This is a genomic window from Pseudomonas sp. PDM16 (assembly GCF_014851865.1).
In the GTDB taxonomy this organism is placed as follows: Bacteria; Pseudomonadota; Gammaproteobacteria; order Pseudomonadales; family Pseudomonadaceae; genus Aquipseudomonas.
In genome coordinates this window covers 172,260-217,372 of the sequence record NZ_JACVAM010000008.1, presented here as the reverse complement: position 1 = coordinate 217,372, position 45,113 = coordinate 172,260, and the positions used below count along the sequence as shown (strand labels likewise).

General features: G+C 65.3%; 36 protein-coding genes and 1 pseudogene (1 of these 37 only partly in view). 14 read left to right on the top strand and 23 right to left on the bottom strand.

Annotated features, from left to right (window positions below; genetic code table 11):
- The first annotated feature begins 571 nt into the window (after positions 1–571).
- Positions 572–1,537: an integron integrase gene (locus IB234_RS22750; protein ID WP_192322123.1), complete on the top strand. Its 966-nt coding sequence runs from the start codon at positions 572–574 to the stop codon at positions 1,535–1,537.
- 41 nt (positions 1,538–1,578) lie between these two features.
- Here IB234_RS22750 and rimO read toward each other — a convergent pair whose 3' ends face one another.
- Positions 1,579–2,901: a 30S ribosomal protein S12 methylthiotransferase RimO gene (gene rimO, locus IB234_RS22745; RefSeq protein ID WP_192322122.1), complete on the bottom strand. Its 1,323-nt coding sequence runs from the start codon at positions 2,899–2,901 to the stop codon at positions 1,579–1,581.
- A gap of 200 nt (positions 2,902–3,101) precedes the next feature.
- Here rimO and IB234_RS22740 point away from each other — a divergent pair, with 200 nt between their 5' ends.
- The gene (locus IB234_RS22740) at positions 3,102–5,000 is read left to right on the top strand and encodes a potassium transporter Kup (protein ID WP_192322121.1); all 1,899 of its coding nucleotides are present in this window, start codon (positions 3,102–3,104) and stop codon (positions 4,998–5,000) included.
- A gap of 38 nt (positions 5,001–5,038) precedes the next feature.
- Here IB234_RS22740 and IB234_RS22735 read toward each other — a convergent pair whose 3' ends face one another.
- From IB234_RS22735 to IB234_RS22690, 10 genes are all read right to left on the bottom strand, one after another.
- The gene (locus IB234_RS22735; protein ID WP_192322120.1) at positions 5,039–5,587 is read right to left on the bottom strand and encodes a cytochrome b; all 549 of its coding nucleotides are present in this window, start codon (positions 5,585–5,587) and stop codon (positions 5,039–5,041) included.
- Between the two features lie 76 nt (positions 5,588–5,663).
- Positions 5,664–6,929: a virulence factor family protein gene (locus IB234_RS22730; RefSeq protein ID WP_192322119.1), complete on the bottom strand. Its 1,266-nt coding sequence runs from the start codon at positions 6,927–6,929 to the stop codon at positions 5,664–5,666.
- Positions 6,926–9,562, bottom strand: coding sequence for a bifunctional lysylphosphatidylglycerol flippase/synthetase MprF (gene mprF, locus IB234_RS22725; RefSeq protein ID WP_192322118.1), 2,637 nt, complete (start codon positions 9,560–9,562; stop codon positions 6,926–6,928). The genes IB234_RS22730 and mprF overlap by 4 nt, the downstream gene beginning before the upstream one ends.
- Positions 9,563–9,696: 134 nt before the next feature.
- Positions 9,697–10,446 (bottom strand): L-cystine ABC transporter ATP-binding protein TcyN, encoded by a 750-nt coding sequence (gene tcyN, locus IB234_RS22720; protein WP_192322117.1) that lies wholly within the window; start codon positions 10,444–10,446, stop codon positions 9,697–9,699.
- On the bottom strand, positions 10,446–11,114 hold the full coding sequence (tcyL, locus tag IB234_RS22715; protein WP_192322116.1) for a cystine ABC transporter permease: 669 nt from the start codon (positions 11,112–11,114) through the stop codon (positions 10,446–10,448). Before tcyL ends, tcyN begins: the two co-directional genes overlap by 1 nt.
- Positions 11,111–11,908 (bottom strand): cystine ABC transporter substrate-binding protein, encoded by a 798-nt coding sequence (gene tcyJ, locus IB234_RS22710; RefSeq protein WP_192322115.1) that lies wholly within the window; start codon positions 11,906–11,908, stop codon positions 11,111–11,113. The genes tcyL and tcyJ overlap by 4 nt, the downstream gene beginning before the upstream one ends.
- A 96-nt stretch (positions 11,909–12,004) precedes the next feature.
- Positions 12,005–13,012, bottom strand: a complete 1,008-nt coding sequence (locus IB234_RS22705; RefSeq protein ID WP_192322114.1) for a D-cysteine desulfhydrase — start codon at positions 13,010–13,012, stop codon at positions 12,005–12,007.
- An 88-nt stretch (positions 13,013–13,100) separates the two neighbouring features.
- Positions 13,101–15,461 carry a DNA polymerase II gene (locus tag IB234_RS22700; RefSeq protein ID WP_192322113.1) on the bottom strand — a complete coding sequence of 787 codons (2,361 nt, stop codon included), beginning with the start codon at positions 15,459–15,461 and terminating at the stop codon, positions 13,101–13,103.
- A 75-nt stretch (positions 15,462–15,536) separates the two neighbouring features.
- Positions 15,537–16,079 (bottom strand): methylated-DNA--[protein]-cysteine S-methyltransferase, encoded by a 543-nt coding sequence (locus IB234_RS22695; RefSeq protein ID WP_225580758.1) that lies wholly within the window; start codon positions 16,077–16,079, stop codon positions 15,537–15,539.
- A gap of 248 nt (positions 16,080–16,327) precedes the next feature.
- Positions 16,328–17,161: an AraC family transcriptional regulator gene (locus IB234_RS22690; RefSeq protein WP_192322112.1), complete on the bottom strand. Its 834-nt coding sequence runs from the start codon at positions 17,159–17,161 to the stop codon at positions 16,328–16,330.
- 165 nt (positions 17,162–17,326) lie between these two features.
- Here IB234_RS22690 and IB234_RS24515 point away from each other — a divergent pair.
- From IB234_RS24515 to IB234_RS22680, 3 genes and pseudogenes are all read left to right on the top strand, one after another.
- Positions 17,327–18,400, top strand: a pseudogene (locus IB234_RS24515) (methyl-accepting chemotaxis protein); the annotation flags it as partial.
- Positions 18,383–19,255 (top strand): methyl-accepting chemotaxis protein, encoded by an 873-nt coding sequence (locus IB234_RS24510; protein ID WP_412547947.1) that lies wholly within the window; start codon positions 18,383–18,385, stop codon positions 19,253–19,255. The pseudogene IB234_RS24515 and the gene IB234_RS24510, both read left to right, overlap by 18 nt.
- A gap of 75 nt (positions 19,256–19,330) precedes the next feature.
- Positions 19,331–21,076 (top strand): S8/S53 family peptidase, encoded by a 1,746-nt coding sequence (locus IB234_RS22680; protein ID WP_192322110.1) that lies wholly within the window; start codon positions 19,331–19,333, stop codon positions 21,074–21,076.
- A 107-nt stretch (positions 21,077–21,183) separates the two neighbouring features.
- Here the strand turns inward: IB234_RS22680 and IB234_RS22675 are convergent, their stop codons facing one another.
- The 8 genes from IB234_RS22675 to IB234_RS22640 form a co-directional block, all read right to left on the bottom strand.
- Complete coding sequence (locus tag IB234_RS22675; RefSeq protein WP_192322109.1) at positions 21,184–21,366, bottom strand: hypothetical protein; 183 nt, start codon at positions 21,364–21,366, stop codon at positions 21,184–21,186.
- 100 nt (positions 21,367–21,466) lie between these two features.
- Positions 21,467–21,883 (bottom strand): group II truncated hemoglobin, encoded by a 417-nt coding sequence (locus IB234_RS22670; protein WP_192322108.1) that lies wholly within the window; start codon positions 21,881–21,883, stop codon positions 21,467–21,469.
- A 65-nt stretch (positions 21,884–21,948) separates the two neighbouring features.
- On the bottom strand, positions 21,949–23,904 hold the full coding sequence (locus IB234_RS22665; protein ID WP_192322107.1) for a PhoX family protein: 1,956 nt from the start codon (positions 23,902–23,904) through the stop codon (positions 21,949–21,951).
- Positions 23,905–23,918: 14 nt separating this feature from the next.
- A complete protein-coding gene (locus IB234_RS22660) occupies positions 23,919–24,716 on the bottom strand; it encodes an energy transducer TonB (protein WP_318652061.1) in 798 nt (265 codons plus the stop codon).
- Positions 24,713–25,156: a protein TolR gene (gene tolR, locus IB234_RS22655; protein ID WP_192322106.1), complete on the bottom strand. Its 444-nt coding sequence runs from the start codon at positions 25,154–25,156 to the stop codon at positions 24,713–24,715. The genes IB234_RS22660 and tolR overlap by 4 nt, the downstream gene beginning before the upstream one ends.
- 11 nt (positions 25,157–25,167) lie before the next feature.
- Positions 25,168–25,875, bottom strand: coding sequence for a protein TolQ (gene tolQ / locus IB234_RS22650; protein ID WP_192322105.1), 708 nt, complete (start codon positions 25,873–25,875; stop codon positions 25,168–25,170).
- Between the two features lie 124 nt (positions 25,876–25,999).
- The gene (locus IB234_RS22645) at positions 26,000–27,916 is read right to left on the bottom strand and encodes a phytase (protein WP_192322104.1); all 1,917 of its coding nucleotides are present in this window, start codon (positions 27,914–27,916) and stop codon (positions 26,000–26,002) included.
- Positions 27,917–28,040: 124 nt separating this feature from the next.
- Positions 28,041–30,566: a TonB-dependent receptor gene (locus tag IB234_RS22640; RefSeq protein ID WP_192322103.1), complete on the bottom strand. Its 2,526-nt coding sequence runs from the start codon at positions 30,564–30,566 to the stop codon at positions 28,041–28,043.
- Positions 30,567–30,904: 338 nt separating this feature from the next.
- On the opposite strand from IB234_RS22640, the gene IB234_RS22635 reads away from it, so the two are divergent.
- The 7 genes from IB234_RS22635 (at position 30,905) to IB234_RS24040 (ending at position 38,492) form a co-directional block, all read left to right on the top strand.
- On the top strand, positions 30,905–31,816 hold the full coding sequence (locus tag IB234_RS22635) for a GGDEF domain-containing protein (RefSeq protein ID WP_192322102.1): 912 nt from the start codon (positions 30,905–30,907) through the stop codon (positions 31,814–31,816).
- Positions 31,817–31,826: 10 nt separating this feature from the next.
- The gene (locus tag IB234_RS22630; RefSeq protein ID WP_192322101.1) at positions 31,827–32,861 is read left to right on the top strand and encodes an AraC family transcriptional regulator; all 1,035 of its coding nucleotides are present in this window, start codon (positions 31,827–31,829) and stop codon (positions 32,859–32,861) included.
- Between the two features lie 93 nt (positions 32,862–32,954).
- Positions 32,955–34,331, top strand: coding sequence for an L-serine ammonia-lyase (locus tag IB234_RS22625; protein WP_192322100.1), 1,377 nt, complete (start codon positions 32,955–32,957; stop codon positions 34,329–34,331).
- 91 nt (positions 34,332–34,422) lie between these two features.
- Positions 34,423–34,902, top strand: a complete 480-nt coding sequence (locus IB234_RS22620) for an RNA polymerase sigma factor (protein ID WP_192322099.1) — start codon at positions 34,423–34,425, stop codon at positions 34,900–34,902.
- Between the two features lie 55 nt (positions 34,903–34,957).
- Positions 34,958–35,935 (top strand): FecR family protein, encoded by a 978-nt coding sequence (locus tag IB234_RS22615; RefSeq protein WP_192322098.1) that lies wholly within the window; start codon positions 34,958–34,960, stop codon positions 35,933–35,935.
- 157 nt (positions 35,936–36,092) lie between these two features.
- Positions 36,093–37,520 (top strand): TonB-dependent siderophore receptor, encoded by a 1,428-nt coding sequence (locus tag IB234_RS24045; RefSeq protein WP_225580757.1) that lies wholly within the window; start codon positions 36,093–36,095, stop codon positions 37,518–37,520.
- Positions 37,521–37,532: 12 nt separating this feature from the next.
- Positions 37,533–38,492 carry a TonB-dependent siderophore receptor gene (locus IB234_RS24040; RefSeq protein ID WP_225580767.1) on the top strand — a complete coding sequence of 320 codons (960 nt, stop codon included), beginning with the start codon at positions 37,533–37,535 and terminating at the stop codon, positions 38,490–38,492.
- Positions 38,493–38,602: 110 nt separating this feature from the next.
- Here the strand turns inward: IB234_RS24040 and IB234_RS22605 are convergent, their stop codons facing one another.
- Positions 38,603–39,490 (bottom strand): PA4780 family RIO1-like protein kinase, encoded by an 888-nt coding sequence (locus IB234_RS22605; RefSeq protein ID WP_192322097.1) that lies wholly within the window; start codon positions 39,488–39,490, stop codon positions 38,603–38,605.
- A gap of 66 nt (positions 39,491–39,556) precedes the next feature.
- Complete coding sequence (locus IB234_RS22600) at positions 39,557–40,444, bottom strand: LysR family transcriptional regulator (protein WP_192322096.1); 888 nt, start codon at positions 40,442–40,444, stop codon at positions 39,557–39,559.
- 102 nt (positions 40,445–40,546) lie between these two features.
- Here IB234_RS22600 and IB234_RS22595 point away from each other — a divergent pair, with 102 nt between their 5' ends.
- Complete coding sequence (locus IB234_RS22595) at positions 40,547–41,188, top strand: NAD(P)-dependent oxidoreductase (RefSeq protein WP_192322095.1); 642 nt, start codon at positions 40,547–40,549, stop codon at positions 41,186–41,188.
- A 10-nt stretch (positions 41,189–41,198) separates the two neighbouring features.
- Complete coding sequence (locus IB234_RS22590; RefSeq protein WP_192322094.1) at positions 41,199–41,492, top strand: DUF2218 domain-containing protein; 294 nt, start codon at positions 41,199–41,201, stop codon at positions 41,490–41,492.
- A gap of 7 nt (positions 41,493–41,499) precedes the next feature.
- Here IB234_RS22590 and IB234_RS22585 read toward each other — a convergent pair whose 3' ends face one another.
- On the bottom strand, positions 41,500–42,684 hold the full coding sequence (locus tag IB234_RS22585) for a two-component system response regulator (RefSeq protein WP_192322093.1): 1,185 nt from the start codon (positions 42,682–42,684) through the stop codon (positions 41,500–41,502).
- Between the two features lie 10 nt (positions 42,685–42,694).
- Positions 42,695–45,113 carry the 3' portion of a response regulator gene (locus IB234_RS22580; RefSeq protein ID WP_192322092.1) on the bottom strand. 1,073 nt of this gene lie beyond the right edge of the window, so only the last 2,419 of its 3,492 coding nucleotides appear in the window; the start codon falls outside the window, past its right edge; its stop codon occupies positions 42,695–42,697.

Below are 45,113 nucleotides of genomic sequence, written 5' to 3'. Positions count from 1 at the left end.
ATAGCTACTTCTTTGTCGGGCTTGGCAGGACCTGCGTACCCCTGATACTGAGTGACTGCACAGCCGGTCAAGATGGCTAACAGTGGGGTTAGGATTAATGCTTTCATGATGTTCCTTGATGCTAACGTTTGGCTAAGGGGCCGGCTATGCCGGTCCCGAGTGAGCGAAGCGAACGACTTGAGCCAATTGTTAGATTGCCCAGTCGAGCGCTGGAACTGATGCCAGCGGCGAGCTTGACCGGCGGAGCGCACGGCGTGTCGGTTTTGGCCCGGAAGGTTATTTGTGACGTGCACATTCTCTGAAAGCAACTCCTTTGCTGGCCACAAATAACGGCCTCTACTACCAGGCGACCATTCGATTCAGGAACACCGCGCCAATGCGGTGATTGTGTTTCCTGGCTCGGTGCTGAATAACCAATATTGCCCTTGCGCCTAACTATAAGTAGGCGACAAAAGTGGGGTAATGTTTTCCGCCACTTGTGTCGCATAACGTTCCTTGTCGTCCGACAAGTCCTTGTCTAGCCTGCACAATGCATCAGGAGATGCGACATAAATCAGGGAGCAATAGCGACATGGATGACAAACCCAAGCTGCTCGATCAAGTGCGCGAGCAGATTCGCCTTCGACACTATTCGATTCGTACTGAAACTGTCTATCTGGAGTGGGTCAGGCGCTTCATTCGCTTTCACAAGTACCGTCATCCACAGGAGATGGGAGCAGCTGAGGTCGAGGCGTGCTTGAGCGATCTGGCGGTGCGCCGTGATGTATCGGCGTCCACACAGAATCAGGCCTTGTCGGCGATTTTGTTTCTCTACAAACAGGTGCTGCGGATCGAGTTGCCTTGGATGGACGGGGTAATTAGGGCGCGCCGATCTCAGCGTTTACCCGTGGTGCTGACCCGAGACGAGGTAACCAGTGTGCTAGCGCAACTGGATGGCACGTTGTGGCTGGTGGCTAGTCTTTTGTACGGCACGGGTATGCGCCTGATGGAGGTGTTGCGGCTGAGGGTCAAGGATGTGGAGTTTTCCCGCTTCGAGATCCTGGTTCGCGATGGCAAGGGCCAGAAGGATAGAGTGACCATGTTGCCACGCAGGCTGGCTGCACCTCTGCAACAGCATCTAGAGCGGGTGCAGGTGCTGCACGATCAGGATTTGCGTGAAGGATACGGGAGGGCGAACTTGCCTCATGCATTGGCAAGTAAGTACCCCAATGCCGCGGCGGAGTGGGGTTGGCAGTTTGTCTTCCCCTCGATCAGTCGCTCGAAGGACCCGCGCTCGAATGGAATCTTCCGTCACCATCTGCATGAGAAGACGATTCAGCGGGCGATTCGCAACGCAGTACGCCGGGTCGGCCTAATCAAGCCCGCTACCCCGCACACTCTGCGTCACTCCTTTGCGACCCACCTGTTGGAGAGTGGTCAGGACATTCGAACCGTGCAGGAGCTGCTCGGCCATGCGGACGTGAAGACCACGCAGATCTACACCCATGTGCTCAATCGCGGCGGCTTGGGAGTAGTCAGCCCACTGGATCGGGCATAAAAAAGCCCCGCATCGACGGGGCTTTCATTCGCATCAGGCGATCAGACCAGTTCGGCCCAGAGGTCATACTCGTCGGCGTCGGTGATACGCACGCGGACCTTGTCTCCCGGTTTCACGCTGGTCGCGTCGATGAACACGCTGCCGTCGATCTCCGGGGCATCGGCCCAGGAGCGGGCAACGGCGCCTTCGTGGTCGACTTCGTCGACCAGCACTTCGATCTCGGTGCCGACCTTGCGCTGCAGGCGTGCGGTGGAAATCGCCTGCTGGTGGGCCATGAAACGGTCCCAGCGGTCCTGCTTGACGTCGTCCGGTACCGGCTCCAGGCCCAGGTCGTTGGCCGGGGCGCCATCCACCGGGCTGTACTGGAAGCAGCCAACGCGGTCGAGCTGGGCTTCGGTCAGCCAGTCCAGCAGGTACTGGAAGTCTTCCTCGGTTTCGCCAGGGAAGCCGACGATGAAGGTGGAGCGGATGGTCAGTTCCGGGCAGATCTCGCGCCAGGACTTGATGCGGGCCAGGGTCTTGTCCTCGAAGGCCGGGCGCTTCATGGACTTGAGCACTTTCGGGCTGGCGTGCTGGAACGGGATGTCCAGGTACGGCAGCAGCTTGCCGGCAGCCATCAGCGGGATCACGTCATCGACGTTCGGGTACGGGTAGACGTAGTGCAGGCGCACCCACACGCCCATGCTGGAGAGCGCTTCGCACAGCTCCTTCATGCGCGTCTTGACCGGCTGACCTTCCCAGAAGTCGGTCTTGTACTTGAGGTCCACGCCGTAGGCGCTGGTGTCTTGGCTGATCACCAGCAGCTCCTTGACGCCGGCCTTGACCAGGCGCTGGGCCTCGGAGAGCACGTCGCCGACCGGGCGGCTGACCAGCTTGCCGCGCATGGACGGGATGATGCAGAAGGCGCAGCTGTGGTTGCAGCCCTCGGAAATCTTCAGGTACGCGTAGTGACGCGGGGTCAGCTTGATGCCTTGCGGTGGCACCAGATCGACGTAGGGGTTGTGATCGGCCTTGGGCGGGATCACTTCGTGTACGGCATTGACCACCTGCTCGTACTGCTGCGGGCCGGTGACGGCCAGCACGCTCGGGTGCACGTCACGGATGGCGTTCTCGGATACGCCCATGCAGCCGGTGACGATTACCTTGCCGTTCTCGGCGATGGCTTCGCCGATGGTGTCCAGCGACTCGGCCTTGGCGCTGTCGATGAAGCCGCAGGTGTTGACCACCACGACGTCGGCATCCTGGTAGGTCGGGACGATCTCGTACCCTTCCATGCGCAGCTGGGTGAGGATGCGTTCGGAGTCGACGGTCGCTTTCGGGCATCCGAGCGAGACGAAGCCGACTTTCGGTGTGGCGGTGGACATCGGGGCTAACCTCAAACGGGCGCTCGGGAGGCGCCTCTGATCAAAAAGTGCGCAATTCTAGCGGCAGGTCGCAGACTTGAACAGCCCGCCAGACAACTGATCTATGCTCTGCCGGGCGATCTCTGTCGCGCTGTAGCGGCCCTGGCCCGGGCCTTGAGACGGTGGCAGGATGCGTACCACTCGTCCGGATGGAGCTCTTCATGACCGAAGTTGTTGCCGATCAAGCCAAACCCTCCCACCCCTCCTCCTCCATCGGCCTTCTGATCGGTGCGGTCGGTGTGGTCTACGGCGATATCGGCACCAGCCCGTTGTACACCCTCAAGGAGGTGTTCAACGGCGGCTACGGGGTTCAGGTCAACCCCGAAGGCGTGCTCGGCGTGCTGTCGCTGATCTTCTGGTCGCTGATCTGGGTGGTGTCGATCAAGTACGTGCTGTTCGTGTTGCGTGCGGACAACCAGGGCGAAGGCGGGGTGATGGCGCTGACGGCCCTGGCCAGCCGTGCCGCCGCCAGTCATCCACGACTGCGCATGGTGCTGGTGCTGCTGGGCTTGTTCGGTGCAGGGCTGTTCTATGGCGATAGCATGATCACCCCGGCCATCTCGGTGCTGTCGGCGGTGGAGGGCCTGGAGATCGCCTTCGACGGGCTGGAGCATTGGGTGGTGCCGTTGGCGCTGATCCTGCTGGTGGGCCTGTTCCTGATCCAGAAGCACGGCACGGCGCGTATCGGCATTCTGTTCGGACCGGTGATGCTGGCCTGGTTCGGTTGCCTGGCGGCACTTGGGCTCTACGGCATCGTGCACCAGCCGCAGGTGCTGCAGGCGCTCAATCCGTACTGGTGCATCCACTTCTTCATCGCCCATCCGGGTATCGGCGTGGCGATTCTCGGCGCGGTGGTGCTGGCGCTGACCGGCGCCGAGGCGCTGTATGCGGACATGGGGCACTTTGGTCGCCAGCCAATTGCCCGGGCTTGGTTCCTGCTGGTGCTGCCGGCTCTGGTGCTGAATTACTTCGGTCAGGGCGCGATGCTGCTGGAGAACCCGGCGGCGGCGCGTAATCCCTTCTATTTATTGGCACCGGGCTGGGCGCTGCTGCCGCTGGTGGGGCTGGCCACCTTCGCCACCATCATCGCTTCCCAGGCGGTGATTTCCGGAGCCTTCTCGCTGACTCGGCAGGCCATCCAGCTTGGCTATATCCCACGCATGCATGTCCAGCACACTTCGGATTCGGAACAGGGGCAGATCTATATTCCAGCGGTGAACTGGGCACTGATGATCGCCGTGGTGCTGCTGGTGCTGGGCTTCGAGTCGTCCGATGCGCTGGCCGCGGCCTACGGCGTGGCGGTGACTGGCACCATGTTGATCACCACGCTGCTGTCGGCCGCCGTGGTCTTGCTGTTGTGGAGGGCTCCGCGCTGGATCGCCATTCCGCTGCTGCTGGCGTTCTTCTTGGTGGATGCGCTGTTCTTCGCTGCCAATGTGCCGAAGATCGTCCAGGGAGGTGCCTTCCCGGTGATCGCCGGGCTGGCGGTGTTCGCCTTGATGACCACCTGGAAGCGCGGCCGCCACCTGCTGGTGGAGCGCCTGGACGACAACGCCCTGCCGCTGCCGATCTTCATCTCCAGCATTCGCGGCCAGCCGCCGCATCGGGTCAAGGGCACGGCGGTGTTTCTCACCGCGCGCTCGGATGCCGTGCCCCATGCGCTGCTGCACAACCTGCTGCATAACCAGGTACTGCATGAGCAGGTGGTGCTGCTGACCGTGGTCAGCGAGGACGAGCCACGCCTGGCACCGGAGCGGCGCTTCGAGGTGGAGGCCTATGGGGATGGCTTCTTCCGGGTGATCCTGCATTTCGGCTTCATGGAAGAGCCTGACGTGCCAGAGGCGCTACGCCTGTGCCATCTGGATGATCTGGACTTCAGCCCGATGAGCACCACTTGGTTCCTCAGCCGTGAGACGGTGATCGCCAGCAAGCGTTTCGGCATGGCGCGCTGGCGCGAGGCGTTGTTTGCCTTCTTGCTGCGTAACGCCAACAGCAACCTGCGTTTCTTCAAGCTACCGCTGAACCGGGTGATCGAGCTGGGGACCCAGGTGGAGATCTGACGAGAAACGGCGCCCAAGGGCGCCGCTTCCATACTGGACTAGCTCCGCTTTGGCAGCATACGTATCAGGGTGTTGTCGCGGCTGATGTAGTGATGGAACAGCGCAGCTATCGCGTGCAGTCCAATCAGCCAGTAGCCGGCAGTACCGGCCAGCTCATGCAGCTCCTTGATCTGCCCTGCCAGCTCCGGATTCTTTTCGATCAGCGGAGGCAGCTCCAGACCGAAGAAGGGAATCGGTTTTCCGGCGGCACTGAGGATCAGCCAACCGGCCAGCGGAGCACCGATCATCAGAGCGTACAAGGCCAGGTGCATCAGCTTGGCGGGTATCGCCTGCCAGGCGGGGATGGCCGGCACTATCTTCGGCGTCGGTGCGGTCACGCGCGCCAGAAGACGCAGCCAGACCAGGGCGAATACGCCCAGACCGAGCATGAAGTGCCACTGCTTGAGCAGCTCGCGAGGCTCGCTACCCTTGGGAAAGTTGCCCTTGAGCTCGATACAGGCATAAACAGCCGCGATCAGCAGCAGCATCAGCCAGTGCAATGCGATAGACCAGTTGCCATAGCGTTGTTCGGTATTCTTCCAGCTCATCACGTTCTCCCAGTCAATGGCCTTTAGCCCTGTAGGGATATTATCGAATGGCGAAGCTTAAACATTGCTGAATATTTCAGGGCTTTGGGCTGAGTGGCAATCTCTGACTGATCGCTTTTAGCAATAGCTCAGCCAGCCGCGGATAGTCGCCATCGTAGTGATGCCCCCCGGGCAGCTGGAGCTTCTCGCCAGGCATTCCCGGCAGGGTGCATCCGCTTTCCGCGTTTTCCTGCGCGCCATAGACGCAAAGTACCTTTGCCGCCGGCAGCTTCATCAGTTCGGGGCCAGTGGGCGCTTCCTTGCCGTCCTTGCCGAACCAGCCGCCGACCTCGATCTCGAAGCTGGCGCTGCGAGCTGGAGCCAGCAGGACGATGCTGCTGACCTGACGCTTCGCATCATCGTCCAGGAGGTTGTAGAAGGCCGGCAATACATCCGCGCCGAAGGAATAACCGATCAGAACGAAGCGTGTGCCGCCCCAGCGCTCACGATAGCGCTGCATCAGGGAGGAGAGATCGGCCGCCCCCTGCTGCGGACTCTTGTGCTGCCAGAAGTAACGCAGCGAATCGATACCCACCACTGAATAGCCACGCTTGGCCATCTCCGCGGCCACATCACGATCGAGGTCGCGCCAGCCGCCGTCGCCGGAATAGAACAGGGTCACGGTATCGCTCGGCTTGGCCGCCTTCACTTCGACCACCGGCAGCGCCTCCGGGCTAGCCTGCAGGGTACGCAGGAGCTGGGCATGGAGCAGGTCCTTGAGCGAAGTGGCATAGTCGCCGATCAGCGTCTCGGTGTTGGGCTGACCACGCACGAAGCGTGCGCTGATGTCGTCCGGATTGTTATTCCAGGCTACCCGCCAGTGGCCGTGCTGCAACTCCTGGGGCAGCACGGCATTGCAGTCGGGGTGCTTCATATTGAAGTCGACCGAGAGCGCTTTGGCCTGGTCGCTCGGCTGGCTAGCCAGCCAGCGCCAGGCCAGTACCGCTCCCGGGCCGCTGCCGGCCACCAGGTCGGCGCCGCCGAGCTGCTCCAGCGCCTGGTCGAGGCGCTGCCGCTGGGATTCGCAGCTGGCATTGTTCGCGATGGCGTACTGGGCAATGCGGGTATGCCCGGCTTCGGCCAGCTCAGCCAGCTCCTCGGTGCTGTACAACTGGTCGGCGGGAAGGGCGAGCAACACGCGATGCGGCGGGCGCCCGGCGGGCAAGCTGATGCTCAGCTCGCCGCCGCTGGCCAGAGGCAGACTCTGCTGCACCGCGCGGTATTGGCCGTAGTACCAAACGCCGCCACCTGCGAGCGCGAGGAGGACGAGCATGGGCAAGGCGATCAGCAGGGTGCGTTTCATCGTTTCACCAGTCCGGTCAGGCCGCCGGCGATCAGGGCAGCGGTGTCGGCCAGCGCTACCAGGGGGTCTAGCCCGGCAGGAACGGCCATGTAGCGGGGTTCCCAGTCAGGCTGGAACTTGTCCTTGAAACGACGCAGGCCCTGAAAGTTGTAGAGCTGCTCTCCGCGGCGGAACACCAGCGAGCCTAGGCGCTGAGTCATCGGGGCGCCACGTCGCGGTTGCAGGCCGGAAAGCGGCACCATGCCGAGACTGAAGCGCTGGTAGCCCTCACTCTTGAAATGCAGGATCAGGCCGAGCATGAGGAATTCCATGGTCAGCTTCGGCGCGTCCGGCGCCGAGCGCATCAGGTCGAGACTGGCCAGTTCGCGACCGTCAGTCTCCAGCAGGTTGGCGAAGGCCACCGCCTTGCCCTGGAAACGCACCACGGCGATGCGGAAATGCCCGAGGTAATCGGTGCTGAAACGGCCAAGTGAGAAGCCCTTCTCGCGCACGTTCTTGCCCAGCAGCCAGGCGTCGGAGATCGGCTGCAGCTCCTCCATCGGCGCTTCACCGCGTGGGTAGATGCGCAACTCCAGACCGTCGCGCTGGCCACGATTCCAGGTGTAGCGCAGGTCCTTCATCTCCTTGCCCTTGGCTTCGAGGTCGAAGCGCGTAAGGTCGACGCGAGCCTCCTCGCCGAGCTTGATCGCGGTGAGACCGATGTCCATGTAGAACGGCAGGCTCTCCGCGCGCACCTGGTAGAACACCGGGCGGGCATGGTGGAGGTCGCAGAGATCGCGGAATCGCCAGATCAGCTCGGCGCGCTGGCGCGTCGGGCCAACCGGGTCGAACAGCGCGACCATGCTGCGGCCACGGCGCGAGTACATCAGGAACGCCTCGTCGCCCTGCTCGTCGGCCTGGAACAGCAGTGCCTTGTCGCCGGTCAGCGCCAGACCGCCGTCGGGCTGGTCGGAGCGGCGCAAGATGCTGGCGGCGCGCTCCAGTTCAGCCGGGCTCGGCGATGCAATGGCCGGTGGTACGGCACGCAGCAGCCAGGCCAGCGCCAGCACAGCGAGCAGCAGTGCGCTACCGAGCGCGGCGCGAAGGGCGCGTGGAGCTTCGGCATCGAGCGCGAACTGCCACCACAGCTCGTGTTCGTAGGGCACGTCCTGGAAGGCGAACAACAGCAGCCAGATCGATGCCGCGAGTACCGAGGCGGCTACCGCCAGGTAGAGCCAGGAAAACGGCAGTTCGAGCAGGCGGCTGGGGCGGTAGAAGGACTTGCGGAATACCGCGAGCAAGCTGGCGGTGAGGGTCAGCAAGCTCGCCTCCTCCCAGTCGAAACCCTTGAGCAGCGACAGCAGCGCACCGACCAGCAGCAGCACCAGGGTCAGCGCCCAGGCGGCCGATAGACGACGGCGCAGCCCTTGGGCGAGCAGCAGACAGAGCACGCCGACGAGGCTGGCACCGAGGTGCGACGCATCGATCAGCCGATGGGGGATGAGAAAGCCCAGGTGTTCGAGCCGAACATCGACCGCCGGCGTAGCACCGGAGAACAGCAATACCACTCCGGAAATGAACACCAGCAGCGCCAGCACTGGCGCGCCAAGCCCTGAGGCGACGCGGATGGTCTGGCTGCTGGCAAGCATGCGCCGCGTTTCTACCGCCAGCAGCACCACGCATGCCACCAGCATCGGCAGCACCACGTAGATCAGTCGATACAGCAGCAACGCAGCGGCCAGTGGCGCAGGGTCGATCTGGCCGCTGAACGCGGCAAGCATCACCGCTTCGAACACGCCGACACCGCCAGGCACATGGCTGAGCACCCCGGCCGCCAGGGCCAGCAGGTAGACCAGCAGGAAGGCGCCGAATGACGGGGCGTCCGGTAGCAACAGGTAGAGCACGGACGCCGCGATGGCCACGTCCAGCCCGGTGATCAGCAGCTGCAGGCCGCTCAGACGCCAGCTCGGCAAGCGCAGAGTGCGACGGCCGAACTGCACCAGCAGATTGTCCGCCTGCGGTTGCTCGGGCAGGCGGTGGCGCTGGATCAGCACCGTGGCGACGGCATAGCCGAGCAGCACCAGCACGGCGATGGCGGCCAGCGCGCTGGTCGGCAGGCGCAACGCCAGCGCGGCGTCGGGCAGGTCGCTGAGCATCGCCAGGGCGGCCAGCAGCGGCAGCGCACAGCCGAGCGACAGACTGGCGAACAGAGTCATACGCGTCACTTCGCCTGCGCCGAGACCCTGACGGGTATAGAGGCGATAGCGCACCGAACCACCAGAAAGCATCGACAGACCGACCGCGTTGCCGATGGCGAAAGCGCTGAAGCCGCCCAGAGCGAGGCTGGCGACGGGCAGGCGCACACCGGCGTAGCGACTGGCCGACCATTCGTAGCCGAGCAGCACCACGAAGCCGGCTAGGGTGGCCACCAAGGCTCCGACCAAGGCGCTCGACGGCACGTTCTGCAGAGCGGCGCGCAGAGTACCGGGGTCGAGTTCGTCGAGCAGGTGCTTACAGGCCACCAGGGCAAGGACGAACAGCCCCAGGCCAAGGGCGAGGCCGATGGGCTGTCGGTAGGCGCTGATGCGATCAAGCCAGGCAAGGCGACGAGGATGAACCTGTGAAGCGGGAGGTGTGGAGGCTGGCGCAGTCATGGGAACCTCGGCGTGGTGCGTCACAGTTTGGGGCGAAACTGCGGTAACCAAGAGCTCACAGAAAAAATCGTCTGGCACCAGCGCGCACCCGGTGCGACCTGATAGAAAAGCGTATTCGAAGGAGCTGGCGAGCCTCAGTCCAGGCCAAGGAATTTGCCAAGGAACTGGCGGGTGCGCTCCTCCTTGGGTGCACTGAACAGAGCCCTGGCCTCACCCTGTTCGACGATCACCCCCTGGTCGATGAAGATCGCCCGGTTGGCCACGTCGCGGGCGAAACCCATCTCGTGGGTGACGATGACCATGGTGCGCTTCTCCTCGGCCAGGCCACGGATGGTCGCCAGCACCTCACCGACCAGCTCGGGGTCGAGCGCCGAGGTGGGCTCGTCGAACAGAATCACGTCCGGCTGCATCGCCAGGGCGCGGGCGATAGCCACGCGCTGCTGTTGGCCACCAGAGAGGCGCTTCGGGTAGGCGTCTTCCTTGCCAGCCAGGCCGACCTTGGCCAGCAGCGCACGGGCATGCTCGATGGCCTGGACGCGCGGCTCCTTCTTCACCTGCACCGGGCCCTCGATGACGTTCTCCAGGGCGGTGCGATGGGGAAACAGGTTGAAGTTCTGGAACACGAAGCCAACGTGCTGACGCAGCTTGCGCACGAGGCTCTGTTGGGTCTTGAGCGGTTGATCGGCATCGATGGCGATGCTGCCGACGGTAATCTGCCCACCGCTGGGCTCTTCCAGCAGATTGAGGCAGCGCAGCAAGGTGGTCTTGCCCGAGCCACTGGGGCCGATGATAGCCACGACTTCGCCGGGCGAGACGTCCAGGTCGATGCCCTTGAGTACTTCCTGGCCCTTGAAGGCCTTTCTCAGGTTGCGGACGGAAATCATCAGGAGTCCTGCTCGTGCCGGTTGACCCGCGCCTCGAGGCGCGCCTGGAAGTGCGCCAGGATGCTGGCCAGCACCCAGTAGATCAGTGCTGCAGCCAGGTACATGGTGAAGATCTCGAAGGTACGCGCGGTGATCAGCTGCGCCTGACGGAACAGCTCCGGCACCTGGATGGTGGCAGCCAGCGCGGTGTCCTTGACCAGCGAGATGAAGCTGTTGCCCAGCGGCGGCAGCGCGGTACGCGCGGCCTGGGGCAGGATGGCCCGATACAGGGTTTGTGCCCGACCCATGCCAATGCTAGCCGCCGCTTCCCACTGACCACGGTCGATGGAGGCGATGGCGGCGCGCAAAATTTCAGATGTATAGGCCCCCATGTTCAGCGAAAAACCGATCAGGGCGGCAGTCAGCGGCTCCAGCTGGATGCCCAGCTGGGGCAGGCCGTAATAGATCATGAACAGCTGGACCAGCAGCGGCGTGCCACGGAAGAACGATACGTAGATCCGCGCCAGCCACTGCAGCGGCCAGTAGGCATAGAGCCGCAGCAGGGCCAGGCCGAAGCCCAGCAACAGGCCGAAGAACATCCCGCCCAGGCTGAGCACCACGGTCCACAGCGCGCCCTTGAGCAGAAAAGGCAGCGAGTCCAGGGCGAGCTGCAGGCTGCTTTCGATCATTGAGTGACGTCAGCCTTGAACCATTTCTCGGACAGTTGCTTGAGAGTGCCGTCGGCTTTCAATTTGGCCAGCGCCTTGTCGATGGCAGCCAGCAGCTCGGAATTGTCCTTGCGCAAGGCCACGCCGGACTCCTGGCGGGAGAAGGCGTCGCCGGCCACGGCCAGGCGACCACCGGTTTTCTCAACCATCTCGAAGGCGGCCAGGCGATCCACCAGGATCACGTCGATACGACCGACGTTGAGGTCCTGGAACTTGGTCGGATCGTCATCGTAGGTGCGTATGTCGGCCTGCGGCACGTTTTCCTTCAGCCACTGTTCGTAGTTGGTGCCGAGGCCCACACCGACTTTCTTGCCGGCCAGGTCGGCAGCGCTCTTGATACTGTCGCCGTCAGCCTTGCGGGTCAGGGCCTGGATGCCGGAAACGGTGTAGGGAGTTGAGAAGTCGTACTTCTTCTTGCGCTCGTCGGAGATGGTCACCTGGTTGATCACCACATCCAGGCGCTTGGACTCCAAGGCGGCGAGGATGCCGTCCCACTTGGTCGGCTGGAACTCGGCGCTGACGCCCAGCTCCTTGGCCAGGGCTTCAGCCAGCTCCACTTCAAACCCTGTGAGCTTGCCGCTCTCATCTTGATAATTGAAGGGTGGGTAGGTGCCTTCCAGGCCGACCTTGATCGAGCCCCTGGCCTTGATCTCATCCAGCAGGTCGGCAGCGAAGCCGGGAGTGGCCAGACTGGCGCCGAGCAGGAGGCTCAGGCTACCGAGGAGGAATTGGCGACGCAGCGTGGTGAATGTCATGGCAAGCCTCTCTGGGGTTAGTAGCAGGCGACTCTATGAGCATTTATTTATTCGATAAAATAATTAAAAATTACATTCTTATTCATTAATTAAAAATTAATCATTCAACTGCTCCGCTGGATGATAGGCGAACAGGGCTGGAGCACCGCCGGTGTGGAGGAATAGCAACGGCTCTCTGCCGGGGAATTGCCCCGACGCAATACCGTCCAGAAGGCCAGCGAAGGCCTTGCCCGTATAGACCGGGTCCAGCAGCAGGCCTTCATACCCTGCCAGCAGGCGTATCGCCTCCAGCGTGCCGGCGTTTGGTTCGCCGTAGCGAGGAGCGAAATAGCGATCCCAGAGTTCGATGCGCAGAGTGGCCGGTACGTTCATTCCCAGCAACTGGGCAGTACGCTGCAGCAGTCCATCCACCTTCGGTCGCTGGGTCTCGTCCGGACGTGACACGGTAACTCCCACCAGCCGTGTGCCCGGCCGTGCATGCTCCAGCGCCAGGGCAATACCACTGTGGGTACCCGCACTACCGGAGGCCAGCACCACCGCCGCGAACTGCTGGCCGCTCGACTCCATCTGTTCGGCCAGCTCAAGGCCGGCACGTACATAACCAAGTGCACCGAGCGCATTGGAGCCACCAATCGGAACCAGGTATGGCGAGTGCCCAGCGGCACGCAAGCGATCACACGCGGCGGCCAGCTGCTCGTCGGCATCGTCGAGATTGGGCACCAGTTCGACTTCGGCACCAAACAGATCCAGCAACAAGCGATTGCCGTTACTCAGATAATTGCCATCACGGGTGCCGATGGGGTTTTCCAGCAGCGCCAGGCATCGGAGACCGAGCCGAGCGGCCACGGCGGCAGTCTGGCGTACGTGATTCGATTGGATGGCACCTGCCGTGACCAGCACATCGGCCCCCTGGACCAATGCGTCGGCGGCCAGGAACTCCAGCTTGCGCAACTTGTTGCCGCCGAACGCCATGGGCGTGAGATCGTCGCGCTTGACCCAGATGTTTCGCCCCAGGTGCTGCGACAGACGCGGCAGGTGCTCCAGAGGCGTGGAGGTCGGAATCAGTTCGAAGCGTGGGAAGCGGGCAAGCGCTTGGCGAAGCATGACTGATACCTCTGAAGGAAAGCCGTCACTTTAGTCAGCCACTCCGGACATCGGCAAATGCCCGGCGGCCTCCTCTCCCGGCCACGATTCAGAATAGCTCGAGCTGCCGATCCACCAGGCTGGCAAAGTCGTCGCCCACGAACGGCAGGATGGCGTCGGCAATCGGCTGCAGCTGGCGTGTCAGGTAGTGCTCGTAGTCGATGGCGGCGGCGCGGGTCTCCAGGGGCTCGGGGCCGGCCACGGTGATCAGGTAGCTGATCGAGCCACCGCGCTGGTACTGGCGCGGGCGCCCCAGGCGGTCGTTGTGCTCGTCGGCCAGGCGCGCGGCGCGCACATGCGGCGGCACGTTGCGCTCGTAGTCGCCGAGCTTGCGACGCAGGCGCTTGCGGTAGATCAGTAGCTCGTCCAGCTCGCCGGCCAGGGTGCGTCGCACGTAGTCGCGCACGTACTCCTGATGCGGGCGGCGCTCGAATATCAGCCGGTACAGCTCCTGCTGGAAGCGCTGGGCCAATGGCGACCAGTCGGTACGCACCGTCTCCAGCCCCTTGAACACCATTTCCTCGTGGCCCTCGGTACGCCGCACCAGGCCGGCGTAGCGCTTCTTGCTGCCCTCCTCGGCGCCGCGCACGGTGGGCATCAGGAAGCGCCGGTAGTGGCTCTCGTACTGCAGCTCCAGCGCGCTTTCCAGGCCTATCTCGTCGCGCAGGTGCTCACGCCACCACTGGTTGACCCGCGCCACCAGCGCGCGGCCGATGCGCGCGGCAGCCTCCTCGTCGTGCTCGTGGCCGAGCCAGACGAAGGTGGAGTCGGTGTCGCCGTAGATCACCTGGTAGCCCTCGGCTTCGATCAGCTCGCGGGTACGCTTCATGATGGCGTGGCCGCGCAGGGTGATGGACGACGCCAGGCGCGTGTCGAAGAAGCGGCAGCCGCTGGAGCCGAGCACACCATAGAAGGCGTTCATGATGATCTTCAGCGCCTGCGACAGCGGCGCGTTGCCCTCGCGCTTGGCCGCCTCGCGGCCCTGCCAGACGCGTTCGACGATGGCCGGCAGGCAGTGCTGGGTGCGCGAGAAGCGCGCGCCACGAAAGCCCTCCACCGAGTGCTCGTCGTCCGGCTCGCGCAGGCCCTCGATCAGGCCCACCGGGTCGATCAGGAAGGTGCGGATGATCGACGGGTACAGGCTCTTGTAGTCCAGCACCAGCACCGACTCATAGAGGCCTGGGCGCGAGTCCATGACGAAGCCGCCGGGGCTGGCCTGGGGCATCTTCTCGCCCAGATTGGGCGCGACGAAGCCCATGCGGTGCATCGCCGGCAGGTACAGGTGGGTGAAAGCCGCCACCGAGCCGCCGCTGCGGTCGGCCGGCAGGCCGGTGGTGGCGGCGCGTTCGAGGAGGAAGTCGATCAGCCGGGTGTGGGCGAAGATGCGCGTGACCAGCTCGCAGTCCTTGAGGTTGTAGCGGGCCAGGGCCGGCTGGTCCTCGGCGAACATACGGTTGATCTCGTCCATGCGCTGGTACGGCGTGTCGATCGCCTTGCCCTCGCCGAGCAGGGTCTGCGCCACGTTCTCCAGGCTGAACGAGGGAAAGCTCCAGGTGGCCGAGCGCAGCGCCTCGATGCCGTCGATGATCAGGCGGCCGGGCGCCGCGGCGAAGAAGTGGTTGTGGCTGGCATGCTCGCGCCATTCCATGACCTCGCCGCCACGGCCGAACAGCAGCGGCACCTGCAGTTCGGCGGAGTGGCGCTGCAGTACGCGCAGGTCGAACTGCACCAGGTTCCAACCGATGATCGCATCCGGATCGTGCTCGGCCAGCCAGTCGTTGAGGCAATGCAGCAGCTCGGCACGGCTGGCACAGTAGGCCAGCTCGAAATCCACCTCGGGGGCGACTTCCGGCCGCTCGCCGAGCATATAGACCTGGCGCTGGCCGCAGCCCTCGATGGCGATGGAGTAGAGCTCGCCACGCTCGCTGGTCTCGATATCCAGCGAGGCCAGGCGCATCTTCGGACGATAGCTTTCATCCGGCTTCAGCCGCGCGTCGAGCAACGTACCGTCCTCGCCCGGCGTGCCACCGAAACTGACCGGTGCGGTGATGAAGCGCTCCATCAGGAAGCGTTCGGGCGGGCGGATATCGGCCTCGTACACGTCGACACCGGCCTTGCGCAGCTGCTTGTCGAGCTTGATCAGTTGGCGATGGGAGTTGCAGTACAGGCCGAGCATCGGCCGATGGCGGAAATCGCGCAGGCCCAGCGGGCGCAGCTCCACCTCGCGCTCGCCACGCAGCTGCGCTTCGGCGCGCTCGCGCTGCACGGCGGGGATGAAAGCCACCGAGGGCTGGTGCGCCAGGCGCACCCGTCGTGGGCCGGCGTCGGTGGCCAGCCAGAATTCGACCTCGGTACCGGCCGGCGTGTCGCGCCAGTGCCGGGTCAGGACGAAGCCCTGCTGTAGATCCACGCCCTTGCCTCGGGAAAGCTCTATACGGATCGGCATTCTACCGGGCGGAGTCGGCCCGGCACCACGCAGACAGACCTACAGCAGCGACTGCTGGCTCGCCGCGGTGAGCACGCCTTCCAGCTCCAGCAGCGCCTGTTTGCGGTGCAGGCCGCCGGCATAGCCGGTGAGGCTGCCGTTGGCGCCGATGATGCGATGGCAGGGCACGATGATGGCGATGGGATTGACCGCGTTGGCCCGGCCCACAGCGCGCGCCGAGGTGTTTCGGTCCAGCCTCAGGGCCAGTGCGCCGTAGGTCATGGTGGTGCCATAGGGCACCTGGCGCAGGTGCTTCCAGGCCTCGTGCAGGAAGGCATTGCCCAGCGGCGCCAGGGCCAGGTCGAACTCGCGGCGCCGGCCGGCGAAGTACTCGTCCAGTTGGCGCGCCACCGGTGCCACCAGCGCCGCTTCGCGCTGCAATTGGTAGCCACGCCAGATCAGCGGTTCGTGTACCTCGTCATCGAGGAACTCCAGACGCTGCAGGGCGCCCTCGGCGTCCACCAGGGCAATCATCACGCCGAGCGGGGTATCGATCAGGTCGCCTCGCACTGGCGTCGGGCCGATGACTTTCTGCTTGTCCATGCATCTTGTCTCTACGAATGAGTCGCCGACTATCGTCCCCTGCGGCGGTGCGATCAAGTCGTGCCAATCGGCCAGTACGACCTTTACAACTCGTACTTGCCTCTGAGCCGCTGCACCGCCTGCTGCTCACGCGAAAAGCATCGAAGCGCTGGATCAGCTGCGGGTGGCGGCAGCAGAATCGGGTCCGGACGACTCAGATATTTGAGGTGGAAGCACGCCACCTGCGGGGGCCATACTGGCGGCGTCGATCAGTCGCGCAGCGGCACCCAGATATCCACATGCCCCGTACCGGCCATGGGATCGAAGTCGGCGCTGTAGCGCTCGAACTCCGGCGCGTCCGCTGCCTGCATGCTGGAAGCCGGCAACCAGCGCTGGAAGATCGCGGCGAAGGTCTCGTGGATGCTGGAGATATGCCCCGTGTGGCGGAACACCGCGTAGCGCCGAGCGGGCAGCCTCTGGTGAGTGAACCCTGGCGGCAGCTCGTCGACACGACTGACCTGCACCCCGGCGATGTACTCGAAGCTACCGTCTTCGTCCGGGTTGCAGCACAGGCCAAACGTCTCCCAGCCCAATTGGCCTGGCACCTTGCCGATATAGGGCACGAAGCCTTGCCAGAGCGAGCTGATGCCCTGGGACTTGTCGATGGTGAAGCGCCCGCCGAGCCCGGCGATCAGCAGTTCCTCGCCGTGTTCGAAACGCGGTTCGGCGAGTGGGTACGTGGTGGTGGGTTGCATGCGCATGGCCTCCCTCAGTTCGATGCCATCCAGTTGGCCGCTCGCCCGCAAGGCTTCCGGCGTGATGCCGAACTGCTCGCGGAACGCGCGGGTGAACGCCTCGTGGGAGCCATAGCCCGCCTCCAGTGCCAGGCCGAGAATATCCCGGGCGCCCTCGGCCAGCTGCCGCGCCGACCGGCTCAGGCGCCGCGCCTTGGCGTAGCGCATCACCGGCCAGCCGGTAGCAACCACGAAGGCTCGCGCCATGCCGAAACGGGACAGCCCGCAGGCATCGGCAATGTCCTGCAGATCCAGGCTGCCTTCGAGATCGGTCTCGATCAGCCAGAGGGCCTTGCCGATGGGGTCCATGTTCGCTCCTCACGTTGCCGAGGCAGTCTGTCGCACCCGTACAAATTGCACTTGATCATTCTTGCAGCGTACCGTTAGTAGATCGTGCAAAATGCAACAGCCGCAACACACCCGGTAACTAGTAGTCGCCGGGGCGCAACTCCACTCGCTCAGGAAGATACTTTCATGACTCGCTGGCTAGCCAACCTCAACGTCAGCCGCAAGCTGACTCTCGGCTTCGGCCTGGTGCTGATGCTGACCGCCCTCATCACCCTGACCAGCTGGGTGGGCATGAACGGCATCCTCGAACGAGGCGAGAAGATCGGCGACAGCGCTCGGCTGAATACCCTGACCAAGGAGCTGCGCATCGCGCGCCTGCGCTACCAGGCCAACCGCGACCAGGAGACCCACGACTCGGTGCTGTCCGCCTTGCAGAATCTGGAGCAACTGCAGCAACGGATGAGCCAGCAGATGAGTGATCCGGTAGACTTGGACCTGATCAAACGCCAGGTCGAACTGATCAAGGGCTACCGCGGGTACTTCGACCGTTTGGTGACCAGCATCGGCACACGCGAAGCTGCACGCAAGAATCTGACAGAAGGTGCGGAGCGTGTCGGCCAGGGTATTGCACGGCTGATGGAAGGACTGGCGCAGCCCAGCCTGGACCCGCTGGAGAACCAGCAGCGCCTGGTAGCCCTGCACCAGATCAGCGGTGTCGCCCTGCAGATCGAGCAGTCCCGCCTGCTCGTGCTGTCGTATGTCGCCAGCGAGAATCCAGCCCAGGCCAGCATCGCCGAGAACGCCATCGACTCGACCATCCAGGCGGTTGCGGCGCTGCAGCAATCGGTAGCGGAGGCGGAGCGCTCCGAGCTGCAAACCTCCCAACAGGAGCTGCAGAGCTACCGCGAGACCCTGAGCCTCTTCGGACGTGATCTGAACGATAGCCTGACCCTGCGCAAGCAGATGATCCAGGTAGGCGATGACATCGAAGTGCTCAGCGAGAAGCTCGGGCTCAGCCAGAGCAGTAAACGCGACAGCGAAACCGCCAGCGCGCGCATGCTGCTCCTGGGCGCCGCAGCCCTCGCACTGCTGATCGGCAGCGGTGCTGCCCTGCTGATCACTCGCCTGATCGTGCGTCCCCTGCAGAGCACTCTCAACGCGGCCGAGCGAATCGCCGCCGGCGACCTCAGCCAGGACATCCGCGTCAGTCGCGAAGACGAGCTGGGCAAATTGCAACACGCCATGCAAAACATGACAGTCAGTCTGCGCGAGCTGATCGGCCACATTCGCGATAGCGTTACCCAGATTGCCAGCGCCGCCGAGGAGCTGTCGGCGGTCACCGAGCAGACCAGCGCAGGGGTCAACAGCCAGAAGGTCGAGACCGACCAGGTAGCCACCGCGATGAACGAGATGGCGGCCACCGTTCAGGAAGTGGCTCGCAATGCGGAAGAGGCCTCACACGCTGCTACCGAGGCGGATCGCCAGGCCCGAGAAGGCGAGAGCGCGGTCGGCAACGCGGTAGAACAGATGGACCGCCTGTCCAACGAGGTCGAACGATCCAACAGTGCCGTCAACCACCTGAAGCACGAGAGCGAGAAAATCGGCAGCGTGCTGGACGTCATCAAGGCGGTGGCGGACCAGACCAATCTGCTGGCACTCAACGCGGCCATCGAAGCGGCTCGCGCAGGCGAGGCAGGTCGCGGCTTTGCCGTGGTGGCAGACGAGGTGCGCGGGCTGGCCCAGCGCACGCAGAAGTCCACCGAAGAGATCCAGGCGCTGATCGGCAGCCTGCAGCATGGCAGCCAGCAGGCGGCCGATCTGATGGAGAACAGCAGGATATTGACCGAAAGCACGGTGGATCTCACTCGCCGCGCCGGTGAGCGGCTGACCCTGATTGCCGAAGCGGTGTCGGCCATCCAGTCGATGAACCACCAGATAGCCGCGGCGGCCGAGCAACAGAGCGCCGTGGCCGAAGAGGTCAATCGCAGCGTCATCAACGTGCGCGACGTGTCCGAGCAGACAGCCGCTGCCAGCGAAGAAACAGCGGCCTCCAGCATAGAGCTGGCCCGTCTGGGCAACGAGCTGCAGATGCTGGTCAGTCGCTTCCGTACCTGAGCCACGCATACAGGCGGAACGCGGCAGGGACGAAGCCGGTCCCAATCCGGAACGCTTCGCTCCGGAGGTAAGACCGTGTTTGCCCGCGCCGCCCTGCTCGTCCTGCTCTCTATCCCCTCGATTGTTCATGCGCAGGGCTCCCTGCGCATCGTCCAGTTGCAGCGCTGTGGCGATCTACTGAGGGAGGATGCCAATCGATACTGCGCGCGGGCTAGCGGCCTGGCCGAGGGGCAATTGCAGGTTCGCCTGGGTGAAGCCACGCTCACGGCCGAGCGGGTCAAGCGCGACGACCAGTCCCTGGTTCTGGACCTGCCGAACGGTCCCAGTGCCCCCCTGTGGCTGGAGCAGGGCGAACGGCACAGCAATCCCGTGTGGCTGTCGCGCGGACGCAGCCAGGTATTGGCCGCCGGACCTGATGAAGTAGCGAAGAACATGGACGGACTGACCACCTACCTGGACCTGATCAGCCTGCTGATCGAGGAAAAACACGACGGGCGCCAGGAGGCAGAACGCCTGGCCGAGCGCTATGGCGCCCAGGTGGTCGGCGCCATTCCACCACTGAACATCTACCAGTTGCGACTGCCGGCCAAGGACCTGATCCAGCGCGATGCGCTGATCCTGCGCCTGGGCAGCGAGGCCAGCGTGGACGCGGTGATCATCGAGGAATCCGCTCCGGAAAAAGGCGAGGAAAGCGAGCCCACCACGGTGCCGGAGCAACCGAGCAATGACGAGTGGGCGGCCAACCGTTTCGCCGATGCGGTGAACTACTACCAACGACGCATCCCCGCCAAGCAGGCGCCGATCGAGACCAAGCCCGTGCGCATCGGTGTTATCGAGCGCAACGTCGACTTCGACGCGCCGGACTTTGCTGACCATCTTGGCGGCTGCGCGCCGGACAAGCGCACCTGCCTCTACGCACGTGACTCGGACAAACCGGACAACCACGGCAGCAGCGTGGCCGGCATCCTCGCCGCCCACCCGCAACGCGGTGGCAACAGCGGCTTCCTGCAGGCGCTGGACGGCGCCGGACCTGGCTTCGAGGTCATCGTCGAGCGCAACTCCGACGCCGGTATTACCGCCAACATCGCTGCCTCGGTCAATCTGGTCGAGGATGGCGTGCGGGTACTCAACTGGAGCTGGGGCATCCACCGGGTCGGAGCGAAGAACGTCGAAGGCGACGAGGTCGACTCGCTGATTCGCTCCGGTCTGGCCATGAGCGGCTATGAGGAGCTGCTGGAGGAGTTCTTCCTGTGGCTGCGCCGCGAGCACCCGGACGTGGTAGTGATCAACTCGGCCGGCAACGGTGCGGCCTTCTCCGGCACCGACGAATACCGCCTGCCCTCCTCCTTCATCACCGACCAGCTGCTGGTGGTCGGCGGCCACCAGCGCAGCCAGAAGAAGGACGTGGCGGTGGACGATCCGGCCTATGTGATCAAGCGCAGCTCGTCGAATATCGACATGCGCGTGGACATTACCGCCTCGGCCTGTACTCGCGCCTCCACTCTGCGCGACGGCGAACGCGGCGAAGTGCATTGCGGTACTTCCTATGCCACGCCGATGGTGGCCGGCGTGGTCGCGGCGATGCTGTCGATCAACCCCGAGCTGCAGCCGGACCAGCTGCGCATGCTGCTGCGACGCAGCGCCATGACCATTGGCGGCGATTACGACTTCGAGCCGATGGACGCGGAAGATCTGACCGCACCGATTCTGCCTTCCGAGCGCAACTACCAGCTGGACGACAAGGACGTCGGCCGCTCCGCCCGCCTGGACATGCAAAAGGCTCTGGACCTGGCGGTGCAGAGCCGCGGACGGGTGCGTTGAGCGTATAAAAAAAGGCCCGCCGAGGCGGGCGCTAGAGGGGGAATAAACGGGCAGCCGAGGCTGCCTAAAGCGCCGTGATCGGCGCAGGAGCCATTCTGTGTCAGGGATCAGTGCAGGTGCAGCTGGCGTTGGAATCGCTGCTTGGCATCGTAGGCCTGGTCGAGCGATACGAACGGGCCGGAGCGCCGCACACCGTCGACCATCAAATACCAGCAGGCCAGATAGCCGCCGATACGCAGTGGTTCCGGGACGGCGCTACCAATCATGGATGCTATGTCGATGCGGGCCATCTGCTGATCTCCTCTGAACGTGTGACCACTCTAGGGAAGTGGCCACTCGGGCGGAAATCGCTGTTCTCGATAGTGGCTATGCGAAATGCCAATAGCCGTCTCAGCCACCGTGTCGTGCGGTGCTGGCCTCGACGATGCGCTGGGCGGGAGCGTGCAGCTGGGCCATCAGATACTCGGTGAAGTCAGGCGTGTAGTCCTGGCAGGCCACTGCACGGACCATACAGGCCAGCCACACCTCGGCCTGTTCCGGGCCGATCGGCCACTGGGCGTGGAAGGTAGGGATCGAGATGGAGCCGTACTTCTCGCTGAACAGTTTGGGGCCGCCGAGCCAGCCACTGAGGAAGCAGGTCAGCTTGTCGCGCGACAGTTCCAGGCTCGCCGGGTGCATGGCACGCACCTCGGCCGCCATCGGTAACTCATCCATGAAACGGTAGAAGTCATCCACCAGGCGGCGCAGCCCTTCCAGCCCACCCGCCGCCCGATAGGACGCATCACCGATACCATACTGCTCGCTCATACCCAGCTCCTTGCTTGAAAGGCCGGCATTCTAGCCCCGACGCAAAGGCCCGGCGTTGAGCTGGATCAGGCGCCGATCACACCTCCGTCGAGACGCGTGATCAACACGGTGGTCGAGCGCGGCCGGGTCTTGCCGTCGCTGGCCGGGAAGCTGATGGCCGGGTGCTGGATATTGGCCCACATGGCCTTGCCGTCCGGGCTCCAGGCTAGGCCGGTGATTTCGCAGCCGCGCGGGCCGACCAGGAAGCGGCGGACCTCGCGGGTGCTGGGGTCGGCGCAGAGCAGTTGGTTGCAGCCCATGCCGGCCATCACCGGTTCGATGTCGTCGTAGTCGGTCTGGATCCACAGGCGCCCTGCCGCGTCGAAGGCCAGCCCGTCCGGTGAGGAGAACAGGTCGCCGTTGATGGTGCCGGTGAGGTTGGCCGGTACCGGCTTGCCGTCCTTGTCCTTGCTGCCGTGGGCTTCGCCGGCGAGGAGGAACAGTTCCCAGGTGAAGGCGGTGGCGGTCGGGTTGGCGCCCTTTTCGTTGAAGCGCAGGATCTGCCCGTGCAGGTTGTGCGGGCGTGGGTTGGCCTTGTCAGTGGGTTGCTTGTCGCCACGCCCGTCGTTGTTGGTCAGGGTCACGTAGACCTCGCCGGTGGCGGGATGCACGGCGGCCCACTCGGGGCGGTCCATTGGTGTGGCACCGGCGCGGTCGGCGGCGGCGCGGGCGTTGAGCAGTACCTCGGCCTGGTTGGCGAAGCCGTTCTCGGCGGTCAGGCCGTTCCGCCCGTGCACCAGGGCCAGCCACTGGCCGCTGCCGTCGGCATCGAACCGCGCGGCGTACAGGGTGCCTTCGTCCAGCAGGTCGCGATTGGCCTTGGGGTTGGCGGCGTCGAAGCGGCCGGCCGGGACGAACTTGTAGACGTACTCGCCCTTGGCATCATCGCCGGAGTAGAAGGCCATGCGCCCGTCCTTGCCCAGGCTCAGCGCCGCGCATTCGCGGCTGAAGCGGCCGAAGGCGGTGCGCTTGATCGGCTGGGCCTTGGGGTCGAAGGGGTCGATCTCGACCACCCAGCCGAAGCGGTGTGGCTCGTTGACGTGACCGCCGTGGGGCTGGTCGGCGTAGGGCGTGGCGTCGAAGCGAGCGTCGGCAGTCTCCCACGCGTAGTTCTTGCTGGTGCCCTCCTTCGCCAGGCCGTAGCGCTTGTGCGACACGCGCGTCTCGAAGTCGGCCTTGTCGCGGTTGATGAAGTAGTTGGGCCAGTTCTCCTCGCAGGTGAGGAAGGTGCCCCAGGGCGTGACGCCGGTGGCGCAGTTGTTGAGGGTACCGAGCACGGTGAGGCCGCTCGGGTCACTGGCGGTCTTCATCTGCTCGTGGCCGGCCAGCGGGCCGGCGATGCGCATGGGCGTGAGCATGCTGATGCGGCGGTTGTAGGCGGAATCCATCACGCGCTGCCACTGGCCATCGGCACCCTGCTTCACCTCGATCACCGAGACGCCGTGGGCGGCCTGCTCCTTGCGCACCTCGGCCAGCGGACGCGGCTTGGACTGGTCGATCTTGCCGGACGGGTGCAGCGGCGGGTTGATGTACTCGTGGTTCATCACCAGCAGGCCGCGGTCGGTCTCGCCGGGGAAGGCGAAGAAGTCCATGCCGTCGTGGTTGTCGCCGGCCTGCTTGAGCTGGGCCTGCCAGTCGTCGCTAGCGTCCGGGTTCCAGACCGGTGCGCCGGCTTCCACCGGGTCGCCCCAGGAGAAGAACGGCACGGCGCGGTAACCCTCGGCCACCAGCACGCTGTCGAACTGCGGGTCGAGCTGCACCGGCACGCCCTTGAAGCTCAGCAGCGGGCTGGCTGAAGCCTTGGAGCAGGCGGCCAGGCCACCGCCGAAGAAGCCCAGCGCGGCAAGGGTCAGGCCACCCTTGAGTACGTTGCGCCGGCCACCGTCGACCAGCGCGTCCAGCGGCGGGTTGGCGCTGGGGTTGATGGCGATATCGTCGTGCGCTTCCAGGCGCTGGTGGAACTGCTGGTGTTCAGGGTTCATCAGGGCTTCTCTGGTTATTCGATGCGGTAGTGGAAGGTGTTCTTCACGCCGTCCACCGCTACCGCGCGGCCATCGACCACGCGCGGCTGGTAGCGGAAGGTGCGGGCGGCGGCCAGGGACGGACGGACGAACAGCGGGTGGCAGTCGCCGAGGGTTTGCGGGTCTTCGACGCGGCCTTGCGGGCTGACCCGGTAGGTCACCGTGCAGTCGCCTTCGATGCCCTTGTCCAGGGCACGCTCCGGATAGTCCGGCGCCTCCTTGGCGATGGGCAGGTACTGGCGGCTGGCGGCCGCAGCGGCCTCGGCCTGGCGGGCGCGGTCGGCGGCTTCGGCGTCGGCGCGGGCCTGGGCTTCGGCCTGGCGCTGCTGCGCCTGCTGGCGGGCCAGTTCATCGGCCTCGCGACGTTCACGCTCTATGCGTTGGCGCTCGACCTGCTCGCGTTCCTGGCGCTCGCGCTGTTCCTCGACGCGTTTGCGCGCCAGGGCGGCCTGTTCTAGCTTCTGCTGCTCAATGCGTGGATCAGGCTTGGGCGCCTCCACCGGCTTGGCCGGTTCGGGTTCGGGGAGCGCGGTCGTCGGCAGAACCGCCTCGGGCTGTGGCGGTGCCGGCGGGGCCAGGGTCACCAGGCGCGTGGTCAGGGTACGTACCTGCGGCGCTGGCGGCGTGTCGGCCTGCCAGTGAGTCAGCAACAGGCCGAGCACCAGGGCGTGCAGCCCCACCGCCACGCCGGCGGCGAGGAAGCTGCGCAGCCAGCGGCTGGAGGGAGCGGCGAGCGCCAGCGGCGCGGTGGCCTGCATGACCAGCGCGCTCACTGCGGCGCCTCGGTGATCAGGCCGAGGTTGCTCACCCCGCCCTGCTGCAGCGCGGCCATGCCGGCCACCACCGTGGCGTAGTCGGCGTGACCGTCGGCGCGGATGTACACCTGGGTGTCGCCGCGCGCGGCGATCAGCGCGCCGACCTTGCTGGTCATCTCCTCCAGGTTCACCGCGCTGTCGGTCCTGTGCTGGGTATCCAGCTCGCTGCCGAGGTTCCAGTAGTAGCCGCCATCGGCCTGTACCGAGAGGGTCAGCACCTGTTGCTGGCTATCGGTCGGCAGCGCCTCGGCGGCGACCTTGGGCAGCTCGATCTTCACGCCCTGGGTGAGCATGGGCGCGGTGACCATGAAGATCACCAGCAGCACCAGCATCACGTCGATATAGGGCACCACGTTCATCTCGGCCTTGGGGCCGTGTTTGTTCTGCGGCTTGCGCATCTCGCCTCTCCTCAGGCCGCCTGGGCCACGCCGGTTGCAGCCGGCAGGCGCCGTTGCAGGCGGCCCTGCAGCTCGTTGCCGAAGGCGTACAGACGGGTGCTCAGCGCGGCGACGCGAGCGGCGAAGCGGTTGTAGGCGATCACCGCCGGAATGGCGGCGAACAGGCCGATGGCGGTGGCGATCAGCGCCTCGGCGATGCCCGGCGCGACGGTGGACAGCGTCGCCTGCTGCACCTGGGACAGGCCGATGAAGGAATTCATGATCCCCCACACGGTGCCGAACAGGCCGATGTAGGGGCTGACCGAGCCGATGGTGGCGAGCAGCGGCAGGCCCTTCTCCAGGCGTTCCTCCTGCTCGGAGATGGCCACCAGCAGGCTGCGTTCGACGCCGTCGATCAGCGTTTCGCGCTCCACACCGGGGTCGCGGCGCAGCTGCGCATATTCGCCGTAGCCGGCGCGGAACAGCTGCTCCAGCGCGGCGTCCGCATCGCTGCGTTCGGCGCCTTCACGGTACAGGGTGGCGAGGTCGCCGGTCTCGCGGAAGCGGCGTAGGAAGTCCCGCGCCAGGCGCTCGCTGCGGCCCAGCAGCAGGCTGCGCTGGACGATCAAATACCAGCTGGCCAGGGAGGCGGCGAGCAGGGTCAGCATGACCAGCTTGACCAGCAGGCTGGCGTCGCTGACCAGGCTCCAGACAGTCATCTGTTCGAGGGTGGCGTGCATGGTGTGGCTCCTTTACATGGCGGGCTGAGTCGTGCGCTGCACATCCCTCACCCCGGCCCTCTCCCAGGGGGAGAGGGTGAATGGTGCTATTCGATTACTTCGCGGTTACCGGCTGATGACAGCGCTACTCCAGGCCGAGGGCGCGGGCGACCTCGCTCCAGGGCACGAACTTGAAGTTCTGCGTGGCCTCGGGCATGCGCTTACGGCCGTCCTGCACCACCAACATGCCCTGGCTCCAGGGCCCGCCGAGGTTGGCCGAGGTGACTTCCAGGCCGTCGGTCTCGGAGGCGCCGTCGATACCCAGGGCGCCGTTGGCGCCGACGCGGAAGGCGCCGAGCAGAGCGAATGGCGGTTCGGCGTCGAGCACCAGGTAGCTGTCGTTGCCCTGGCTGGACACCACCAGGTAGTCGCGCGCCTCGGACTGGTACAGGCCCAGGCCCTCGACATCGGCGTGCAGCGCGCCGCCGACCTTCATCACCTCATGCAGCTCGGTGGGGCCATCGGCGCGGGCGTCCACCGCCCAGATGCCGGTGTCTTCCTCGCCAAGGAACAGGCGCTGGCGCTGGTCGTCGGCCACGCAGCCTTCGGGCTGGCTCGGCACGGCGAAGCGCCGCACCAGCTCGCCGCTGACCTCGCCGCCGCTGTCGCTCAGGCGGTACTGCAGGAAGCTGCCGTCCTTGCCGTTGGCGAAGGCGTACAGCTCGCCGCTGGCCGGCTGGAACAAGCAGATGCCGTAGATTTCCTTGAGCGGCGTGCGCACCTCGCCGGCCACGCGTAGCTCGCCGCTGGCGCGGTCGATGGCGAACACTGCGATGCTGTTGCGGTCACGATCGCTGGCCACGGCCAGGTCGACGCGCTCGCCGCCGAGGCTGAAGTTGGGGCGCAGGTCGACGTTGTTCAGGCGCCCTACCGGCAGGTCCTGCAGCAGCTTGCCGTCCAGGTCGTAGACCAGCAGGCCCTGCTTCTTGTTGGTACCGAGCACGCGTGAGCGCGTCGGGTTGGCCGGGTCAACCCAAATCGCCGGATCGTCGGCGGCGTCGCCGTGGCGGCCGACCGGCTCGCTCTGGCGCAGCGCCGTGACGTTGACCAGCGCTTCGGGCACCGCCACCGGTTGCGGCTTCCAGGCCAGCTCGCCCTCGTAGAAGCGCCCACTGCCGTCGTCCTGCAGCAGCAGTTCGAGACCTGCGGCACCTTCACGCACGGCCAGGCGCTCTGGCTCTTCCATGCCCTCCAGAGCCACGCTGCCGGCCGCCTGCCAGGCTTCGCCCTGGCGCTGGTACAGATGCAGGCGACGGGCGCCGACATCCAGCGCCAGCACGCCGCCCGGCACCGTGGCCATGGCGCCGACGCCCTGCTCCAGGCCGCCGAACGGCTTGACCATGTCCACCGCCACGCGGCTGGCCTCGGCCTCCGGGTGCGCCGGGTAGGCCCACAGGCCGACGTTCTCTTCGTTCACCAATAACTGGTTGGCGGCATCGTCGACCTGGCAGAACTCGGCCTGTGGTGGCAGCGGTAAACCGCGCACGCGCAGGGCCTCGGCGTTCAGCCCGCTACCGGCGCCGACCAGCCATTGCTCGCCACGGCCTTCTTCGCCAACCAGGAACAGGTAGAGGTTGGCCGCCTCGTCGCGGTACAGGCACAGGCCGGTCACCGCATAGTCGCGCGCCGGCAGGGCCAAGGTGCGACCCCACTGGCGCGCGGCCGGGTCGAGCAGCGCCAGTGTCGGGCGCTGGTTGGCGGCGTCCAGGCTGGCGACCAGCAGTTGCTCGCCAAGGCTGCGGCTATCCAGCCCGCTGAAGTTGCCGGGCAGGCGCGCCAATTCGACGCCCTGAGCATCGAGCAGCAGCAGGCCGCGCTTCTCGCTGGCGGCCAGACGCTGTTCGCCGGCGAAGCGCAGGTCCTCGGCTTTGATCTGGCTGGAAGCGCCCCAGGGGCTGAGGGCCAGACTTGGCGTGGCGGCGGAAGCCGCCGATGGCAGCTGGTCGCAACCGGCCACGAGCAGGCCGGCGAACAACAGGGAAAGGTGGAACAACGGATTCATTGCGTGGGTATTCCTTGTCGAAAGCCCGGCGAGCCATGCGTGCACGGGCTGGAAACAGTTAGCTGGTGCGCGGAGCCAAGCTCCCTCACCCCGGCCCTCTCCCAGAGGGAGAGGGAGGCACGAGTCAGAAGTGGGTGAAGGTCAGGCCGAGCTTGTACGTCGGGCCGTATTCCTCGTACTGGGCGTTGTAGGCGTGGCGGCCGGTGTAGACGTAGTAGCTCTCGTCGGTGATGTTCTGCGCCTCGAACTTGAGCTGCAGTTCCTTGGTCAGGAAGTAGCCGGCGCTGAAGTCGACGAATACCTGGTCGTCCACGTGCAGGTCGTGGGCCTCGTCGTTGATGCCGGCCACTTCGTAGAGGTAGTCGGACTTGTAGTTGGCCGACAGGCGCAGGCTGAGCTTGTCGTTTTCCCAGCCGAGCATCAGGTTGCCGACGGTGTCGGACTGGAACGGCAGGTCGATGTCGCGCTCGCGGTAGCTGCCGCTGTCGGCATCGAAGCCGCTGATGCTGGCGTCGGAGCGGCTGAAGGTGGCGTTGGCGCCCAACAGCAGGCCGTTCCACGGTGCCGGCAGCCAGTCGAACTTCTGCGAGTAAGCCAGTTCCAGACCCCACAGCTCGGCGTTGTCGCCGTTGGCGAAGGTGTTGGCCTCGGCAAAGTCGGCCCAGTCGCCGGTGCCGGCGAGGTCGGCGTTGTACACGAAGTTCTCGATGTCCTTGTAGAACACGAAGGCGGACACCACGCCGGCGCGGCCCAGGTAGTGCTCGATGCCGAGGTCGAAGTTGCGCGACTCCAGCGGGTCCAGGCTCGGGTTGCCGAAGCTGGCCTCGTCGCCGTCGATGACGAAGCCCGGCGCCATCTGGCCGAAGGTCGGGCGCACCACGCTGTGTGTGATGGCCGCACGCACCTGGGTGTCCTTGTCCAGCTGGTAACGGCCATGCAGACCCGGCAGCCAGTGGTGGTAGTCGTTCTTCGCCTCGATGCTCTCGTAGTCGCCATCACGGATGCCGGTGCCCTTGGCCTCGAATTCGGTGCCCTCGTAGCGCACACCGGCGATGATGCGCAGGTCATCGATATCGAGGGTGTGCATCAGGTAGGCGGCATCGATGTCTTCGCTCATGTCGAAGTCGTTGACCCGCGACTCTTCCTCGTTGAAGAACTCCGCGCGGTCCAGGCCGCCGATCAGATCCTCGATGCGCCCAGCCGAAAGGCCGGAGCCGAAGCGTCCGAGGCTATAGTCGACGCGGCCCTTGGTGAACTGGTCCATGCTCAGTTGCTCGTCGCTGAAGCCGAAGTCGCCGAGGTCCTCGTAAGTCCAGATGTCGGTGTCGTTGCTCTTCTCGCGACGGCTGAGCTTGCCGCCGAACTTGACCTGGGCCGCGTGGCCGGCCAACTCGTAGTCGCGGGCAGCGTCGAGCTTGATGTTCTTCTCGGTGTCCTCGGTGTTCTCCTCGGCCCACTCCACCTCGCTCAGGCTGAAATTGGCCGGGTCGTAGAAGTCGTCGCCGATCTGCAGGCGTGGCTTCTTGCTGCCGCTGAAGCCGACATCGGCGAAGTCGTCGTTGCCCTCGAACAACGCTCCTCCGATGTGCCCCGGCGTATCTTCGCTCGACTGGCTGTAGCCGACCTGCCCATTGAGCGTCCACTGGCCAATCAGGTGCTCGGCGCCGAACACGTAGGACTGGATATCCTGGGTTTCCTCGCGGTCCTTCAGCTCGCGCCAGCCCTCGGCATCGCCGCGCTCGCCGCCCAACTGGGCGTCAGCGAACTCGACGCCGGCGGCGTGACGGGTCTCGGTGTCCTTGTAACGGCTGTAGAGGGTGCGCAGGTAGTAGCTGGAGAAGTCATCCGGGCGGTAGTCGAAGTTCAGGCCCAAACCGCTGCGTTCACGGCGGATGTCGTAGTCGCGCTGTTCGAATTGCTGCAACCGGGCGCCGTCCTCGAAGTCCCAGTCGCCGCCGGTCTCGACGTTGTCCGAGCCGAAGTCGCGCTGCTGCCAGCTGAGCGCGGCGGCCACGCCGAAGTTGTCGACACCGTCGCCGAGGCTGAAGCGGTCACTGATGGCGCCAGAGAATTTCGGGCTGGTCTGCTCGGTGTTGTCGTCGTAGCTGGCCTCGGTGCTGCCGGTGTAGAACAGGCCCTTGTGGTCGAAGGCCGACAGGCTCTCCACCTCGATGGTGCCGCCGAGGGAGTTGGCGTCCATGTCCGGGGTCAGGGTCTTGACCACCGACAGCGACTGCACCAGCTCGGACGGCAGCACGTCGAGGGCCACCGCGCGGCGATCCGCCTCCGGCGAAGGGATCAGCGTGCCGTTGACGCTGACGCTGTTGAGGTCAGGCCCCAGGCCACGCACGCTAACGAAGCGGCCCTCGCCCTGGTCGCGCTCCACCGCTACGCCCGGCAGGCGCTGGGTGGCTTCGGCGACGTTCTGGTCGGGCAGTTGGGCCACGCCATCGGCATGCACGGTGCTCTTCACGCTGTCGGAACGGCGCTGCTCCTTGAGTGCCTGGTCGATGCTGGCGGCCTGGCCGATTACCTCGACGTGCTCGGTAGCGTTCTCTTCGGCCGCCCACAGCGGTGTGGCAGCGATGGCCAGCGCCAGGATGCTGACGGAAAAGCCCGCACGGCGGGCGTTGAGTTGGCGTTTGTGCATGCTGATCTCCCCAGATAAGCGTTCCGGCCGGACCAGTGCCCGGCGACTTGGAGCGCAAGCTAGGAGCGAGGGATGACGGTTCTGTGACAGGCCTAGGCAACCCTGCCGTTTTGCTCGGCGTTCACCCTCGCTGACGGGGTGCAATGAGCCGATTTGACCCGACCCGGCGAGCCGTAATGACCCGCCGAGTCGCCACAGGCCGCCACCGCTCGCAGTGTTGCGCTGCCGCCGCGAAAAAGTCGTCACCCGCCCTGAGCCGATTCGACCTCCCCCGCTGCAACCATTCGGTCATATGGCTCTGCTCTGCTGACGCACGAACGACTGATCTGGAGCCCGTCATGCCCACCCTGCTCGGCCTGCACCGCCTGAAACTCGCCGCCCTGCTGCTGGCGGCCAATGCCGCCCTGCTCCTGCACCTGGGTGCCGGCGACCTCAAGGCGACCAGCGAATGGGTGTGGCTGGATATCCTCGGCGAGGGCGGCTCGGCTCTGCTCTGCCTGGTCTGGCTCGGCCTGGTGCTGAACAGCCGTCCGGCCGGGCGGGTCACCAACCTGCTGGCGCTGGGCCTGGGCCTGGTATTTTTCTCTTGGTGGGTGGACTGCCTGGACGAATTCATCGCCATCCCCGATGCGATCACCTGGGACCACTGGCTGGAGTCGGCGCCCATGCCGGTCGGCCTGTTGCTGCTGACGTTCGGCCTGTACCACTGGCACCACGAGCAACGCGCCATCAGCGAACAGATGGAGAAGCGCGAGCGGCTGTTCCGCGAGCACCGCATGTTCGACAAGCTCACTCCGCTGGGCGATGCCGACTATCTGCGCCTGCAGCTGGAACACAGTCTGGTCGAGGCGCGCGCCACCCAGCAGGCGCTGTCGCTGGTGATCCTCGACCTGGACGACTTCGCCACGGTCAACCACACCTACGGCCACGCCGAGGGCGACCGAGTCCTGCAGGCGCTGACCCAGCTACTGCTGCTCAACCTGCGCCGCCAGGACCTGCTCTGCCGCCTGGCCGGTGACCGCTTCGTGGTGCTGCTGCCCAATACCGGTGACAGCCAAGCACGGCAACTGGCCGGCGAGCTGCAGGCGGCGGTGAAGCACTTCGCCCACAAGAGCGGGCAACACGGCGAGCGTCTGCAACTGCGCGCCAGCGTGGCCACGGTGATGGCCCTGCAGGACGACGCGCAGAGCCTGCTGCAACGCCTCAACGTGGCGCTGGCGCGAGCCAAGCAACCGCCGCTGGCCGCCTGAGCCCATCGCCATGACCCTCCACACCGACTGGTACGAATGCGATAGCCGCTTCATTCCCGGCCACTGGCAGCCGGCAGTACTGCTCGACCTGGCCCTGTCGCGCGGTATCGACAGCCATCGCCTGCTGCGCGGCAGCGGCCTGTTCCACGAAGACATCCTGGCCGGCCATGCACGCCTCAGCCCGCAGCAGTTCCTCTGCCTGATCGATAACGCCAGCCGCCTGCTGGACGCCGACGACAGCAGCTTCCTGTTTGGCCAGCGCCTGCTGCCCGGCCACTACGGCCCGGCCAGCCACACCCTGCAGCACGCCGCCGACCTGCGCCAGGCGCTGGACATGTTCGGCGAACAACGCGCCCTGCTCAGCCCGTTGCTCAGCCCGCGCGTGCTGCTCGACGAGCACTATCTCTATCTATACTGGCTGGACAGCTGTGGTGCCGGCGCCCAGCGCCGCTTCCTGCTGGAAGCCTCATGCACCGCGCTGGTGGCCATGAGCCGCTGGCTGGCCGGCCAGGCACTGCCCTGGGAGTGCAGCTTCAGCCACGCCCAGCCGCGCTACGTGGAACAGTACTGGGTGCACCTCGGCGAAACGGTGCGCTTCGGTGCGCCCATGGACCTGATGCGCCTGCCCCGCGAATACCTGCACAAGCCCTGGCCGGGCGCCGCCCTCACCGCCGGCCAGGTCGCCCAGCAACAGGCCCTGCAGCAGCTCGAGCAACTGGGCTTTCGCGCCGGCCTGCTCGACCGCCTCTATGGCTACCTGCTGACGCACATCCGCGAGCCGCTGCAGCTGGAGAGCGTGGCCCAGGCCCTGGGCATGAGCGCATCGACCTTCAAGCGCAAGTTGCAAAAGCACGGCACCCACTTCCAGGAACAGCTGGACCAGGCGCGCAAGCATGTCGCCCTCTACCTCTACCAGGTCCGCGGCTACAGCAACGAGGAAGTGGCCGGCTACCTGCAGTTCAACGACACCACCAATTTCCGCCGCTCGTTCAAACGCTGGACCGGCCTGGTACCCAGCGAAGTCCGGCAGATGTTCGGGGTGTAGGCGGCGAAGGACGACAATTCCGGGTCGCATCCGCGACCGATAGTCGCAGGCATCGGGTGTAAGCTTCTGACCATCCAGTCACAGGAGCAGCCCATGGCACTCAGCGTGTTCGACCTCTTCAAGATCGGCATCGGCCCCTCCAGTTCCCACACGGTGGGGCCGATGCGGGCGGCTGCGCGCTTCGTCGAGGGGCTGCACCGCGAAGGGCTGTTCGAGACCACGCAGAGCCTGAAGGTCGAGCTATATGGTTCGCTCGGCGCCACCGGCAAGGGCCACGGCAGCGACAAGGCGGTGCTGCTCGGCCTGGAGGGCGACCATCCGGATAGCGTCGATACCGCGACCATCGACAGCCGCCTGGCCGCCATACGTACCAGCGGCGAGCTGAAGCTGGGCGGCGACAAGTCGATCCGCTTCGTCGAGAAGGAGCACCTGGCGATGATCAGGAAGCCACTCGACTTCCATCCCAACGGCATGATCTTCCGCGCCTTCGACGCCGCCGGCCTGCAGATCCGCTCGCGCGAGTACTACTCGGTGGGCGGCGGCTTCGTGGTCGATGAGGAAGCCGCCGGGGCCGACCGCATCGTCGAGGACCAGACGCCGCTGGCCTACCCGTTCAAGACCGCCAAGGAACTGCTGGCCCAGTGCAACGAACATGGCCTGTCGATCAGCCAGCTGATGCTGGCCAACGAAGCCGCCTGGCGCCCAGAGGCAAAAACCCGTGCCGGCCTGCTCAACATCTGGCAGGTAATGCAGGACTGCGTCACCGCCGGTTGCCGCAACGAGGGCATCATGCCCGGTGGGCTCAAGGTACGCCGCCGCGCCGCCGCCCTGCACCGCCAACTCAGCCAGAACCCCGAGGCCAGCCTGCGCGACCCACTGACGGTGATGGACTGGGTCAATCTCTATGCCCTGGCGGTGAACGAGGAAAATGCCAGCGGCGGGCGCGTGGTCACCGCCCCCACCAACGGCGCGGCCGGCATCGTGCCGGCGGTACTGCATTACTACCGGCGCTTCGTGCCCGGCGCCTCGGATGACGGCGTGGTGCGCTTCCTGCTCACTGCCGCGGCCATCGGCATCCTGTACAAGGAAAACGCCTCGATCTCCGGTGCCGAAGTCGGCTGCCAGGGCGAAGTCGGGGTGGCCTGTTCGATGGCCGCCGGCGCCCTGTGCGAAGTGCTCGGCGGCAGCATCCAGCAAGTGGAGAATGCTGCCGAGATCGGCATGGAACACAACCTCGGCCTGACTTGCGACCCGGTCGGCGGGCTGGTCCAGGTGCCCTGCATCGAGCGCAACGCCATGGGCTCGGTGAAGGCCATCAACGCCGCACGCATGGCCCTGCGCGGCGACGGCCAGCACTTCATCTCGCTGGACCGGGTGATCCGTACCATGCGCGAGACCGGGGCCGACATGAAGAGCAAATACAAGGAAACCGCCAGGGGTGGCCTGGCGGTCAACATCATCGAGTGCTGAAAGCAGCGAAGATCAATTCATTATTTGAGAATAAATCTCAGGCGTACTAATATCGCAACTCCAGATCAGAGCCTGCGGCCGCCATCAAGCCATGAGCAAGTCGTCGCCCTTCCTCTCCCTTTACCTGCGCGAACAGAGCCGCCTGCTGCAGCTCATCCGGCGCATCGTCGGTGACCGAGGTACCGCAGAGGACCTGGCCCAGGACACTTTCCTTCGCCTGTGGGACCGCCAACTGAACGAGGGCGACCGCAGCCTGCTCTTCCGTACCGCCCAGAATCTGGCCCTCGACCATCTGCGGGCGCGCCAGGTACGCAACCGCTATGCCCAGCAACAGGTGGACGAGGAAAGCTCCGGCGCTGAGCTGGAAGTCCAGGTCAGCGCGAGCCAGGAACTGGATGACCTGCTTCTGCGTCTGCGCAAACTACCCCGGCGAACCCAGCAGGTATTCCTCCTGAGTCGCGTGGACGGCCTGCCCTATGCCACCATCGCCAACCAACTCGGCGTTTCCGTGAGTACCGTGGAAAAGGACATGATCCGCGCCCTCCAGCATTGTCAGCGGGAGCAGCAATGAGGACTGCAGTGGTGTCGCGCGTTGTATCTGTACCTTCCAGCGAGAGCCAGCCATCGTGAAGACCTCGCCCGAACAGCAGGCCCGCCTGGACCGTCAGGAGACGGCAACCACCTGGTACGTGCGCCTTCAGAACCCGGATCTGCCCGCCAGCGAGCGCATCGCCTTCCGCCGCTGGCTGGACAGCGACCCGCTTCATACCGAAGCCTTCCACGAAGTCGAGGTGGTCTGGCAGAAGCTCCGCGAGCCGGCGAAGCGGCTGGCTGGCAACGGTTGGTACCGGCCTTCGCGGCATGCCCTCAACCTGCGCTGGATACGTGGGCCGGCGCTCGCCATGGCCTGCAGCGTACTGGCAGTGGCGGTGGCAATCGGCCTCTGGAGAGATCCAGGCATGCTGCAGCGCGCCAGTGCCGACTACGCCAGCGCTCCCGGCGAGCAACGCCAGCTGACACTCGACGACGGCAGTAGCGTGCTGCTGGACAGCGACAGCGCGCTGGATGTCGACCTGAGCGCCGATCAACGCACCGTCAGGCTGTTGCGCGGTCGAGCCTGGTTCGATGTCAGCCACGATCCACTCAGGCCGTTCAGCGTACACAGCGGGCAGCTCGTTACCCTGGTGCTGGGTACCGCCTTCGCCGTTGACGCCACAGGCGCCGACCGGCTCGTCACCCTCACGCGCGGGCGGGTCGAGGTTCGCGACGAAAGCTCTGGAGAGCAGGCCACACTGGCTCCCAACCAGCAAGTGCGACATCACGACAGGCATTTCAGCGACCCGATCACCGTGGACAGCACCCGCGCCCTCGCCTGGCGCCGGGGCCTTCTGGTGTTCGACCGCGCCACCCTGGGCGAGGTCGTCGACAGCCTGCAGCGCCAGGGCCTGCCCCCGGTGCTGCTGCTCGACGATTCGCTGCGCCAGCAACGTCTGTCCGGCACCTTCCGCACCAACGACCCACAGGCCACGCTGAACGCACTGACCGCCAGCCTGCAGTTGAGGACCACACGAGTCCCCGGGCTGGCATTGCTGATCCACCGCTGAACCGCGCGAACCGCCGGTGCGGGCGGCTTCCCATCCCCAGCGGAAAGCCAGCCACCCATCTTTTTCAAAAAAGGCATGAGGGAAATCCAGAGCTCACGCGTTGTGTTGGCAGCGAACAATTCGCATTTGCCAGACTGACTCCTTGGGGGAGACCATCATGCCTATCCACCGTGCCCTGCGTGGGCCCTCGCTCGCACGCTCGCTACTGGCCAGTGCCCTGCTGGCCGTCATCGCCGCACCCAGCCACGCAGAAACACCTGAAAGCGCTGCCATAGAGCAGGCCAAGACTCAACGTTTCCACTTCGCCATCGCTGCCCAGCCACTGCTCGACGCCCTCGGCGAGTTCACCGCCACCACCGGTATCGCGGTATTCCGCACATCCGACGAGGAGCTCGGCGGCCAGGCGCCCACGGTGAATGGTCACCTCACCGCGGAGGAAGCCCTTCAGCAATTGCTCGCCGGTAGCGGCCTGACCTATAGCCGCAGCTCGGCTACCGCGCTCACTCTGCTACGGCCCGCAACGACCGGCGCGCTCAACCTCTCCGAACTCAACGTCAACGCCAGCGGCGTGCAATCGGCCTACGGCAGTGTCGACGGCTACGTGGCCAAGGCCGCCAGCACCGGCACCAAGACCGACACGCCGATCATCGAAACGCCCCAGTCGATCTCCGTGGTAACCCGCGACCAGATCAGCGCGATCAACGCCCAGAGCCTGCGCGCCGTGCTCGGCTACACCGCCGGGGTGATCGCCACCGAGGCCGACGACCGCCTGACCGACTCCTTCGTCCTGCGCGGCTTCCAGATCAGCGGCAGCACCTACCGCGACGGCATGCGCTACATGAGCAACATCTACGACGGCTCCCAGGAGCCCTACGGCATGGAGCGTGTGGAGGTACTGCGCGGTGCCTCGTCGGTGCTGTTCGGCCAGGCAGCGCCCGGCGGCATCATCAACGTGGTGAGCAAGCTGCCGACCCGCGAGGAACTGCATGAGATCAAGGCCGAAACCGGCAGCAACGACCGTCACCAACTGGCCACCGATCACGGCGGCGCGCTGACGGATACCCTGAGCTACCGTTTCACCGCGCTGGAGCGCAAGAGCGACACCATGGTCGACGACGTACCGGACGACCGCACCTTCATCGCCCCGTCGCTGACCTGGCAGCCCAACGAGGCCACCAGCCTGACGCTGCTGGCCACCTACCAGAAGAGCACATCCACCTACGTCTACGGCATGCCGGCCGAAGGCACCATCATGCGCAGCCCCAACGGATACATCTCGCGCCATACCTTCACCGGCGAGCCGGGCTACAACCAGTCCGAGATCACCGCCTGGGATGTCGGCTATCGCTTCGAGCACGCCTTCACCGACAACCTCAAGCTGCGCCAGAACCTGCGCTACTTCGAGTCGGAGAACGAGATGCCGTCGGTATGGGTCGGCGGCTACATCAATCCGGAAAAGACCCTCGTGTCTCGTGGCGCCCAGGACCGGGTGGACGACTCGCGCAACTTCGTCGTCGATACCCAGCTCGAATATCGCCTGCACGGCGAGCGCTTCGAGCATGTGCTGCTCGGCGGCGTGGACTAAGGCGACCGCCATCTGCGCACGGAGCGCTACAACCGCACGCTAACGCCGCTGGACATCTTCAACCCGGTCTACGGTGGCATCTTCGGCCCGGCCGTTCCCGCCGTGGCGGCCAGCTATGCCAGTTCGACCCGGCAGACCGGCGCCTACCTGCAGGACCAGATCAAGTTCGACGACAAATGGGTACTGCTGCTCGGCGGCCGTCAGGACTGGGCCAAGCAGAAGGAAGACGCCGTCTTCGACGAGTACAAAAGCCGCCAGGACAGCGACGCCTTCACCAAGCGCGCCGGCCTGGTGTACCTCGCCGATAATGGTCTGGCACCGTTCATCAGCTACAGCGAATCCTTCGAGCCCCAAAGCGGTACCGATTTTTTCGGCCAGGATTTCGCCCCGACCGAGGGCGAGCAGTACGAGATCGGCATCCGCTACCAGCCGCCAGGCGGCAACAGCCTGTACTCGGCAGCGATCTACCAGCTGACTCAGAGCAACGTGCTGACCAACGACCCCGACCCCGCGCATCCCTTCTCCCAGGTGCAGACCGGAGAAAAGCGCTCGCGCGGTCTGGAATTGGAAGCCAAGACCGATATCGGCAACGCCAGCCTGACCGCTGCCTACGCCTACACCGAAGCGGAAGTGACCAAAAGCAATGCCGGCAACGAGGGCCAGAGGAACGGCGGCATGCCGCGCAATATGTTCTCGGTATGGGGCGACTATCGCTTCGGTCAGGTCGGCCCTGGCCAGCTGCGTGCCGGCGCAGGCGTGCGCTACGTCGACGAGGTGCCGGGCCTGTTCAACACCAGTGTCGTAGCGCCGTCCTACACCCTGGTCGACGCCATGCTCGGCTACGAAGTCGGCCCCTGGGACCTGACCCTCAACGCCAGCAACCTGACCGACGAGGACTACGTGAACTACACCTACGCCGCCTTCTACGGCGCCGAGCGCCAGGTCACCGCTGGTGTTGCCTACCGCTGGTAAGCAAATACCGGTTCAATAAAAACGCCCGCAGTTGCGGGCGCTTTTATTCCACAGGGCGCGCATGCGCGCCTGCATAGGCTATCGGTGCGCACAGCGCACCTAAACGATCTCTACTGCGCCCAAGGCGGCGGTGGCGGCTCATCGCGCGGGGCATCCTCGGCATTGCGCAGGGCTTCCAGGCGCTGCTGTTCGAGCAGGGCGGCCTTGATCTCGCGCATCACCGCATCCACGTCGGCGCTTTCTTCCGGTTCGTCGAACTGGCCGGTGAGCTGGCTTTCCGGGGTCAGCTTGCCCTCTTCGTAGAGAGCCCACATTTCCTTGGCGTAGCGGGTCTCCAGCAGCTCCGGGGCGAACTGGCCGAAGTACTCGGCCATGTTGCGCACGTCGCGTTCGAGCATGCTGAAGGCATGGTTGTTGGCGGCTGCGTCCACCGCCTGCGGCAGGTCGATGATCACCGGGCCATAGGGGTCGAGAAGCACGTTGAATTCCGACAGGTCGCCATGCACCAGACCGGCGCAGAGCATCTTGACGATCTCGCCGATCATGAAGGCGTGGAATTCTCGGGCGTCCTCGGGCAACAGGTCGACATCGTTGAGGCGCGGCGCAGCATCACCATAGCCATCGTCGACCATCTCCATCAGCAGCACGCCGTCGAGGAAGTCGTAGGGCTTGGGCACACGCACGCCAGCGGCGGCCAGGCGGAACAGCGCGGCCACCTCGGCATTCTGCCAGGCATCCTCCTGCTCCTTGCGACCGTACTTGCTGCCCTTGGCCATGGCACGGGCGTCGCGGCTATTGCGCGTCTTGCGCCCTTCCTGGTACTCGGCGGCCTGGCGGAACCCGCGTTTGTTGGCCTCCTTGTAGACCTTGGCGCAGCGCAGCTCACCGGCGCAGCGAACGACATAGACCGAGGCTTCCTTGCCGCTCATCAGCGGCCGCACCACCTCGTCGATCAAACCATCTTCGAGCAGGGGTTCCAGGCGTTTCGGGGTTTTCATCGAACTGATCGGGTTTCCACTGGTGACAATTCCGCCCTTATACGGCAATCCGTCGCCGCCGCCCAGCTAGCCCGCCACCAGCGAGCGCCTTAATGCTTCGATGGCGTAGCGCACCTTGGCCGGTTGGGCATCGCGCCGGGGCGTGACCAGATGCAGGCCAATGGGCGCCGGCTGCCACTGCGGCAACACCGCCAGCAGCTCACCGCGGGCCAGCAACTCGCGGATTTCCGGCTCCGGCTGCAACGACAACCCCATGCCCGCCAGGGTGAACTGGCGCACAGAGAGGATGTTATTGCACACCACCCTCCCCTCCACCCGCAGGCGCTGCAGCGCACCGCCCGGCCCGTGCAGCGTCACCTGGCCGCCACGCTCGTGGCCGAGGCTGAGCCAGTCCAGCTCGCTCAGCCGCTCCGGGCTGTCGATCAGGCCGCAGCGCGCCAGGTAGGAAGGAGCCGCGCATAGCAGCATCGGCCAGTCGCCAATATGCCGGCCAACCAGGCTGGAGTCCTCCAGGCTGCCGACCCGGATAGCCAGGTCGATGCGCTGCTCGATCAGGTCGATTTGCTCGTCCTGGAAAAACAGCCGCAGGCTCAGTTGCGGATGGGCCCGAAGCAGCGGCGCCAGAGCATCGGTGACCAGATGGCCGGAGAAGCCCACCGGCGCGGCGATGCGCAGCTCTCCCACCGGGGCATCGCGCAGCTCGGCCAGGCGCTGCTCGGCCTGTTCGGCCAGCTGCACGATCTGTCGGCAGCTCTGGTACAGCTGCTCGCCAGCCTCGGTCAGGGTCAGGCGCCGGGTAGTGCGGTGCAGCAGGCTGACCTGGGTGCCCTCTTCCAGCTTGCGAATCTGCTGGCTGACTGCCGAGGCGGTCATTCCCAGCGCCTCACCCGCCGCCACCATGGAGCCCTTCTCCACAACAGTGGCAAACAGGGCCATGCGTTTGAGCTGCTCCAATTATTAAGCTCCGCTTAATTGTCAAAGCGGATTAGGCGTCTTTTTCCAACCTTTATCCAGCGGTGATTATCTGTGCCACACATACCTCACAAAGGATGCTCCATGAAAATCGCCCTGATCGGCGCCACCGGCTACGTCGGTGCCGCCCTGCTGGAAGAAGCCCTGAACCGCAGCCATCAAGTGACCGCCCTGATCCGCCATCCGGAGAAGCTGCCGCAGCGCGCCAACCTCACCGCCACCCAGGCAGATGTTCATGACGTGGCCGCTTTGAGCGAGCAACTGCGTGGCCACGATGCGGTGCTCAGCGCCTTCAACCCCGGCTGGGGCGTGGCCGATATCCGCGAGCAGTTCGTTAGCGGCAGCCACGCCATCGTTGCCGCCACCAAGGCAGCCGGCGTTAAACGCCTGCTGGTGGTCGGCGGCGCCGGCAGCCTGTACGTGGCGCCGGGCAAACAACTGATCGACAGCGAAGGCTTCCCCGCCGAATACAAGGAAGGCGCCGAGGGTGCGCGCCAGGCGCTCAACCAATTGCGCGACGAGGCCGAGCTGGAGTGGACTTTCCTCTCCCCCGCCGCACACCTGGAGCCGGGCCCGCGTACTGGCCAGTTCCGCCTGGGCGGTGACGACCTGCTCCTCAAGGATGGCCAGCCGGGACACATCTCGGTAGCCGACCTGGCCGTTGCCTTGCTCGACGAAACCGAGCAGCCGCGCCATGTGCGCCAGCGCTTTACCCTGGCCTACTGAGGAGTCCGCCATGAGCCATGTGCAATCCCGCGCCTTCGTCGCCACCGACACGCCGGGGCGTTACATCGGGCGCCTGTGCAAGCACTTCGCGCACAAGATCCCGGTGAGCTTCGACGAACAGCAGGGACGTATCGAATTCGAGCTCGGCCTAGCCCTGCTGCAGGCAGAAGACGGTGGATTGGCGCTGAGCGTACAGGCCGCCAACGACGGCGACCGGCAGAGGCTCGAACAGGTGGTGGGCAGCCACTTCGAGCGCTTCGCCTGGCAGGAAGCGCTGACACTGGACTGGCAGGCGCGAGAGTAAGGAACCCTCAGCTCGGCGGCAGCGTCAGCTCGATGCTCTCGCCGAGTGACTCTTCCAGACGCTGCAGCTCGTAGTGGATGGCGGCGGCATCGTCGGCATGCTCGCGGGCGATCACCGCAAAACGGTCAGCGGCCTCGATGAAAGCCAGCACCGCCGAGGGGTCAAAGCGGGTGCCGCTGGCGGCACTGATCTGCGCCACCGCGTCAGCATGCTCCACCGATTGGCGATAGGTATGCCGGCTGGTCAGCTCCTCGTAGGTGCCGACCACCGCCATCAGCCGCGCAGCCAGGGGAATCTGCTCGCCGCGCAGGCCCTGCGGATAACCGCCACCATCCCACTGCTCATGCTGGCTGTAGACGATGTCACGAGCATCGCGCAGGAAGTCCGGCACGCTGCCCAGCTTGGCTTCTGCGGCCATCAGGGCATCGCGCCCGGCCGTGGTGTGGCCGTGCAAGAGCTTGAGGTCGTCGCCCTGCAGCGGCACCGGGCTGAGCAGGATGCGATCCGGCAGTACCAGCTTGCCTATGCCGTGCAGCAGCGCCGACTTGCCCAGTTGGGTGGCGCGCGCCTGGTCCAGCTCGGCGGTCAGCAGCGGTTGTTGGCGAGCCAGGGTGGCGGTCAGCTCCACCATGTAACGTTCGATGCGTGCCAGGTGCTTGCCGCAGGGGTTGTCACGCATGGCGGCGAGGCTGGCCATGGCTTCGATGGTCACTTCCTGCAGGCGCTGGATATCACGCGTGCGGCGGCGCACTTCCCATTCCAGGTATTCACTCTTGTCCCGCAGGAAGTCGGCGCTGGCCTTGAGTTGCAGCTGGGCGCGAACCCGGGCGAGAACGATGGGCGGGCTGATCGGCTTGGTGATGTAGTCCACCGCGCCCAGGTCGAAGCCCTGCTGCTCGTCAGCCTGTTCAGTCTTGGCGGTGAGGAAGATCACCGGGATCTCGGCCGTGGCAGGGTCGGCCTTGAGCCGACGACAAACCTCATAGCCGTCCATTTCCGGCATCATGATGTCGAGCAGGATCAGGTCCGGCGCGGGATCGCCAGCAGCGATGCGCAAGGCCTTGGCGCCGTGGTTGGCGACCTTGACCCGATAGCTGTCGGCCAACAGCTCACTCATCAGCGTGAGGTTCTCTGGCATGTCGTCCACCAGCAGCACCAGCGGCTGGTCAGGCCGATCGAGCATGTCCACCATCATTCATCCCTCAGAGGCTGATCCCATGCCGCGACGCGGCCTGGCGCAACAATTCCCCGGCCCGTTCGAAATCGAAACCGTGCACCGCCGCTGCCAGTTGGCTGTACCCCTCATTAAAGGTGCTGCGCAGCAGTTCGGCCTGCTCTTCGAAGACTTTTCCGGCACGCGGATCATCCTCCAGAAACAACTGCTGCAACTGCAGGCACAGCGGCCGCAGTTGCTCATCGTCGACCACCACCTGCGGGCCGGGCGTCTGCAATGCCTGGATGGCCTCGACCAGCGGCGCGAGGGTACGCTCCAGCTCGGCCAGCAGCGCGCCCAGCTCGTCGTGACGAGCATCCTTGATCGCGCTTTCCACCGCCGCCGCCTGGGTCGCCAAGTCGACGGCACCGAGGTTGCCGGCCAGGCCCTTGAGGCTGTGCGCCTCACGCTCGGCACTCTCCTGCTCACCTGCGATCAGCGCCGCCCGCAGGCGCTCGACGACATCCGCCTGGCCGCTGGCAAACTTGTCCAACAGGCGCAGGTACAACTCCGGCTTGCCGAGCACGCGACGCATGCCGCTGGCCAGATCCACGCCCGGCAACGGCCAGTTCGGCAGTACCACCGGGCTCGCCAACGTCTGTACCGCCTCACGGACCTGCAACCAGCGGCTCAGGGTCGCCCACAGCTCGGCGGGTTCGATCGGCTTGCCCAAGTGATCATTCATCCCTGCCGCCAGGCAACGATCGCGGTCGGCGGGCATGGCATTGGCAGTCATCGCCACGATGGGCAGCTCGGTGAAACGCGGCTCGCTGCGCAGCACGGCGGTAGTGGCGAGGCCGTCCAGCACCGGCATCTGCATGTCCATCAGCACCAGCGCGTAATGCCCATCAGCAGCAGCGCGCAGTAGGTCGAGGGCGATCTGGCCGTGCTCGGCCTGGTCGATCTGCAGGCCGCTCTCCTGCAACAGGCCACAGGCCACCTCGCGATTGAGTTCGTTGTCCTCGACCAGCAACACGCGCTGGCCACTGAAATCCGGCACCGTCTCCCCCACCGGCAGACGTGCAAAGCCTTGCGCACTACCCACACCACCCAGACTGCGGATTACCGCATCGAACAGCAGTGAGGGGTTGAGCGGCTTGAGCAACACGTCCTCGATGCCTGCCCGCTCGGCGCCGACCAGCACCTCCTCACGACCGTGGGCGGTAGCCATCAACAGATGCGGAGGTGGTTGCAGGCCCAGTTCGCGCACCCGGCGGGCAGTCTCAAGGCCATCCATGCCAGGCATTTGCCAGTCCAGCAGAATCAGCTCGAAGGGCTCCCGACGCAGCGCCGCCTCCTGCACAAGCTGCAGCGCCAGCCGGCCGGAGTTCACCGCCTCGACGCGGAAGCTCATGCTCTCCAGCATGTCGCGCATGACCTGGCGGGCACTGTCGTTGTCGTCCACGACGAGCACCCGGCGGCCGCGCAGATCGGTCTGGGCCAGCAACCGCTGGCTCTGCCGGGGCGCAATACCCAGAGGCACACGACACCAGAACAGACTGCCTCGCCCCGCCTCGCTCTGCGCCCCGACATGTCCACCCATGGCCTCCGCCAGGCTCTTGCAGATGGCCAGGCCCAGGCCCGTTCCACCGTACTTGCGGGTCGTCGAGCTGTCGGCCTGTTGGAAGGACTCGAACAGCCGACTCTGCTGCTCGCTGGTCAGGCCGATACCGGTATCGCGCACGCCCATGTACAGCAGCAGTGACTCCTCCCCACGCTGCTCGGCCCGCAGGATCACCTCGACTTCGCCCTGCTCGGTGAACTTCACCGCGTTGTTGGCGTAGTTGACCAGTATCTGCCCCAGCCGCAACGGGTCACCCAGCAGATGCTGCGGCAACTCGGGATCGAGGTTGAATACCAACTCCAGGCCCTTGCTGCCGACCTTGTCGCCGATCAGGCTGGAGAGGTTCTCCAGCACCTGCTGCAGGTCGAACTCGATATGCTCGATAGTCAGCTTGCCGGCCTCGATCTTGGAGAAGTCGAGGATGTCGTTGATGATCCCCAGCAGGTGCTGGCCGGCCTGCTGGATCTTGTTCAGGTAGTCGCGCTGGCGTGGATTCAACTCGGTCTTCATGGCCAGGTGCGACATGCCGATAATGGCGTTCATCGGCGTGCGTATTTCATGGCTCATGTTCGCTAGAAAGTCCGACTTCAGCCGCGCCGCCTCCTCGGCCAGTTCCTTGGCTCGCTCCAGATCCTCTTCGACCTGCTTGCGCAGCGTGATGTCGCGGCTGACACCCACCAGGCCGAGCAACCGGCCACGGTCGTCATGGAAGGTGGCGCGCAGGGTATCGAACACCGCGCGCCGACCGTCCGGGTACAGTGACCAGCCCTCGCTCTCGTAGGGCCCGGGCCAGTTCAAGGCAGTCAGGTCATGCTCGGTACGAATCGCTGCCCAGTCGGGGTGC

Excerpts from the sequence above, each read along its gene's own strand:
- IB234_RS22750 (WP_192322123.1), top strand. The coding sequence starts at position 572 with ATGGATGACAAACCCAAGCTGCTCGATCAAGTGCGCGAGCAGATTCGC.
- rimO (WP_192322122.1), bottom strand. The coding sequence starts at position 2,901 with ATGTCCACCGCCACACCGAAAGTCGGCTTCGTCTCGCTCGGATGCCCG.
- IB234_RS22740 (WP_192322121.1), top strand. The coding sequence starts at position 3,102 with ATGACCGAAGTTGTTGCCGATCAAGCCAAACCCTCCCACCCCTCCTCC.
- IB234_RS22735 (WP_192322120.1), bottom strand. The coding sequence starts at position 5,587 with ATGAGCTGGAAGAATACCGAACAACGCTATGGCAACTGGTCTATCGCA.
- IB234_RS22730 (WP_192322119.1), bottom strand. The coding sequence starts at position 6,929 with ATGAAACGCACCCTGCTGATCGCCTTGCCCATGCTCGTCCTCCTCGCG.
- mprF (WP_192322118.1), bottom strand. The coding sequence starts at position 9,562 with ATGACTGCGCCAGCCTCCACACCTCCCGCTTCACAGGTTCATCCTCGT.
- tcyN (WP_192322117.1), bottom strand. The coding sequence starts at position 10,446 with ATGATTTCCGTCCGCAACCTGAGAAAGGCCTTCAAGGGCCAGGAAGTA.
- tcyL (WP_192322116.1), bottom strand. The coding sequence starts at position 11,114 with ATGATCGAAAGCAGCCTGCAGCTCGCCCTGGACTCGCTGCCTTTTCTG.
- tcyJ (WP_192322115.1), bottom strand. The coding sequence starts at position 11,908 with ATGACATTCACCACGCTGCGTCGCCAATTCCTCCTCGGTAGCCTGAGC.
- IB234_RS22705 (WP_192322114.1), bottom strand. The coding sequence starts at position 13,012 with ATGCTTCGCCAAGCGCTTGCCCGCTTCCCACGCTTCGAACTGATTCCG.
- IB234_RS22695 (WP_225580758.1), bottom strand. The coding sequence starts at position 16,079 with ATGGACAAGCAGAAAGTCATCGGCCCGACGCCAGTGCGAGGCGACCTG.
- IB234_RS22690 (WP_192322112.1), bottom strand. The coding sequence starts at position 17,161 with ATGGACCCCATCGGCAAGGCCCTCTGGCTGATCGAGACCGATCTCGAA.
- IB234_RS24510 (WP_412547947.1), top strand. The coding sequence starts at position 18,383 with ATGCAAAACATGACAGTCAGTCTGCGCGAGCTGATCGGCCACATTCGC.
- IB234_RS22675 (WP_192322109.1), bottom strand. The coding sequence starts at position 21,366 with ATGGCCCGCATCGACATAGCATCCATGATTGGTAGCGCCGTCCCGGAA.
- IB234_RS22670 (WP_192322108.1), bottom strand. The coding sequence starts at position 21,883 with ATGAGCGAGCAGTATGGTATCGGTGATGCGTCCTATCGGGCGGCGGGT.
- IB234_RS22665 (WP_192322107.1), bottom strand. The coding sequence starts at position 23,904 with ATGAACCCTGAACACCAGCAGTTCCACCAGCGCCTGGAAGCGCACGAC.
- tolR (WP_192322106.1), bottom strand. The coding sequence starts at position 25,156 with ATGCGCAAGCCGCAGAACAAACACGGCCCCAAGGCCGAGATGAACGTG.
- tolQ (WP_192322105.1), bottom strand. The coding sequence starts at position 25,875 with ATGCACGCCACCCTCGAACAGATGACTGTCTGGAGCCTGGTCAGCGAC.
- IB234_RS22645 (WP_192322104.1), bottom strand. The coding sequence starts at position 27,916 with ATGAATCCGTTGTTCCACCTTTCCCTGTTGTTCGCCGGCCTGCTCGTG.
- IB234_RS22640 (WP_192322103.1), bottom strand. The coding sequence starts at position 30,566 with ATGCACAAACGCCAACTCAACGCCCGCCGTGCGGGCTTTTCCGTCAGC.
- IB234_RS22635 (WP_192322102.1), top strand. The coding sequence starts at position 30,905 with ATGCCCACCCTGCTCGGCCTGCACCGCCTGAAACTCGCCGCCCTGCTG.
- IB234_RS22630 (WP_192322101.1), top strand. The coding sequence starts at position 31,827 with ATGACCCTCCACACCGACTGGTACGAATGCGATAGCCGCTTCATTCCC.
- IB234_RS22625 (WP_192322100.1), top strand. The coding sequence starts at position 32,955 with ATGGCACTCAGCGTGTTCGACCTCTTCAAGATCGGCATCGGCCCCTCC.
- IB234_RS22620 (WP_192322099.1), top strand. The coding sequence starts at position 34,423 with ATGAGCAAGTCGTCGCCCTTCCTCTCCCTTTACCTGCGCGAACAGAGC.
- IB234_RS24045 (WP_225580757.1), top strand. The coding sequence starts at position 36,093 with ATGCCTATCCACCGTGCCCTGCGTGGGCCCTCGCTCGCACGCTCGCTA.
- IB234_RS22605 (WP_192322097.1), bottom strand. The coding sequence starts at position 39,490 with ATGAAAACCCCGAAACGCCTGGAACCCCTGCTCGAAGATGGTTTGATC.
- IB234_RS22595 (WP_192322095.1), top strand. The coding sequence starts at position 40,547 with ATGAAAATCGCCCTGATCGGCGCCACCGGCTACGTCGGTGCCGCCCTG.
- IB234_RS22590 (WP_192322094.1), top strand. The coding sequence starts at position 41,199 with ATGAGCCATGTGCAATCCCGCGCCTTCGTCGCCACCGACACGCCGGGG.
- IB234_RS22585 (WP_192322093.1), bottom strand. The coding sequence starts at position 42,684 with ATGGTGGACATGCTCGATCGGCCTGACCAGCCGCTGGTGCTGCTGGTG.